Annotated in this window: 56 protein-coding genes (1 of these 56 cut by a window edge); 31 read left to right on the top strand and 25 right to left on the bottom strand. The window is 64.8% G+C overall.

The window, feature by feature from the left end:
• The first annotated feature begins 91 nt into the window (after positions 1-91).
• Both AABA86_RS24470 and pncA read left to right on the top strand, forming a co-directional pair.
• Entirely contained in the window at positions 92-1,033 is a 942-nt protein-coding gene (locus tag AABA86_RS24470; protein ID WP_212243320.1) for a hypothetical protein, read from the top strand.
• A gap of 305 nt (positions 1,034-1,338) precedes the next feature.
• Positions 1,339-2,058 (top strand): bifunctional nicotinamidase/pyrazinamidase, encoded by a 720-nt coding sequence (pncA, locus tag AABA86_RS24465; protein WP_212243318.1) that lies wholly within the window; start codon positions 1,339-1,341, stop codon positions 2,056-2,058.
• A gap of 122 nt (positions 2,059-2,180) precedes the next feature.
• Here pncA and grpE read toward each other — a convergent pair whose 3' ends face one another.
• Both grpE and hrcA read right to left on the bottom strand, forming a co-directional pair.
• On the bottom strand, positions 2,181-2,798 hold the full coding sequence (grpE, locus tag AABA86_RS24460) for a nucleotide exchange factor GrpE (protein ID WP_212243316.1): 618 nt from the start codon (positions 2,796-2,798) through the stop codon (positions 2,181-2,183).
• A gap of 97 nt (positions 2,799-2,895) precedes the next feature.
• The gene (gene hrcA / locus AABA86_RS24455) at positions 2,896-3,984 is read right to left on the bottom strand and encodes a heat-inducible transcriptional repressor HrcA (RefSeq protein WP_028139407.1); all 1,089 of its coding nucleotides are present in this window, start codon (positions 3,982-3,984) and stop codon (positions 2,896-2,898) included.
• Between the two features lie 181 nt (positions 3,985-4,165).
• On the opposite strand from hrcA, the gene rph reads away from it, so the two are divergent.
• Genes rph through hemW form a run of 3 tightly spaced genes read left to right on the top strand, consistent with a single transcriptional unit; the run spans position 4,166 to position 6,727 of the window.
• Positions 4,166-4,879, top strand: coding sequence for a ribonuclease PH (gene rph / locus AABA86_RS24450; protein ID WP_097660458.1), 714 nt, complete (start codon positions 4,166-4,168; stop codon positions 4,877-4,879).
• Between the two features lie 11 nt (positions 4,880-4,890).
• A complete protein-coding gene (rdgB, locus tag AABA86_RS24445) occupies positions 4,891-5,526 on the top strand; it encodes an RdgB/HAM1 family non-canonical purine NTP pyrophosphatase (protein ID WP_212243314.1) in 636 nt (211 codons plus the stop codon).
• Between the two features lie 16 nt (positions 5,527-5,542).
• Positions 5,543-6,727, top strand: coding sequence for a radical SAM family heme chaperone HemW (hemW, locus tag AABA86_RS24440; RefSeq protein ID WP_212244111.1), 1,185 nt, complete (start codon positions 5,543-5,545; stop codon positions 6,725-6,727).
• A gap of 101 nt (positions 6,728-6,828) precedes the next feature.
• Here the strand turns inward: hemW and AABA86_RS24435 are convergent, their stop codons facing one another.
• A complete protein-coding gene (locus tag AABA86_RS24435; RefSeq protein WP_445083486.1) occupies positions 6,829-8,079 on the bottom strand; it encodes a penicillin-binding protein activator in 1,251 nt (416 codons plus the stop codon).
• Between the two features lie 339 nt (positions 8,080-8,418).
• On the opposite strand from AABA86_RS24435, the gene rsmI reads away from it, so the two are divergent.
• The 7 genes from rsmI to AABA86_RS24400 all read left to right on the top strand — a co-directional run bounded on the left by rsmI (position 8,419) and on the right by AABA86_RS24400 (position 15,640).
• Positions 8,419-9,369, top strand: a complete 951-nt coding sequence (gene rsmI, locus AABA86_RS24430; protein ID WP_338308719.1) for a 16S rRNA (cytidine(1402)-2'-O)-methyltransferase — start codon at positions 8,419-8,421, stop codon at positions 9,367-9,369.
• Positions 9,356-9,757 carry a YraN family protein gene (locus AABA86_RS24425; protein WP_338308718.1) on the top strand — a complete coding sequence of 134 codons (402 nt, stop codon included), beginning with the start codon at positions 9,356-9,358 and terminating at the stop codon, positions 9,755-9,757. The genes rsmI and AABA86_RS24425 overlap by 14 nt, the downstream gene beginning before the upstream one ends.
• A gap of 10 nt (positions 9,758-9,767) precedes the next feature.
• Entirely contained in the window at positions 9,768-10,712 is a 945-nt protein-coding gene (gene gshB, locus AABA86_RS24420) for a glutathione synthase (protein WP_212243308.1), read from the top strand.
• A 502-nt stretch (positions 10,713-11,214) separates the two neighbouring features.
• Positions 11,215-12,036 (top strand): Flp pilus assembly protein CpaB, encoded by an 822-nt coding sequence (gene cpaB, locus AABA86_RS24415; protein WP_338308717.1) that lies wholly within the window; start codon positions 11,215-11,217, stop codon positions 12,034-12,036.
• A 13-nt stretch (positions 12,037-12,049) separates the two neighbouring features.
• Positions 12,050-13,567: a type II and III secretion system protein family protein gene (locus AABA86_RS24410; RefSeq protein WP_338308716.1), complete on the top strand. Its 1,518-nt coding sequence runs from the start codon at positions 12,050-12,052 to the stop codon at positions 13,565-13,567.
• A 52-nt stretch (positions 13,568-13,619) separates the two neighbouring features.
• Positions 13,620-14,354 carry a CpaD family pilus assembly protein gene (locus AABA86_RS24405; RefSeq protein ID WP_212243305.1) on the top strand — a complete coding sequence of 245 codons (735 nt, stop codon included), beginning with the start codon at positions 13,620-13,622 and terminating at the stop codon, positions 14,352-14,354.
• On the top strand, positions 14,351-15,640 hold the full coding sequence (locus AABA86_RS24400; protein ID WP_212243304.1) for an AAA family ATPase: 1,290 nt from the start codon (positions 14,351-14,353) through the stop codon (positions 15,638-15,640). Before AABA86_RS24405 ends, AABA86_RS24400 begins: the two co-directional genes overlap by 4 nt.
• A gap of 21 nt (positions 15,641-15,661) precedes the next feature.
• Here AABA86_RS24400 and AABA86_RS24395 read toward each other — a convergent pair whose 3' ends face one another.
• Positions 15,662-16,447, bottom strand: coding sequence for a tetratricopeptide repeat protein (locus AABA86_RS24395; RefSeq protein ID WP_212243303.1), 786 nt, complete (start codon positions 16,445-16,447; stop codon positions 15,662-15,664).
• A gap of 180 nt (positions 16,448-16,627) precedes the next feature.
• Positions 16,628-16,873, bottom strand: coding sequence for a PilZ domain-containing protein (locus AABA86_RS24390; RefSeq protein ID WP_011083489.1), 246 nt, complete (start codon positions 16,871-16,873; stop codon positions 16,628-16,630).
• 228 nt (positions 16,874-17,101) lie between these two features.
• Between AABA86_RS24390 and AABA86_RS24385 the strand changes: the two genes are divergently transcribed.
• From AABA86_RS24385 to AABA86_RS24365, 5 genes are all read left to right on the top strand, one after another.
• Entirely contained in the window at positions 17,102-18,640 is a 1,539-nt protein-coding gene (locus tag AABA86_RS24385) for a YifB family Mg chelatase-like AAA ATPase (protein WP_338308715.1), read from the top strand.
• Positions 18,641-18,737: 97 nt separating this feature from the next.
• The gene (locus tag AABA86_RS24380) at positions 18,738-19,211 is read left to right on the top strand and encodes a hypothetical protein (RefSeq protein ID WP_338308714.1); all 474 of its coding nucleotides are present in this window, start codon (positions 18,738-18,740) and stop codon (positions 19,209-19,211) included.
• 149 nt (positions 19,212-19,360) lie between these two features.
• Complete coding sequence (locus AABA86_RS24375; RefSeq protein WP_338308713.1) at positions 19,361-21,610, top strand: ATP-binding protein; 2,250 nt, start codon at positions 19,361-19,363, stop codon at positions 21,608-21,610.
• A 104-nt stretch (positions 21,611-21,714) separates the two neighbouring features.
• The gene (locus AABA86_RS24370) at positions 21,715-22,344 is read left to right on the top strand and encodes a histidine phosphatase family protein (RefSeq protein ID WP_338308712.1); all 630 of its coding nucleotides are present in this window, start codon (positions 21,715-21,717) and stop codon (positions 22,342-22,344) included.
• A 183-nt stretch (positions 22,345-22,527) separates the two neighbouring features.
• Positions 22,528-23,586, top strand: a complete 1,059-nt coding sequence (locus AABA86_RS24365; protein WP_338308711.1) for an AI-2E family transporter — start codon at positions 22,528-22,530, stop codon at positions 23,584-23,586.
• Between the two features lie 4 nt (positions 23,587-23,590).
• Here AABA86_RS24365 and AABA86_RS24360 read toward each other — a convergent pair whose 3' ends face one another.
• The 8 genes from AABA86_RS24360 to hisB all read right to left on the bottom strand — a co-directional run bounded on the left by AABA86_RS24360 (position 23,591) and on the right by hisB (position 28,849).
• On the bottom strand, positions 23,591-23,830 hold the full coding sequence (locus tag AABA86_RS24360; RefSeq protein WP_338308710.1) for a hypothetical protein: 240 nt from the start codon (positions 23,828-23,830) through the stop codon (positions 23,591-23,593).
• Positions 23,831-23,929: 99 nt separating this feature from the next.
• Positions 23,930-24,886 carry a type I pantothenate kinase gene (gene coaA / locus AABA86_RS24355; protein ID WP_028139389.1) on the bottom strand — a complete coding sequence of 319 codons (957 nt, stop codon included), beginning with the start codon at positions 24,884-24,886 and terminating at the stop codon, positions 23,930-23,932.
• A 27-nt stretch (positions 24,887-24,913) separates the two neighbouring features.
• Positions 24,914-25,234: a phosphoribosyl-ATP diphosphatase gene (locus AABA86_RS24350; RefSeq protein WP_018323522.1), complete on the bottom strand. Its 321-nt coding sequence runs from the start codon at positions 25,232-25,234 to the stop codon at positions 24,914-24,916.
• 89 nt (positions 25,235-25,323) lie between these two features.
• Positions 25,324-26,097: an imidazole glycerol phosphate synthase subunit HisF gene (hisF, locus tag AABA86_RS24345; RefSeq protein WP_018323523.1), complete on the bottom strand. Its 774-nt coding sequence runs from the start codon at positions 26,095-26,097 to the stop codon at positions 25,324-25,326.
• A 3-nt stretch (positions 26,098-26,100) separates the two neighbouring features.
• On the bottom strand, positions 26,101-26,844 hold the full coding sequence (hisA, locus tag AABA86_RS24340; RefSeq protein ID WP_212243285.1) for a 1-(5-phosphoribosyl)-5-[(5-phosphoribosylamino)methylideneamino]imidazole-4-carboxamide isomerase: 744 nt from the start codon (positions 26,842-26,844) through the stop codon (positions 26,101-26,103).
• Positions 26,845-27,010: 166 nt separating this feature from the next.
• On the bottom strand, positions 27,011-27,661 hold the full coding sequence (gene hisH / locus AABA86_RS24335) for an imidazole glycerol phosphate synthase subunit HisH (protein ID WP_338308709.1): 651 nt from the start codon (positions 27,659-27,661) through the stop codon (positions 27,011-27,013).
• Positions 27,658-28,188, bottom strand: a complete 531-nt coding sequence (locus AABA86_RS24330) for a DUF2628 domain-containing protein (protein WP_028139386.1) — start codon at positions 28,186-28,188, stop codon at positions 27,658-27,660. Before AABA86_RS24330 ends, hisH begins: the two co-directional genes overlap by 4 nt.
• A gap of 67 nt (positions 28,189-28,255) precedes the next feature.
• Entirely contained in the window at positions 28,256-28,849 is a 594-nt protein-coding gene (gene hisB / locus AABA86_RS24325) for an imidazoleglycerol-phosphate dehydratase HisB (RefSeq protein ID WP_018323527.1), read from the bottom strand.
• A gap of 200 nt (positions 28,850-29,049) precedes the next feature.
• On the opposite strand from hisB, the gene hslV reads away from it, so the two are divergent.
• From hslV to AABA86_RS24300, 5 genes are all read left to right on the top strand, one after another.
• Positions 29,050-29,610 carry an ATP-dependent protease subunit HslV gene (hslV, locus tag AABA86_RS24320; RefSeq protein WP_212243277.1) on the top strand — a complete coding sequence of 187 codons (561 nt, stop codon included), beginning with the start codon at positions 29,050-29,052 and terminating at the stop codon, positions 29,608-29,610.
• A gap of 249 nt (positions 29,611-29,859) precedes the next feature.
• The gene (locus AABA86_RS24315) at positions 29,860-30,345 is read left to right on the top strand and encodes a GNAT family N-acetyltransferase (RefSeq protein ID WP_338308708.1); all 486 of its coding nucleotides are present in this window, start codon (positions 29,860-29,862) and stop codon (positions 30,343-30,345) included.
• Positions 30,342-30,959 (top strand): DUF2585 domain-containing protein, encoded by a 618-nt coding sequence (locus tag AABA86_RS24310; protein ID WP_338308707.1) that lies wholly within the window; start codon positions 30,342-30,344, stop codon positions 30,957-30,959. Before AABA86_RS24315 ends, AABA86_RS24310 begins: the two co-directional genes overlap by 4 nt.
• A 50-nt stretch (positions 30,960-31,009) precedes the next feature.
• A complete protein-coding gene (gene hslU / locus AABA86_RS24305) occupies positions 31,010-32,314 on the top strand; it encodes an ATP-dependent protease ATPase subunit HslU (RefSeq protein WP_338308706.1) in 1,305 nt (434 codons plus the stop codon).
• A gap of 28 nt (positions 32,315-32,342) precedes the next feature.
• Positions 32,343-33,467 (top strand): hypothetical protein, encoded by a 1,125-nt coding sequence (locus AABA86_RS24300; protein WP_338308705.1) that lies wholly within the window; start codon positions 32,343-32,345, stop codon positions 33,465-33,467.
• On the opposite strand, the gene AABA86_RS24295 is transcribed toward AABA86_RS24300, so the two are convergent.
• Genes AABA86_RS24295 through AABA86_RS24285 form a run of 3 tightly spaced genes read right to left on the bottom strand, consistent with a single transcriptional unit; the run spans position 33,464 to position 36,286 of the window.
• A complete protein-coding gene (locus tag AABA86_RS24295; RefSeq protein WP_338308704.1) occupies positions 33,464-34,054 on the bottom strand; it encodes a Smr/MutS family protein in 591 nt (196 codons plus the stop codon). The two genes, AABA86_RS24300 and AABA86_RS24295, sit on opposite strands and share 4 nt — an antisense overlap.
• Positions 34,051-35,601 (bottom strand): murein transglycosylase A, encoded by a 1,551-nt coding sequence (gene mltA / locus AABA86_RS24290; RefSeq protein WP_338308703.1) that lies wholly within the window; start codon positions 35,599-35,601, stop codon positions 34,051-34,053. Before mltA ends, AABA86_RS24295 begins: the two co-directional genes overlap by 4 nt.
• Positions 35,579-36,286, bottom strand: a complete 708-nt coding sequence (locus tag AABA86_RS24285; RefSeq protein ID WP_338308702.1) for a Tim44/TimA family putative adaptor protein — start codon at positions 36,284-36,286, stop codon at positions 35,579-35,581. The genes mltA and AABA86_RS24285 overlap by 23 nt, the downstream gene beginning before the upstream one ends.
• 410 nt (positions 36,287-36,696) lie before the next feature.
• Between AABA86_RS24285 and secB the strand changes: the two genes are divergently transcribed.
• Entirely contained in the window at positions 36,697-37,179 is a 483-nt protein-coding gene (gene secB, locus AABA86_RS24280) for a protein-export chaperone SecB (RefSeq protein WP_018323536.1), read from the top strand.
• Here the strand turns inward: secB and dnaQ are convergent.
• The 4 genes from dnaQ to AABA86_RS24260 are packed head-to-tail and all read right to left on the bottom strand — an operon-like array spanning position 37,176 to position 40,010.
• The gene (gene dnaQ / locus AABA86_RS24275) at positions 37,176-37,889 is read right to left on the bottom strand and encodes a DNA polymerase III subunit epsilon (protein WP_212243267.1); all 714 of its coding nucleotides are present in this window, start codon (positions 37,887-37,889) and stop codon (positions 37,176-37,178) included. The genes secB and dnaQ overlap by 4 nt on opposite strands.
• Before the next feature lie 41 nt (positions 37,890-37,930).
• Positions 37,931-38,530 carry a dephospho-CoA kinase gene (coaE, locus tag AABA86_RS24270; protein ID WP_212243265.1) on the bottom strand — a complete coding sequence of 200 codons (600 nt, stop codon included), beginning with the start codon at positions 38,528-38,530 and terminating at the stop codon, positions 37,931-37,933.
• Positions 38,531-38,553: 23 nt separating this feature from the next.
• Complete coding sequence (locus AABA86_RS24265) at positions 38,554-39,162, bottom strand: Maf family nucleotide pyrophosphatase (RefSeq protein WP_212243264.1); 609 nt, start codon at positions 39,160-39,162, stop codon at positions 38,554-38,556.
• An 8-nt stretch (positions 39,163-39,170) separates the two neighbouring features.
• On the bottom strand, positions 39,171-40,010 hold the full coding sequence (locus AABA86_RS24260) for a pyruvate, water dikinase regulatory protein (protein WP_212243263.1): 840 nt from the start codon (positions 40,008-40,010) through the stop codon (positions 39,171-39,173).
• 460 nt (positions 40,011-40,470) lie between these two features.
• Between AABA86_RS24260 and hemJ the strand changes: the two genes are divergently transcribed.
• The 3 genes from hemJ (at position 40,471) to mnmE (ending at position 44,082) form a co-directional block, all read left to right on the top strand.
• Positions 40,471-40,905, top strand: coding sequence for a protoporphyrinogen oxidase HemJ (hemJ, locus tag AABA86_RS24255; RefSeq protein ID WP_212243262.1), 435 nt, complete (start codon positions 40,471-40,473; stop codon positions 40,903-40,905).
• A 248-nt stretch (positions 40,906-41,153) separates the two neighbouring features.
• A complete protein-coding gene (gene rho / locus AABA86_RS24250) occupies positions 41,154-42,419 on the top strand; it encodes a transcription termination factor Rho (protein WP_008133567.1) in 1,266 nt (421 codons plus the stop codon).
• Between the two features lie 316 nt (positions 42,420-42,735).
• Positions 42,736-44,082, top strand: coding sequence for a tRNA uridine-5-carboxymethylaminomethyl(34) synthesis GTPase MnmE (mnmE, locus tag AABA86_RS24245; RefSeq protein WP_212243260.1), 1,347 nt, complete (start codon positions 42,736-42,738; stop codon positions 44,080-44,082).
• 310 nt (positions 44,083-44,392) lie between these two features.
• Here the strand turns inward: mnmE and AABA86_RS24240 are convergent, their stop codons facing one another.
• On the bottom strand, positions 44,393-44,536 hold the full coding sequence (locus AABA86_RS24240) for a hypothetical protein (RefSeq protein ID WP_338308701.1): 144 nt from the start codon (positions 44,534-44,536) through the stop codon (positions 44,393-44,395).
• A 122-nt stretch (positions 44,537-44,658) separates the two neighbouring features.
• Here AABA86_RS24240 and mnmG point away from each other — a divergent pair, with 122 nt between their 5' ends.
• The 4 genes from mnmG to AABA86_RS24220 all read left to right on the top strand — a co-directional run bounded on the left by mnmG (position 44,659) and on the right by AABA86_RS24220 (position 49,296).
• The gene (mnmG, locus tag AABA86_RS24235; protein WP_338308700.1) at positions 44,659-46,539 is read left to right on the top strand and encodes a tRNA uridine-5-carboxymethylaminomethyl(34) synthesis enzyme MnmG; all 1,881 of its coding nucleotides are present in this window, start codon (positions 44,659-44,661) and stop codon (positions 46,537-46,539) included.
• A gap of 153 nt (positions 46,540-46,692) precedes the next feature.
• Entirely contained in the window at positions 46,693-47,322 is a 630-nt protein-coding gene (gene rsmG, locus AABA86_RS24230) for a 16S rRNA (guanine(527)-N(7))-methyltransferase RsmG (RefSeq protein WP_445083488.1), read from the top strand.
• Between the two features lie 28 nt (positions 47,323-47,350).
• Positions 47,351-48,229 (top strand): ParA family protein, encoded by an 879-nt coding sequence (locus AABA86_RS24225; protein ID WP_018323546.1) that lies wholly within the window; start codon positions 47,351-47,353, stop codon positions 48,227-48,229.
• A 179-nt stretch (positions 48,230-48,408) separates the two neighbouring features.
• Positions 48,409-49,296: a ParB/RepB/Spo0J family partition protein gene (locus AABA86_RS24220; RefSeq protein ID WP_212243257.1), complete on the top strand. Its 888-nt coding sequence runs from the start codon at positions 48,409-48,411 to the stop codon at positions 49,294-49,296.
• A 297-nt stretch (positions 49,297-49,593) separates the two neighbouring features.
• On the opposite strand, the gene holA is transcribed toward AABA86_RS24220, so the two are convergent.
• The 3 genes from holA to leuS form a co-directional block, all read right to left on the bottom strand.
• The gene (holA, locus tag AABA86_RS24215; protein WP_338308771.1) at positions 49,594-50,622 is read right to left on the bottom strand and encodes a DNA polymerase III subunit delta; all 1,029 of its coding nucleotides are present in this window, start codon (positions 50,620-50,622) and stop codon (positions 49,594-49,596) included.
• 106 nt (positions 50,623-50,728) lie between these two features.
• On the bottom strand, positions 50,729-51,280 hold the full coding sequence (gene lptE, locus AABA86_RS24210) for an LPS assembly lipoprotein LptE (protein ID WP_212243256.1): 552 nt from the start codon (positions 51,278-51,280) through the stop codon (positions 50,729-50,731).
• Positions 51,267-53,918: a leucine--tRNA ligase gene (gene leuS / locus AABA86_RS24205; RefSeq protein WP_338308699.1), complete on the bottom strand. Its 2,652-nt coding sequence runs from the start codon at positions 53,916-53,918 to the stop codon at positions 51,267-51,269. Before leuS ends, lptE begins: the two co-directional genes overlap by 14 nt.
• Positions 53,919-54,109: 191 nt before the next feature.
• On the opposite strand from leuS, the gene AABA86_RS24200 reads away from it, so the two are divergent.
• Positions 54,110-55,156, top strand: a complete 1,047-nt coding sequence (locus tag AABA86_RS24200; RefSeq protein ID WP_338308770.1) for a GGDEF domain-containing protein — start codon at positions 54,110-54,112, stop codon at positions 55,154-55,156.
• A gap of 45 nt (positions 55,157-55,201) precedes the next feature.
• Here the strand turns inward: AABA86_RS24200 and AABA86_RS24195 are convergent, their stop codons facing one another.
• Positions 55,202-55,814 carry the 3' portion of a diguanylate cyclase domain-containing protein gene (locus AABA86_RS24195; protein WP_212243252.1) on the bottom strand. The gene runs 1,085 nt beyond the window's last position, so the window shows 613 of its 1,698 coding nt (coding positions 1,086-1,698); its start codon lies beyond the right edge, outside the window — the gene reads right to left on this strand; it ends in the stop codon at positions 55,202-55,204.

Genomic DNA, 55,814 nt, shown 5'->3' with positions numbered 1-55,814 from the left:
CGGCCGGACAGCCGCCACAGCTGCCTCGCGCGACAAAGCGGCCCGGTGGCCGACCATCGAACGGCCTCAATGTGAACCAATCAGAGTGCCCATGAAGCTGATCCGACCCCTCGCCGCGCTCGCCCTCCTCATTGCCTCCGCGCTTCCGGCTATCGCCGCCGACGCCGTGTTTCCGCCCGGCCTGCGCCTCGGCATGGTGCCGCTGGTCGGACTCAGCACGGCAAAGACCTTTCCGGGCTTCGAGAGCGAGGACGGCAGCGTCAAGGTGTTGATCACCGAGCTGCCGCCGGCGGCCTATGGCGAGGTCGTGAGCGCCTTCAATTCCAATCCGGCCGGCGCTGGCGGCGTCAAGCAGGACAAGATCGAGACGCCCGCGGGGCTTGCCTATTTCACCACCGAAAGCGGCAAGGCCGGCGACACGCCGGTGAAGCGCTATTCGATGATCGTGCCGGGCGCCGGCTTCTCCGGCTATGTCGCGGTGCAGATCCCGGAGAATGCGACCAAGATCTACACGGATGAAGCGGTGCGGCAGATGTTTGCGAGCGCCACCACCCGCAAGCAGGTCTCGGCCGAGGAGCAGATCGCGCTGATGCCGTTCAAGATCACCGATCTCGCCGAATTCAAGGACATCCGCACGCTGGCGCCGGGCTCCAGCATCATCCTGGCCGATGGCGACGAGAGCACCGGTTATGAGTCGAAGCCGTTCATGATCCTCGGCGTGATCGGCGCCACGCCGCAAGCCGCCGACGACCGCGCCCGCTTCGCCCAGGAGGCCGCGCTGCAGATCCCCGGCGTGCGCGAATCGCGCGTCACCATGTCCGAGCCGATCCGCATCAACGGTCAGCAAGGCTTCGAGACCCGGATCGACGGCGTCAGCGGCAAGGACAAGGTCCCGGTCACGGTGGTGCAGTGGATCCGTTTCTCGAGCGGCGGCGCCTCGCTGCGCATCATCGCCAGCGCCCCGCGCGACCAGTGGCTAGCCGCCTTCACCCGCTTCCGTGCCGTGCGCGACGGGATTCAGCCGAAGGGTTAGGGCAGAGGCGCTCCAACACACTCGGTGTCGTCCCGGCCTAGCGCGCAATTGCGCGCGGGGGGCCGGGACCCATACCGCGTGATCTCGCGATTGGGGTCGGTCGCAGTACCCACGAAGAGTCTTCGCCAAACTTCTCCCTGGGGGTATGGGTCCCGGATCTGCGCTGCGCTTGTCCGGGACGACAGTGGTGTTGAGGCTGCACGCCCACCCCCTCACCAAACCCGGCCGCATTTTCGGGCTTCTGTTCGTACACGAACGGAACTAGGCTTCGTCTCCGTTGAGTTCATCCTAAGGGGAGGCGAACGATGCTGGATCGGCGACAAGTCCTGGCAATGCTTGGAACGACCGCGCTCGCGGCTCTCGCTCCAACCGCACTCTTTGCAGCGGCATCGATCAAACCCGACGATGCCTCCGCGCTGCTGGTGATCGACGTGCAGAACTGCTTCCTGCCCGGCGGCAGCCTCGCGGTGAAAGAGGGCGAGCAGGTGGTGCCCGTCATCAACAAGATCTCGAAAGCGTTTGCGAATGTGGTGATGACGCAGGACTGGCACACGCCGGGCCACGTTTCGTTTGCGTCAGTCCACTCCGGCAAGAAGCCGTTCGAAACCGTCGACCTTCCCTACGGCAAGCAGGTGCTGTGGCCGGACCATTGCGTGCAGGGCACCGACGGCGCTTCGCTGTCGAAGGATCTTGCGATCCCGCATGCCGAGCTCATCATCCGCAAGGGCTTTCACAAGGACGTCGACAGCTATTCGGCCTTCCTCGAAGCCGACGGCAAGACCTCGACCGGACTTGCCGGCTATCTCAAGGGACGCAAGATCAAGCGTGTCTTCGTCGCTGGCCTCGCGACGGATTTCTGCGTCGCCTGGACCGCGCTCGACGCGCGCAAGGCGGGCTTCGAGGTCTATGTGGTGGAAGACGCCTGCCGCGGCATCGACACGCAGGGCTCGCTGGCAAAAGCCTGGGCCGATATGGCCAAGGCCGGCGTGAAGCGGATCCAGTCTGCGGATATCGCGAGCGCGTAGAGCTAGACGACTGTCATTCCGGGGCGATGCGAAGCATCGGACTATGGTGCGCCATTGCGCACCTGAGAATCTCGAGATTCCGGGTTCGGCTCTTCGAGCCGCCCCGGAATGACGCAAAAAAATCAGTTCGGCGCGCCGCTCGACTCGTTATTGTTCGCCGCGGGCGCGGCCTTTGCGCCACCCTTGGCGACACCGACCAGAGCCGGGCGCAGCACGCGCTCGCCGATGGTGTAGCCGGCCTGCATGATCTGCACCACGGTGCCCGACGGCACCGACGCATCGGGCACTTCGTACATCGCCTGGTGGAAGTTCGGATCGAACTTCTGGCCCTGCGGATCGAGCTTCTTCACGCCGTGCTTTTCCAGCGCGTTGAGCAGCGAACGCTCGGTGAGCTCGACGCCCTCGATCAGCGCGGTCAGGCCGGGATCGGCCGCGGCACGGGCCTCGGCCGGGACGGCATCGAGCGCGCGCTGGAGATTGTCGGCGATGTCGAGCACATCGCGGGCAAAGCCGGTGATGCCGTAGAGGCGGGCGTCGGCGACCTCCTTGGTGGTGCGTTTGCGCAGATTCTCCATCTCGGCCAGCGTCCGCAGCATGCGGTCGCGCGCCTCGGCAGCTTCCTTCTGCAACGTTTCGACCGAGCCGGGCTCGGGATCGTCGGGCATGATGTAGGGCTTGGACACCACGGGCTCGCCAGTCGGCGCGGCCGCGTCTTCGGGTTGCCGGTCTCGATCGGTCATCGGCTCTCTTTTCGAATTCGTCGCAGGGATTTTTCTGGCCCGGATATCGTGCTTCGGGCGCCGAAAATCAAGCGCCCGTGATCGGATCAAACGCCGGTCAGCCTCCCAGCAGGCGACTGACGATGCGGGCGGCGTAGTCCACGGTCGGGATCACGCGGGCATAATTCAGCCGGGTCGGCCCGATCACGCCCAATACGCCGACGATATGGCCGGCGGCATCCCGATAGGGCGAGATGATGGTGGAGGACCCCGACAGCGAAAACAGCTTGTTCTCGCTGCCGATGAAGATGCGCACGCCCTCGGCGGTCTCGGCGCGGCCCAGCAGATCGATCACGCCGCGCTTGGTCTCGAGATCGTCGAACAACAGGCGCACCCGCTCCAGATCCTCCAGCGCATGCAGGTCTTCGAGCAGATTGGCATGGCCGCGGACGATGAGCTGGCGATCCTCGTTCTCGCCGCCGGACCAGCTGGCGATGCCGGCGGAAATCACCTTCTGTGCGAGCTGATCGAGCTCGGCGCGGGCCTCTCCAAGTGCCGTCTCGAGCTCGAGCCGCGCCTCGGCCAGGGTGCGGCCGCGGATGCGCGCATTGAGGAAATTGCCGGCCTCGGTGATCGCCGAGGAGGGAACTCCGGGGGGCAGCGACAGCACGCGGTTTTCGACCTGGCCATCCTCCCCGACCAGGATCACCAGCGCCTTTTCCGGTTCCAGACGGACGAATTCGATGTGTTTCAGCCGCGCATTGGATTTCGGCGTCAGCACCACCGCGGCGGCGCGGGTCAGGCCCGAGAGCCGCGTCAGCGCCTGGTCCAGCGCCGCCTCGACCGATTGCGCCTGGCCGACGGTGGCAAGCTGGCTCTGGATCGACTGCCGCTCGGCCTCGTTGAGGTCGCCGACCTGCATCAGGGCATCGACGAAGAACCGCAGGCCGAGTTCCGTCGGCAGCCGGCCAGCGGAGGTGTGCGGGGCGTAGATCAGGCCTAGCTGTTCCAGATCGGCCATGACGTTGCGGACCGAGGCCGGCGACAGCGGCATGGCGATGAGCCGCGAGATATTGCGCGAGCCCACGGGCTCACCGGTCGCGAGATAACTTTCGACAATTTGACGAAAGATGTCGCGAGAACGCTCGTTGAGCTGGGCGAGGCCCGCGCGCGGCGCGATCAGATGGATCGGATCGTGATGGGCCACAGACGGTAACTCCTCTCAGATGCTCATAATTTGTCCATCCCCGAGGGTTCTGACAAGCGTTGCGTTTGCAGGGCGGAAAACCGGGGGTGAAAAAGCCTTGTCCTTTCCCCTTGCCGCATACCCTCACCCCACCTACAAGCACCGCGAATAGCCCTAACCTGCGAGTTTTGGAGGATTTCCCATGCGGCCAAGCCGCCGTGCGCCCGACGAATTGCGCCCCGTGACGCTGGAGCGCGGCGTGGTCAAATATGCGGAAGGCTCCTGCCTGGTGAAATTCGGCGACACCCATGTGCTGGTCACCGCCACGCTGGAAGATCGCCTGCCGCCGTGGCTGAAGGGCCAGGGCCGCGGCTGGGTCACCGCCGAATACGGCATGCTGCCGCGCGCGACCTCCGAACGCACCCGCCGCGAGGCCGCCGCCGGCAAGCAGAGCGGCCGCACCGTCGAGATCCAGCGCCTGATCGGCCGCTCGCTTCGCACCATCGTCGATCTCGAAGCGCTCGGTGAGCGCCAGATCACGGTCGATTGCGACGTGCTCCAGGCCGACGGCGGCACCCGCACGGCCTCGATCACCGGTGCCTGGGTCGCCCTCGCCGATTGCATCAACTGGATGAAGGCGCGCAACATGATCAAGGCCAATGTGATGCGCGACAATGTCGCCGCGATCTCCTGCGGCATCTACAACGGCACACCGGTGCTCGATCTCGACTATGCCGAGGATTCGGAAGCCCAGACCGACGCCAATTTCGTCATGACCGGCGATGGCCGCATCATCGAGGTCCAGGGCACCGCGGAACGCGAGCCGTTCACGCAGGACGAGTTCCTGAAGCTGATCGCCCTAGCGCAAAAAGGCATCGCACGTCTCGTGGACTTGCAGAAACTGGCTGTCGCGTAGTCAATAGGCCCATGCACCGCCGAATCACCGGAAAGCTCGTCATCGCCACCCATAATCCCGGCAAGCTCGCCGAGATGCAGGAGCTTTTGGCGCCGTACGGCATCGAGGCGGTGTCGGCCGGTGAACTGGGCCTGGGCGAGCCGGACGAAACCGGCAACGATTTCCGCAGCAATGCCGCGATCAAGGCGATCGCGGCAGCGCGGGCGACCAAGCTTCCCGCCTTTGCCGACGATTCCGGCATCGTGGTCGACGCACTCGACGGCGCGCCGGGCATCTACAGCGCGCGATGGGCCGGCCCGACCAAGGACTTCAACGCGGCGATGGCGCAGATCGAGCGCCTGCTGCAGGAGCGCGGCGCCACCACGCCCGACAAGCGCAAAGCGCATTTCGTCTCCGCGCTCTGCGTCGCCTGGCCCGACGATCATCTCGAAGAGGTCGAGGCGCGCGTCGACGGCACGCTGGTCTGGCCGCCGCGCGGCACCGCCGGCTTCGGCTATGACCCGATGTTCTTGCCTGACGGCCACAGCCGCACCTTCGGCGAGATGGAAAGCATCGAGAAGCACGGCCTGCCGCCGCTCGGCCTCGGCCTGTCGCATCGCGCCTGCGCCTTCGTGAAACTGGCGGAGATCTGCCTTGAGCCGCGCTAGAGCGTTTTCGAGCGAAGTGGGTACCGGTTCGCGCCAGGAAAACGCGTCAAAACAAGAGTCCGAAGCCTTCGGCGTCTACGTGCACTGGCCGTTCTGCCTGTCGAAATGCCCCTATTGCGACTTCAACAGCCATGTCCGCCATGCCGCGATCGACGAGGCGAGATATGCGGCGGCCTTCGCGCGCGAGATCGAAACAACTGCGCAGCGCTCGCCCGGCCGTGAAGTCACCTCGATCTTTCTCGGCGGCGGCACACCGTCGCTGATGCAGCCCGCAACCGTCGGCGCGGTGCTCGATGCGATCGGCAAGCACTGGACCGTCGCCGGCGATGTCGAGGTGACGCTGGAGGCGAATCCGACCAGCGTCGAAGCCACGCGCTTTGCCGGCTATCGCACCGCCGGCGTCAACCGCGTTTCGCTCGGCGTGCAGGCGCTCGACGACGCCTCGCTCAAAGCTTTGGGACGCCTGCACAGCGCGCGCGAGGCGCTCGATGCGGTCGCGATCGCGCGCCGCTCGTTCGATCGCTATTCGTTCGATCTGATCTACGCCCGCCCCGACCAGACGCCGGCGATGTGGGCCGATGAATTGCGTCTCGCCATTGACGAGGCGGCCGAGCATCTGTCGCTCTATCAATTGACGATCGAGGAAGGCACGCCCTTCTTCGGCCTGCACCAGGCCGGCAAATTGAAGACGCCGGACGAAACGGTGGCGCGTGCGCTCTACGACGTGACGCAGGAGACCTGCGACAAGCTCGGCCTGCCCGCCTACGAGATTTCCAATCACGCGCGGCGCGGCGCCGAGTGCCGGCACAATCTGGTCTATTGGCGCGGCGAGGAATATGCCGGCATCGGCCCCGGCGCGCATGGCCGGCTCGACATCGACGGCATCAGGCACGCCACCGCCACCGAGAAGCGTCCCGAGGCCTGGCTGATGCGGGTCGAGACCAACGGCCATGGAATCGTCACCGACGATCTCCTCAACAGCGAAGAACGCGCCGACGAATTCCTGCTGATGGGATTGCGCCTCGCCGAAGGCATCGACCCCGAGCGCTACAAAGCCCTCTCCGGCCGCCCGCTCGATCCCAAGCGCATCGCGCTGCTGCGCGAGGAGGGTGCGATCACGGTCGACGCAACGGGCCGGCTGCGCGTGACCAGCAGCGGTTTTCCGGTGCTGGATGCGGTGGTCGCGGATTTAGCGGCGTAGCAAAGTCCCGTAGCCCGGATGGAGCGCAGCGCAATCCGGGTTCTATCCGCGCGGTAAGATCGCCCCGGATTTCGCTGCGCTCCATCCGGGCTACGAAGCCACTACGCCCCAAAACTCTTCGGCGAACCCGCGACCGCAACGCCGCCGCCCGTCGTCACCTTCATCACCGCGAGGCCCCGTTCATTCGTGCCGTCCGCACGGAAGCGAAACAGGCCGTCGATGCCGGCAAAGCCCGAGGGATTGGTGAGCACGTCGGGCGAGAAGCGCGTGGTGCCTTGCGTGCGCGCCAGCGCGGCGACGAGGGCGACCGCGTCATAGGCGAGCGTCGCGGTGCGAATCGGCTCGGCGCCGTATTTGGTGCGATAGCGGCCGGAGAAGGCGCGGAAGCCGGCCGGGTCCGGCGCGGCATAGAGGCCGCCTTGCAGGCTCGCATTCGCATAAACCCGCGGATTGTCCCACAGGCCAGTGCCGAGCAGCTGGATGTTGCGCAAATTCGCGCCCGCCGCGGTCATCGCGTCCGCCACCGACACGACGGCATCGCCATCATCGGCAATGAACAACGCGTCCGCACTGCCGAGCTGCTGCGCCACGGTGCGCGCCGGCGTGGCGCGATCGGCGCCGTATTTCTCGAAGGCGATGATGCGCCCGCCGCGCCGCGGCACCGCCGCCTTCACCGCGGCCTCGACGACATTGCCATAGGCATTGTCGGGCACCAGCACGGCGACGGAGCGCTTTCCGATGCTGGCGGAATATTCGACGATGCGGTTGACGTCGGACTCCGGCAGGAAGGAGAGCAAATAGACGCCGCGGCCGGCGATGCTGGAATCGGTCGAGAACGCCATCACGGAAATGCCGCGCGTGCGCGCGACTTGCGCCACCGCCGGCACCGATTGCGCGAACAGCGGTCCCAAAATGATCTCGGCGCCTTCGTCGACGGCCTGCTGCGCGGCGCCCTGCGCGCCTTGCGGGCTGCCATTGTCGTCCTTGATCAGAAGCTGGATGTTCGGGTTCTGGAACTCGGCCAGCGCCATTTCGGCGGCGTTGCGCATGGATTGCGCGGCGAGACCAGCATTGCCGGCGGCCGAGAGCGGCAGGATCACGGCGACCTTGACGCCGCCGGTGCCGGCGGTCGTCGCCTGTTGCGGCGGACCTGCCGGCTGAGCCGGCGGTGCTGAGCTCGAAAACGGGTTGGAGAACTGGCTCAGGCTCTGCTGCACGCCGGCGCAGGCCGACAGCAGGGGTGCGCCGAGCAACAGGCCGAGCGCGCCCCGGCGGGTCGCCCCTGATATCAGGGACCCCGGAACGGGAGACTCCTCCGAAGAGGACGATCTGGGATAACGCGGGCCCATCATGGCAGCTTCTCTTCTGACCCGCCGGCGCCGGCCGGTCACGACACTCTTTCCACGACACAAGCCGCGGATTCAGGCATATTGTCGGCAAATAGTTAACCGAAACAAAAGGATAATAGCCGCTTAACGCGGCCGCCTTCCTGTCCCGGCAGCTGCTTGCCCTCGCTCACGCAGCATCAAGGCGGCGTTTCAGTCGCGAATATGGCGTGAGAGCCCTCACTCCCTCTCGACGTGATCCCGGATCGATCACATTCCCGTCCGTTCCTCGCCCCTCACCTCGGCACGATCTTTTTCGGCGAGCCGGTTCCCAGCCCTGAGGATCGTGCCTAAGTTGACTTCATTATGCGCGCAAAGCCGGCCCCGATAAATACGCCTGAAGCTCAAGACGCCGCCTCGCGCGGTTTCTCCATCGACGCCCATCGACTTGCGGCGCCGAAGGCGGCACCGGGCCTCCATCTGGTCTCAACCCCCATCGGCAATCTCGGCGACATCACGCTGCGGGCGCTCCAGACCCTCGCCGGCGTCGACGTCATCGCCTGCGAGGACACCCGCATCACCCGGCGCCTGACGGAGCGCTACGCCATCGCCGCGCAGCTCAAGCAATATCACGAGCACAACGCGGAGGCCGCGCGTCCGAAAATCCTGGAGGCGCTGGGGCAGGGCGGCTCGATTGCGCTGGTCTCCGACGCCGGCACGCCGCTGATCTCCGATCCCGGCTTCAAGCTGGTGCGCGAGGTCTGCGCCGCCGGCCATGCGGTGTATGCCCTGCCCGGCCCATCCTCGGTGCTGGCGGCGCTGACGGTGGCGGCACTGCCGACCGACCGCTTCTTTTTCGAGGGCTTTTTGCCGGCGAAATCCGCCGCGCGAAAGGCGCGCTTGACCGAACTCGCGCGCATCGATGCGACGCTGGTGATGTTCGAATCCGGCAACCGCGTACAGGACACGCTGGCGGAGCTCGCCGAGATCATGGGCACGCGCGAAGCCGCGATCTGCCGCGAGCTGACCAAGCTGCACGAGGAGATCTCGCGCGCACCGTTGAGCCAGCTGGCGCGCGAGGCCGATACGCTGGAGACGCGCGGCGAGTTCGTGCTGGTGATCGCGCCGCCGGCGGCCGACGCCGAGATGCTGACGTCGGATGCGCTGGACGGTCTGTTGCGCGAGCAACTTGCCGCGCACAGCGTCAAGGATGCCGTCGCGCACGCGGTCGCGCTCTCCGGCCGGCCGCGCCGCGAGGTCTATGCCCGCGCGCTCGAGCTCGCCAAGGACTTAAGGGGCGACGATGTCGAAGACTGAGGTCCCGACGGAGCCGAAGGTCGCCTCGCCCGAGCGCGTCGCCGCGTTCCACACCGGCATCTCCGCGGAGAGCCGCGCCGCGGCCTATCTCATGGCCAAGGGCTATCGCATCCTGGCCAAACGCTACCGCACCCCGCATGGCGAGATCGACATCGTGGCGCGCCGCCGCAATCTGATCGCCTTCGTCGAGGTCAAGGCGCGGGCCACGCTGGATGACGCCGCCTTCGCCGTGACGCCGCGCCAGCAGCAGCGCATCATCGACGCCGCGCAAGGCTGGCTCGTCGCGCATCCCGAGCATGCCGAATTCGAATTGCGATTCGACGCCATGCTGATTGCACCGAAGCGACTTCCGCGCCATGTGTTGGCGGCATTCGACGCCTCGACCTGAAAGGCAGACCATGAAACTGAACGTCGCCGTCCAGATGGACCCCATCGCCCGCATCAACATCAAGGGCGATTCGACCTTTGCGCTGCTTTTGGAGGCGCAGAAGCGCGGCCACGGCCTGTCCTATTACACGCCCGACAAGCTCTCGATGGTCGGCGAGGAGATCGTGGCTCCGGTTCAGCTCCTGACCGTGCGCGACGAGCCCGGCGATCACTTCACGCTCGGCGAGCCCAGACGCGAGGCGCTGAACGGCTTTGACGTGGTGCTGCTGCGCCAGGACCCGCCGTTCGACCTCGCCTACATCACCTCGACGCATCTTCTGGAGCGCATCCATCCGAAGACGCTGGTGCTCAACGATCCCGCCTCCGTGCGCAACGCGCCGGAAAAGCTGTTCGTGATGAATTTTCCGCAGCTGATGCCGCCGACCCTGATCTCGCGCGACCTCGACGAGATCAACGCGTTCCGCGACAAGCACGGCGCCGTCGTGATGAAGCCGCTGCACGGCCATGGCGGCGCGGCGGTGTTCCGCGTGATGCCGCAGGACATGAATTTCGGCTCGCTGTTCGACATGTTCTCGGTGACGTTCCGGGAGCCCTGGGTGATCCAGCAATTCATCCCCGAGGTGAGGCACGGCGACAAGCGCATCATCCTGGTCAACGGCGAATTCGCCGGCGCGGTGAACCGCGTGCCGGCCGCCGACGACCTCCGCTCCAACATGGTGCGCGGCGGGGCTGCGCAGGAGACCGAGCTCACCCCGCGCGAGCGCGAGATCTGTGCCACCGTCGGCCCGGCGCTGCGGGAGCGCGGCCTCTTGTTCGTCGGCATCGACGTCATCAACGGCAACCTCACCGAGATCAACGTGACCTCCCCGACCGGCATCCGCGCCATCGCGCGGCTCGGCGGGCCCGACGTTGCGGCGAAGGTCTGGGACGTGATCGAGCAGAAGCGGGCGAAGTAGCGTTTTAGGTCCGCCGCCACCTCCAATCTATCACCGTCACCCTGAGGTGGCCGCTCTTCAGCGGCCCTCGAAGGGCGACGGCCCGACTGTTACCGCGCGTTGCTGCATCGCGACCGCGCATCCCTCGAGGCTCCCGGCACGATGCGTTGCATCGCGCCACTCGCACCTCCAGCGACGAGCGCAACGCGCTCGCGCGGGGTTGACAGATCACCCGTATCTGCGCGGCTCGCTGCGATCACGCCGTGACCACGATCGCACCCATCACTAACCACCCATTCACCATGACGCCGCGCATGTCATTCGAACGAACGTGCCGTACTGCGTGAATCTACGGGGCCGCTGGCCGACCGGATAACGCCGCGTTCACCATCTGCCGAGAACCAGCATCGTGGCCGGCCGTCGCATTCGGCCTCGCAACACCCCTTATACTTTTACTCCCTACTCATCGACACGGGGAACCCGCCAGGTGCGGTTCGAGTGCCCCGCGTAAGAGTAGAGGCGTATGAACACCGCACGCATTGTCGTTCTCGTCATCGCGCTGGGCGCCGGCGGCGTCGCTGCGTATCTGGCGAGCGGCTTCGACAACAAGCCCGCGCCCGCCCTTCCCGTCGCCGAGAAATTGCCGACCGTCGAGGTGCTGATCGCGAAGAACGACATCGGGCTCGGCCAGGCGGTGAAGCCCGAGGATCTGCAATGGCAGGCCTGGCCGGCGGCGACCGCGAGCAGTGCCTTCATTCGCCGCGACAGCAGGCCCGAGGCGCAGACCCAGATTGCCGGCTCGATCGCCCGAGTCCCCCTGATGCAGGGCGAGCCGATCCGCGAGCAGAAGCTGGTCAAGGCCGACGGCTCCGGCTTCATGGCCGCGATCCTGCCCGCCGGGATGCGCGCCGTTTCCACCGAGATTTCAGCCGAGACCGCCGCTGGCGGCTTCATCCTTCCGAATGACCGCGTCGACATCGTCCTGACCCGCCGTCTGAAGAACCCCGACGGCGCCAACAACAACGGTCCGACCGGCGGCAACGACCTCGTCCTGTCCGAGGTCATCCTGACCAATATCCGCGTGCTCGCGATCGACCAGGCGCCGAAGGAGAAGGACGGCCAGAACGCCGTCGTCGGCAAGACCGTCACGCTCGAGCTCCGGCCCGACCAGGTCGCAGTCCTCGCAGCCGCGCGCCAGGGCGGCACGCTCCAGCTCGCGCTGCGGAGCATCGTCGATGCCAACGCAGTCGACGGCACGCCTGAGGACCAGGGGATCAAGCGTGCGGGCGGCGTGAACGTGATCCGTTACGGGGTGCAGGCACGGCAATTGACGTCACAGAAGTGATGATGGGGATAGCATGAACTACGGGGATGATCGGACGGGCCTGCGCCTTCGGGGGAAGCGCACGCGCCCGTTCTGGACGGGGACGATGCTGATACTGGGGCTGCTCGCAGCCCCCGACCTCGTCAGCGCGACGGATGCGCCGGTCGGCGACCAGGCGCCGATGCAGGCACCGGATCTCGGCGTATCGTCGGTCGCGACCATCGCATCGGCGAAGACGCGTTTTCTCTCGCTTGGCGTGGGCAAATCCGTCGTCATCGACCTGCCTCGCGAGGTCAAGGACGTGCTGGTGGCCGATCCCAAGATCGCCAATGCCGTCATCCGCTCGGCCCAGCGTGCCTATATCATCGGCGGCCAGGTCGGCCAGACCAACGTCGTGTTCTTCACCGCCGACGGCCAGCAGGTTGCCTCCTATGACATCGCGGTGAAACGCGACCTCAACGGCATGCGCGCGGCCCTGCGCCAGTCGCTGCCGGGCGTTCAGATCGAAGGCGTCGGCGACAGCGTGATGCTGACCGGATCGGTGTCGAGCCCGGTCGAGGCCCAGCAGGCCGGCGACGTCGCCGCAAAACTGGTCGGCGGCTCGGACAAGGTCGTCAACAGCATCGTCGTGCGTGGCCGCGACCAGGTGATGCTCAAGGTCGTCGTCGGCGAAGTCCGCCGCGACATCGTCAAGCAGCTCGGCGTCGATCTCAGCGCCAGCCTGAACGCCGGCACCGCGGTGGTGAATTTCAACAATTCCAACCCTTTCTCGGTCTCGGGCGGGCCGATCGTCGGCAGCAACGGACTCGGCGTTGCCGGCGTCACCAAGGGCATCGCCACCGTCAGCGCCACCATGCGTGCGATGGAAAGCGCCGGCGTGATGCGCACGCTCGCCGAACCGAGCCTGACCGCGATTTCGGGCGAATCCGCCACCTTCATCGCCGGCGGCGAATTCCCGATTCCGGCAGGCTATTCCTGCGATCCCGTCACCCACGTCTGTACCACCCAGATCACCTACAAGAAGTTCGGCATCTCGCTGAACTTCACCCCGGTCGTGCTCAGCGAAGGCCGCATCAGCCTGCGCGTGATGACCGAGGTCTCGGAGCTGTCGAATACGAATTCGATCACGTTGACGCAGGCGGTGTCCTCGACCTCGAGCAACTCGATCACCATCCCCTCGATCCAGACCCGCCGCGCCGAGACGACGCTGGAGATTCCCTCCGGCGGATCGATGGCGATGGCCGGCCTGATCCAGCAGCAGACCAAGCAGGCGATCAACGGCCTTCCCGGCATCGACCAGGTGCCGATCATCGGCGCGCTGTTCCGCAGCCAGGACTTCGTCAACAACGAGACCGAGCTGATGGTGATCGTGACGCCCTATGTGGTGCGCGCGGTCGCCCAGAAGGAATTGGCGCGGCCCGACGACGGCTTCGCGCCGGCCTCGGACGCGCAGACCGCACTGCTCGGCCGCATGAATCGCCTCTATGGCATCGCGCGTCGCGTCGATCCGATCGCCGGCGCGCCCGGCGATTTCGGCTTCATCATCGACTGAGACGAACGGTTTGGGGACCGGGGCAGGACACGGGGCAAGAGGGGACCAGGCGATGACGACAACATCAGCCGATCGACGTCGCAATCTGGGCGTCGCGCTGGCACTGACGGGGCTCTCCGTCATGCTGGGCGCCTGTAACACCACCGGCGAGATCGTCACCCAGACGGTGCCGACCGACTATCGCCAGCGCCACCCGATCGCGGTGCAGGAAGGCAAGAAGTCGATCGTGATCTTCGTCGGCAAGGCGAGGGGCGGCCTGTCGGCCGCGCAGCATTCGGACGTCGCGGGTATCGCCCGGGACTGGGTGCGCGAAGGCACCGGCTCCGTCGTCGTCGACGTTCCCGTCGACGCTGCGAATTCGCGCGCGGCGGCGGCGACCTATCGGGAAATCCGGTCTGTGCTCGCATCAGGCGGCGTGCCATCGCGTGCCATCGTCCAGCATCCCTATCGCCCTGAAGATCCCGGGCTGCTGCCCACCATCCGCCTGAGCTATTCGAAGATCACCGCGGTCGCCGGCCCCTGCGGGCTGTGGCCGGAAGACCTCGGCCCCTCGATCCTCGATCCCGGCTACAACGAGAACCGGCCCTACTTCAATCTGGGCTGCGCCAGCCAGCGCAATCTCGCCGCGATGATCGACAATCCGGCCGACCTCGAGCAGCCGCGATCCGAGACGCCGGCCTATACCGCGCGGCGCGACATCGCCTTTGATCGCTATCGCAAGGGCACTGCGATCTCGACTCCCAATTCCGAAGCCGACAAGGCCAAGCTCAGCGACACAGGCAAATGACCGTTATCCACGACGAAGAAGCGGACGATCCGCAGCACCCCGAGGAACACATTGCGCCGGTTCCCCGCATCTCGGTGCAGGCCTTTTGCGAGACCGAGAAGACGCTCGCCGCGGTGACCGCGGCGGGGCAGGACCGCCGGCTCGCCAAGGCGCACCTCACCGCCAAGGACGGTGGCCTTGCCGCGGCGATCGAAGTCTATGAATCGATGCCGACACCGAACGTGATCGTGATCGAATCCGACGGTACGCGCGACATCCTCGAGGGACTCGACGACCTCGCCGGCGTCTGCGACCCCGGCACCCGCGTGGTCGTGATCGGCAATCCCAACGACACCGCGCCCTATCGCGAGCTGGTGCGCCGCGGCGTCAACGATTATGTGGTGGGACCGGTCGAAACCCTCGACGTGGTCCGCTCCATCTGCAGCCTGTTCTCGGCCTCCGAGGCCATCATCACCGGCCGCGTCATCGCGGTGGTCGGCGCCAAGGGCGGCGTCGGCGCCTCCACCGTTGCGCACAACGTGGCCTGGACCATCGCCCGTGACCTCGCGCTCGATTCCGTCGTGATCGACCTCGACCTCGCCTTCGGCACCGCGGGCCTCGACTACAACCAGGACCCGGTGCAGGGCATCGCCAACGCGGTGCTGTCGCAGGACCGGCCGGACACGGCGCTGATGGAGCGCCTGCTCTCCAAATGCACCGAGCGCCTCAGCCTCCTCGCGGCGCCTGCCACCCTCGACCGCGTCTATGATTTCGGCGCCGAAGCTTTCGACGCCGTGTTCGACACGCTGCGCATGACCACGCCCTGCATCGTGCTCGACGTTCCCCACCAATGGTCCGGCTGGACGCGGCGCGCGCTGGTGAACGCGGACGACATCGTCATCGTGGCCGAGCCCGATCTCGCCAATTTGCGCAACACCAAGAACATGCTGAGCGTGCTGAAGGCGGCGCGGCCGAACGACCGGCCGCCGCTGTATTGCATCAACCAGGTCGGCATGCACAAGCGCGCGGAGATCGAGGTCAAGGCGTTCGCCAAGACCATGGAAAGCCAGCCGATCGCGGTGATCCCGTTCGATTCGAAACTGTTCTCCACCGCCGCCAATAACGGCCAGATGATCGCGGAGGTCTCCAAGAACCACCGCACCACCGAGCTGTTCCAGAACATGGCGAACCGCCTCGCCGGGCGCGGCGAGGTGAAGAAGCCGAAGCGCTCGCTGCTCGGACCGCTGCTGAAGAAGCTGAAGGGCAGGTCAAGCCGCAACTCCGCGCCGCATCGCAAGGCGTCGTAAGCATCCACCAAGAGGGGCGGATTACTTGTCCGCCCGCTGCTGCTTCTTCGCCAGCAGCTGCCGCAGCGCCGCGACCTTGGCCGCTGCCTGGTCCGGCGGCAAATCTGCCTTCACGAGGATTTCGGCCTCGGCCTCGCGGCCCTGCAATCCCAGCACGAGCGCAAGATTGGCACGGACCCGCGCATCGTTCTGATTGCGCTGATGAGCGCGGCCGAGCACCTGTTCGGCCTTCGGCAGATTGTTTTGCAGCATATAGGACAGGCCGAGATTGGACAGCACGGTCGGCTCGTCCGGCACGATCTTCAACGCCGTGGCATAATATTGCTGCGCCTCTTCGTTGCGGCCGAGCTGATCGAGCGCAGCACCCTGTGCCGACAGGATGCGCCAGTCCGGATCCTCCGGCGTATGCGCGCGGCTGAGGACGTCGAAGGCCTGCTGGAAATTGCCGCTGTCGGCGAGCGCGCGGCCATAGCCGGCGAGCAGCGCCTTGTTGCTGGGATGGGCGAGCACGGCCTGCTCCATGACCGCGACCGCCTGCGCGCGCTGGCCGGTCTCGCGCAACGCCTTGCCGTAGGCGAGCGCAACGTTGGGATCATTGGGCTTGGCGCGATAGCGCTCGCGCAACGCGTCCATGTCGGGCCTGGCATCGGACTTGGCGTCGGCCTTGACAGCCGTTTCCGACCTGACGCCGAGCGCGCCGGTCACATCCTCGATGCCGGCGGTCTGGCAACCGCCGAGGACGAGCACCAGGAGTGCGGGAAGCAGCAATCTCGCCGGGGGAGAGGCGAGGGACGAACGCTTGGACATACTCTGATCACTCGGCAACTGATCAGAGATGCTTACCGATTAACGCTAAAGTCCCGTTAAGGACGCGGGCTGTGAGACCTTAAAGCATGATCCGGAAAAGTGCGCAGCGGTTTTCCGAAGAGATCATGCTTAAACAACAACCTAAAGCGCGATGACGATTCATCCTCATCGCATCGCGCTTTAGTCGGTGAACTCGGCGCCGAATTCGCAGCCGATGCGCCAGCGCAGGCGGCATTGGCGGGAATAATCAGGTGCGAAGATGATGGTGAATTGCGGCGGCACTTCCAGGAATTCCGCCACCACTTTCACGCCGCCATCCGAGATATCCGTGATCGTGCAGTCCCGCGGCAGCGAGCCCGCGCCAAAATGGATCTTGGCGAGCCGGCTGCACACCCGACGTTCGCTTCTCCGGCGATTTGCAAGCATTTGAATTGTTCACCCGTTAGACCACGGCCCATCCCGCAGCCTCAGGAATAGCGGACATTCGTTGGAATGTGCTGAGGACAGAAGCCGGCATTCGAGGCGTAGTGTCGGCGTGGCGTTTACGATTGGTTAGGGCTTGCTCGCCCTCCGGGATCGTTCCCGTATTGTTCTTGCGGAGAGGGTCCGTCTCTGCTACCCCTAATTGTGCGAGAGGGGCAGGCTGGTTTGAGCATGGTTCAGCGGGTTTCCACCGTCGCCTTCGAGGGGATCGAGGCCCGTGCGGTCGACGTGCAGGTGCAGGTCGCGCCGGGCCTGCCGGCCTTCGCGATCGTCGGCCTGCCGGACAAGGCGGTGTCTGAGGCGCGCGAGCGGGTGCGCTCGGCGCTGATTGCCTCCGGCCTGGCGCTGCCGGCGCGGCGGATCATCGTCAATCTGGCGCCGGCTGACCTGCCGAAGGAAGGCAGCCATTACGACCTGCCGATCGCCCTCGGGCTGATGGCGGCGATCGGCGCGATCCCGCCGGATGCGCTGACCGGCTTCACCGTGCTCGGCGAGCTCGGCCTCGACGGCTCGATCGCGCCCGTGGCCGGCGTTCTTCCCGCCGCGTTCGGCGCCAATATGCGCGAGGAAGGGCTGATCTGCCCGGCCTCGTGCGGCTCCGAAGCGGCATGGGCGAGCCCGGACATCCAGATCATCGCGGCAAGCTCGCTGATCCAGATCGCCAATCACTTCAAGGGCACACAGGTGCTGTCGCGGCCGTCACCGAAGGTGCATGAGCCCGCCGCCTCCACGCTCGACCTGCGCGACATCAAGGGTCAGGAGAGCGCCAAGCGCGCGCTGGAGATCGCGGCCGCCGGCGGGCATCATTTGCTTATGATCGGGGCGCCCGGCGCCGGCAAATCGATGCTCGCGGCGCGCCTGCCCTCGATCCTGCCGCCGTTATCACCGAGCGAACTGCTCGAGGTCTCGATGATCGCCTCCGTTGCCGGCGAGATCGAGGGCGGCGCGCTGACGGCCAAGCGGCCGTTCCGCTCGCCGCATCATTCCGCGAGCATGGCCGCGCTCACCGGCGGCGGCATGCGCGCAAAGCCCGGCGAGATCTCGCTGGCACATCAGGGCGTGCTGTTCCTCGACGAATTGCCGGAGTTCGATCCGCGCGTGCTGGATTCGCTGCGGCAGCCGCTGGAGAACGGCGAGGTCGCGGTGTCGCGCGCCAATCATCGCGTCACTTACCCTGCCCGCTTCATGCTGGTCGCGGCGATGAATCCGTGCCGCTGCGGCAACGCGTTCGAGCCCGGCTATGCCTGCAAGCGCGGCCGTGTCGACCGCTGCACCGGGGACTACCAGGCGCGCATCTCGGGCCCGTTGATGGACCGCATCGACCTGCGCATCGAAGTTCCTGCCGTGACCGCAGCCGACTTGATCCTGCCGCCCCCGGCGGAAGGCTCCGCCGAAGTCGCCGCCCGCGTGGCGGCGGCGCGCGACATCCAGCTCGCGCGCTTTGCCGATGCCGGCCTGCCCCATGTCCGCACCAATGCCGAGGCCCCGGCCTCCGTGCTGGAGGAGATCGCAAAGCCGGACGCGCAGGGCGCCAAATTGCTGCGCGACGCCGCCGAGACCATGCGGCTCTCGGCGCGCGGCTATCACCGCGTGCTGCGGGTGGCGCGCACGCTGGCCGACCTCGATCGCACTGAGAAGATCGGCCGGCTGCATCTGGCCGAAGCGCTCTCCTACCGCGCACTCGCGGAGGATGTGCGGCAGCTGGCTTGATCATTCCGCGCATCAACCCGGCGGTAACGAGTTTCCTTTACGCTCTGCAAACCATAAGGCCCAATGAGTTCCCCGGGGCCTCGGCGAGTAGAGTGTCATGTTGCGTTTCAAGATCCTGGCCTCGGTTGTTCCCCTGTTGGCGGCTGCGGTGTTCGCCCGCGCGGAGATCGGATCGGTCTCGCATCCCTGCATCGCCCTCGGCGAAACCTCGGTCGAGCTCACCTCCCTGTTCTGGACCGCCGGCGTCCATGTCGCCTTCACCGAAGATCCGGCCCGGGCCACGGTGCGGGTTCAGATCACCGACGATGCCGATACTGCGGACTTCGCCGTGGTCGACGACGGTCTCGGTTCCGAACCGGAGTCCTGTCAGGCCAATCCCTCGACGCGTCTTGTCTCGATTGCCGCTCAGCCCGTCGATGGCGGCCAGGTGATCTATCTCTCCACCGAAGGGCCAGCGGATTACCGCATCTATGTGCGCTCGAAGTCCTTCTCGCAGCGCGAGGCCGCGGCGCTGATCGTCGGCGCCCATGGCGGCCATCGCCCGCTGCCGCTCCAGGCTGCCTCGCTCTGAAGCGCGCTGAGACAATGCTCTGAGCCGTTAACACCTCGTTAGTCCTGTTTGGAGGCAGCGCCAAAGCCTCAAGTTGTTCGCAAGGTCGGCGCGACATCGTCGCAGACGGCGGGTGGCGGGATTTCGAAGAAGAGTCGGGGTCGGTGGCGATGGGTCGGACGTTCCGGATCAAGGTGCGCATGCGCCGCTTCAGGCGACAGCACCCCCGCATCGCTTTCGCGATCCGCTCTTTCATGATCTTCTCGGCGACCTTCGGCGGCGCCTATGGCTTCGTGTCCGGCAGCCGGTCCGAGAACTCCGGCTACGATCCCCACACCTTTGCGATCGGCGCGAGCTTCCTGTTCGCGCTCGCCTGCCTCGGTCTTGCGACGCTGAGCATGCGCCTGCGTTTCGTGGGCAAGCGGCTGCGTACGCTCGCCGCCCACAACGAGGCGCTGATCGATCGCAATTGGGAGCTGAAGGAGGCGGAAGAACGCGCCCGCAGCCTGTTCGAGCAGCAGGGCGACCTCATCGTGCTGCGCGCTACCGATGGCCGCATCACCTTTGCCAACGAAGCCTATTGCGCGCTCGCAGGACAGGCGCGCAGCGCGCTGGTCGGCACGCGCTTCGATTTCGACGTGCTGGAGCAGGGTGACAGCGCCCGCGAGAGCAGCGGCACACGCATCCACGACCAGAAGATCGCAACCCCGCTCGGCGCGCGCTGGATCGCCTGGCGCGAGGGCTATGTCCGCCTCGATGCCGGACAGCCCGCCGAATTGCAGAGCGTGGGGCGCGACGTTACCGACCGCACCGAGACCGAACGCGCTCTGTCCGACGCGCGCGACCAGGCCGACGCCGCCAACCGCGCCAAATCGCGCTTCCTCGCGATGGCCTCGCACGAAATCCGCACCCCCCTGAACGGCATCATCGGCATGGGCGGCCTCCTGCTCGACACCACGCTGACGCCGGAGCAGGCGACCTATGCCAAAGCGGTGAAAACCTCGGGCGAAGCCTTGATGGCGCTGATCGAGGAGCTGCTCGACTATTCCAAGATCGAGGCCGGCAAGCTTGATCTGGAGCAGCGTCCCTTCGCGCTCTCGACCCTGGTCGAGGAGATCACCGAGCTGCTCGCGCCCCGCGCGCAGGCCAAGGCGCTCGAGATCGCCGCCTATGTCGACGAGCGCCTGCCGCTGGAGGTGGTCGGTGATGCCGCGCGGCTGCGCCAGGTGCTGCTCAATCTCGCCGGCAACGCCATCAAATTCACCGCGAGCGGCGGCGTCGCGCTGATCGTCGAGCCCGGCATCTGGCCGAACGAGATCAGCTTCCTGGTCCGCGACACCGGCATCGGCATTGCGCCGGAAGCGCAGCAGCGCATCTTCCGCGAATTCGAGCAGGCCGACGAGCGCGTCGCCCGCACCTATGGCGGCACCGGGCTCGGCCTTTCCATCAGCGAGCGCATCGTCAAGCGCATGGGCGGCCGGATCACGCTCGCGAGCGAGCCGGGCAAAGGCTCGACCTTCGAGATCGCGGTGCCGCTTCCGCCCTCGCAAGCCAGCGCGGGACAGACGGCCTTTCCGAGCCCCGACCTCACCGGCAAGTCGATGCTCCTCGTCGCAGACGGCATCGAGGCCTCGCTGATCGCGCGGCGCCTCGAGCGCTGGGGTGGCCAGACCTGCATGATTACGGATGCCGCGGTCGCCGAAGCGCTGCTGCCCGAACGCTCATGGCACGCGGTGCTGATCGATCGTGCGATCGGCCCTGCCGCGGCTGACCAGCTGGGCGAAATGGCCCGCGCGCATGCGTTGCAGCGCCTCGTGCTGCTGACCTCTAGCTCGCGCCACGAAAAGCTGTCCCCGGCCTTCACGGGCTTCCTGGTGAAGCCACTGCGGGCGGCTTCGCTCGCCGCGCGCCTTGCGATGACGCCGGAGGTGGCCTCGCCCGATCTGGCGCCGGAACCGCCGGCTGGAGCTACCGGCGCGACACCGGCCAAGGGAGCGACCAAGGGAGCGATCAAGGGCCTGTCGATCCTCGTCGCCGAGGACAACGAGATCAACGCGCTGTTGATGCGCTCGCTGCTGACGAAGCTCGGCCATCGCGTCGTCATCACCGTCCACGGCGAGGCCGCGCTGGAGTCCTGGCTCGCCGCATCATCGGCCGGCACGCCCTATGATCTCGTGCTGATGGACATCCAGATGCCGCAGCTCGACGGCATCGAGGCGACAAAGCGAATCCGCGCGCATGAGGCGGCGACCGGCGGCCACCACACGCCGATCCTCGCGCTCACCGCCAATACGCTGGTGGAGGATCGCTATGCCTGCTTCGAGGCGGGCATGAACGGATTCCTGATCAAGCCGCTCGATCGCGACAAGCTGGACGAAGCGCTGGCAGGGCTTGCGGCGACACGGCGGCTGGCCGTCTGATCCGAAAATCTCACGGAAACCTCATCCCGTCCGACAATCGATAATTGAAATCGACCGCGTTGCGCGTCACCATCCTCCGGGGGCATTGCAGGAGGGTTTCGCGCATGAACGTGCTGTGCCGCCTCGTATTCATTGTCCTTCTCGCTGGATTTTCCCGACACGCCGCGGCCGATACGCCGGAGCTCATCGCCTCGCTCAAGCAAGGCGGCTACGTGCTGATCTTTCGGCACACCGCCACCGACGACAGCCAAAAGGATATCTACCCCTTCAAGTTCGACGACATGAGCGCCCAGCGCCAGCTCAGCGAAAAGGGTAGGGACATGGCGCGCCAGATCGGGGCAGCGGTCAAGGAGCTCGCGATCCCGATCGGCGATGTCTACACCAGCCGGCTCAACCGCGCGATCGAGGCCGGCAGGCTGATCTCCGGCCGCGAGGTCAAGCCGGTCGACGCGTTGACGGACAGCAGCAACGCCAGCGCATCGGGAATGGCAAACCCCACCGGCGCCAATGCAAAGGCGGGACAGGCCGTGCGCCAGCTCGTCGATGCGCCGCCGAAGGCGGGCAGCAATAATTTCCTGGTCACCCACAAGACGAACATCGCCGATGCCTTCGGCAAGGAGGCCGGCGACGTCGGGGAAGGCGAGGCTTTCGTTTACAAGGCCGGCAGCTCGGGCCCCGCCAGCTTTGCCGGACGCATCAAGCCCGCGGACTGGAGCGCCCAGGCCGGCAAGTGACGAGCCCGCATCCGAGCCTGGTCGCTGGTGTGGACGAAGAGCCGGATTTCCCCGGCCTCTCAACGGGCCGGCTCACGGGGAGGGTATCCGGCCAACGAACAGATTGACCGGGCGACTTGCCCCCACGGGATCGTCTTGTGATACCCACGTCTTGCGAGTTGCGACTGAAAGGCTGGCGAACACGTGAGAACATCGGAAGACCGCTCATTTCTCGTATTGCTTGCCGTAGTCACGCTAGCGTTTGGCTGGGTGCTGTGGCCGTTCTCCGGAGCATTGTTGTGGGCCACGCTGCTGGCCATCATCTTCGCACCGCTCTATCGACGCTCGCTGGAAATGCTTCCGGGAAAGCGCAACCTTGTCGCATTCGCCACCGTTGTCGTCGTGGTGGTGATCGTCTTGATCCCTGTCGCAATCGTCATCGCTTCGCTCATCGACCAGGGAGGGGAGCTGTATCAGCGCGTTCAGTCGGGGGAGATCAGTTTTGCTCATCCGCTTCAGCAACTGAGATCCGCGCTGCCCGACTGGGCTGCCCCCATGGCGGATCGCCTCGCCGGCATCGATTTCTCGGCCCTGAAGGAACGCCTGTCCGGTCTGGTCGTCCCGGCCGGCCAACAGCTGGCGGGGCATGCGATCAACATCGGTCAGTTGACCCTCGAGTTCGTCGCAAGCTTGCTCGTGATGTTGTACGTGCTGTTTTTTCTGCTGCGCGACGGTGACGAGCTGAACGCACGCATCCGCGACGCCCTGCCGCTGCGTGCGAGCCACAGCACTGAGATTCTGCATGCGTTCACCCTGGCGGTTCGCGGGACCATCAAGGGAATCATCCTCGTTGCCCTGATTCAGGGCGCGCTTGGCGGGGTGATCTTCTGGCTGCTCGGACTGACCGCGCCGCTACTGGCGGGCGCGCTGATGGCGCTGCTCTCGCTTCTGCCCGTGCTCGGCTCCGCACTGGTGTGGCTTCCGGCCGGGCTCTATCTGCTTGTGGCGGGCTCGGTCACGAAGGGAATCATCCTCCTCGCTTTCGGCACCTTCGTGATCGGCCTCGCGGACAACTTTCTCCGCCCCATCCTGGTGGGACAGTCGATCCGGATGCCAAGCTACATTGTGTTGCTCGCCACCCTGGGCGGCCTAGCGGCCTTCGGAGCAAACGGCTTCGTCATCGGCCCACTCGTCGCGGCCATGTTTCTGACGGCCTGGCAGGTCTTCGTCCGCTCGAAAGAGCAACAGGAGGTCCGGAAATGACCTGCTACGCGGCGTAAGCTATGAAGCGCGGTGCGGAGAGCTTGTCGGGCGGCCCCGGAGTGCCCTTGAAGATGGTGTCGGTCTTTGCCGCGCGCTTGCAATGCGGGCAGACGAACAGATGCGCGATGACCGGAACCGGCTCGTCCGCGAGCAGTTCCGAGCGGTACCACCTCATCTCGACATGGCAATCCGGGCAGGTCGGTGCTTCGAGCTGCTCCGCAGCGCTTCTGAGACGATCAACCATCGAACCCTCGCGTTTTCGAAGGTCATAGCCCAATACCTCTTGCCGGTCTGCAACAAAAGACACGCTGGACGAACGCGTAGGATCCGCCGACCGCCGCGACTACAGTCGCCTGAGCGCCACGTTCTCCACGGTGTGGTCGGCGCCCTTCTTCAGGATCAGCGTCGCGCGAGGGCGGGTCGGCAGGATATTGTCCTCGAGATTGGCGAGGTTGGTGCGCTCCCAGATCGCGATCGCGGTGGCAGTGGCTTCCTCGTCCGACAACAGCGCGTAGCGGTTGAAGTAGGACTTTGGATTGGTGAATGCGGTGTCGCGCAGCGCCAGGAAGCGCTTGATGTACCATTGCCGCAACGGGGCTTCGTCGGCGTCGATATAGACCGAGAAATCGAAGAAGTCGGAGACCACAGGCACCGCCTTGCCGTCGCGCGGCAGCTTGCCGGTCTGCAGCACGTTGACGCCCTCGACGATCAGGATGTCGGGCTGGTCGATCTCGGCCCACTGGTTCGGCACGATGTCGTAGGTCAGATGCGAATAGACCGGTGCACGCACATGGCGGCGGCCGGACTTGATATCGGAGAGGAAGCTGAGCAGCAGCGGCAGGTCGTAGCTTTCCGGAAAGCCCTTCTTCTGCATGATGCCCTGCCGGTCGAGCACGGCGTTCGGATAGAGGAATCCGTCGGTGGTGATGAGTTCGACCTTCGGGCGCGGCGACCAGCGCGCCAGCAGGGCCTGGAGCACGCGGGCCGTGGTGGATTTTCCGACCGCGACCGAGCCGGCGACGCCGATGATGTAGGGCACCTTGCGGTCGCGGATGTTGAGGAACTGGCGCTCCGCATAATACAGGCGCTGCATCGCATCGACATAGATCGAGAGCAGGCGCGACAGCGGAAGATAAATATCCTCGACTTCCTTGAGATCGAGGCGATCGTGCAGCGAGCGCAGCCGGTCGAACTCGCCCGGCTCCAGCGTCATCGGCGTATCGTCGCGCAGACGCGCCCACTCCTCGCGCGAATAGATGCGGTACGGATTATACTGCTGCTCGGGTGCGCGGATATCCATGACGCGACCTTTCCCTTGGGGCTTATACTAGCCCTTACGCGACGCTTTCTCTTCCAACCCTGACATATTCGTGCGCTTGTCCAGCGCCGCTTCCACCTCTTCCAGCTTTACGCCGCGGGCCTTCAGCAAGACAAGGAAGTGATAGAGCAGGTCGGCGCTCTCGGCGATCAGATGCGCGCGATCGTTTTCGACTGCTGCGATTACGGTTTCGACTGCTTCCTCACCGAACTTCTTGGCGCAATGCTCGGCACCCTTGTCGAGCAGCTTGCGGGTATAGGACGCCTCGCCGCCGGCCGCCGCGCGGGCGTCGATGGTCTCGGCCAGATCGTGGATCGTGAAACGCGGCATTGGAATTACTCGAAAAACACGCTTGGCAACACACTCGGCCCCGGAGGCCATCCCTCCGGCCTGTGTAGCATTTTTACGAACGGGAGTCGTCAGGCATCGAGGCGCATGGCCAGTCCGCGCCGGGCCATGTGCTCCTTGGCTTCGCGGATGGTGAATTCCCCGAAATGGAAGATCGAGGCAGCCAGCACGGCCGTGGCGTGGCCGTCGCGGATACCGTCGACGAGGTGGTCGAGATTGCCGACGCCGCCCGAGGCGATCACAGGCACGGCAACGCTGTCGGCGATCGCCCGGGTCAGCGGGATGTCAAATCCCTGCCTCGTGCCGTCGCGATCCATCGAGGTCAGCAGGATTTCGCCGGCGCCGAGCGAGACCACTTCCTGGGCGTATTCGATGGCGTCGATGCCGGTCGAGTTGCGACCGCCATGGGTGAAGATCTCCCAACGGTCGCCGCCGGGGCGCTTGACGCGCTTGGCATCGATCGCAACCACCACGCATTGCTCGCCGAATTTCTCGGCCGCTTCCTTGACGAACTCGCGCCGGGATACCGCGGCGCTGTTGATCGAGACCTTGTCGGCGCCGGCGCGCAGCAGCGTCTTGATGTCGTTGACCTCACGCACGCCGCCGCCGACGGTCACAGGCATGAAGCAGGCCTCCGCCGTGCGCCGGACCACGTCCAGCATGATGCCGCGATTCTCATGGGTCGCGGTGATGTCGAGGAAAGTGAGTTCGTCTGCGCCGGCGGCGTCATAGGCGATCGCGGCTTCGACGGGGTCGCCGGCATCCCTGAGATCAACGAAGTTGACGCCCTTGACGACCCGTCCGTCCTTGACGTCGAGGCAGGGGATCACGCGCACCTTGAACATGTGTCAGCTCCCAGGCGCGCGCGCGTTGCGGATCAAGGTGAGGGCGGCGGCGGGATCGAGCCGGCCGTCATAGAGCGCGCGGCCGGCAATCGCGCCGGCGAGCTTCTTCGCCCGCGGTGTCAGCATGGCTTTCACATCTTCGATCGAGGCGAGGCCGCCTGAGGCGATCACGGGAATCGAGATGGCGTCGGCCAGCGCAATGGTCGCATCGAGGTTCAGGCCCTTGAGCAAGCCGTCACGCGCGATGTCGGTGAAGATGATGGCGGCAACGCCGGCATCCTCGAATCGCCTTGCGATCTCCAGCACCGTCACTTGCGAGGTCTCGGCCCAGCCTTCGACCGCGACCTTGCCGTCGCGCGCGTCCAGCCCGACCGCGACGCGGCCGGGGAATTTTTTCGCCGCAGCCTTCACCAGCTCCGGATCGCGCACCGCGGCGGTGCCGATGATGACGCGGGTGATGCCCTTGTCGAGCCAGGCTTCGACGGTCGCGAGATCGCGAATGCCGCCACCGAGCTGCACCGGGATCTTGATCGTCTTCAGCATCGCCTCGACGGCCTCGGCATTCACCGGCTTGCCGGCGAAAGCGCCATCGAGATCGACGACATGGAGATACTCAAAGCCCTGCTCGACGAAGCTCTGCGCCTGCGCGGCAGGATTGAGATTGAACACGGTCGCGCGCGCCATGTCGCCTTGCTCGAGGCGCACGCATTGTCCGTTCTTGAGGTCGATCGCAGGAAAGAGGATCATGATTGAGCCAGGATTTTTCCGCGCACACGGTGCGCTCCCTCCCCCCTTGTGGGGGAGGGTTGGGGAGAGGGGTAAGCCACGAGCACCGCCGTCGCGGCTGCCCCCCTCCCGAATGCTTCGCATTCGACCTCCCCCACAAGGGGGGAGGTAACAAGAGAGACAACCATCACGGTTTCCATCGCAAAAAGTTCGAGATCAGAGCGAGGCCAAAGCGCTGGCTCTTCTCGGGGTGGAATTGGGTGCCGATCGCGGTGTCCTTCGCGACGATCGCGGTGACAGGCCCGCCATAATCGGCGCGCGCGAGCACGTCCGCCTCGTTGGCGGCGTTGAGGTGGTAGGAGTGCACGAAATAGGCATGCTGGCCTTTCGGACCGAGCGGCAGCCCGTTCAGCACCGGATGTTCCTGCAGCACGTCGAGCGTGTTCCAGCCCATGTGCGGGATCTTCAGGCTTTCGTCGCGCGGCGTGATCTTCTCGACGTCGCCGCTGATCCAGTTCAGCCCATCGGTCGTGACGTGCTCCTTGCCACGGCTCGCCATCAGCTGCATGCCGACGCAGATGCCGAAAAAGGGCCGCGCCTTGACGCGCACCGCCTCGGTGATCGCCTCGACCATGCCGTTGACGGCGTCCAGTCCGCGCCGGCAATCGGCAAAGGCGCCGACGCCCGGCAGCACCAGTCGGTCGGCTTCGTAAGCCTGATCGGGATCGCTGGTGACGAAAACCTTTTGCGGATTTTCGAGGCTGCGCGCTGCGCGTTCGAAAGCCTTGGCGGCGGAATGCAGATTGCCGGAACCGTAATCGATGATGGCGACGCTCATCTTGACCCTCCCGGTTCTGGAAACAACCCGATGATGCCGCCGGCCGGAATCGGCGGCGGGTTCGAGAATGGCTGACCCGGCACACTGCGGGTCGGCGGCGGGCCGCCGCGATCGACGGCCCATTGATCGTTGACGATGCCGTGCTGCTTCTGGCTCCAGCGCTCGAAGAAGCGGCGCTCGGCGGTGTCCTCGTCATCGCCAACCACCACGTCGAGCTGCCGCCATTTGCCGCGCGACAGCGTCCAGCGGCGCAGGCTCGAGGCCTCGAAGCCCATCAGCAGCGCGACGATGAGATCGGCGAAGAAGATCGAGCCCCGTCCGACGCCGAGGCTCGACAGTCCGGCGTTGAACGCTGCGACGAAAACCACCCAGCCGATCAGCGCCAGCCACAGCCGATTCCACAGCAGCCAGAACGGACCGAGGATCATCGCCCAGAAATGGAATCCGTCGCGCACGAACACGAACTTGTCGGTCGCGCGCAGATCGGCTCCGGCAGGGGAGGGAGCATGAACTGTGTAGACAGGCATGGTGATGCCCCGTTCCTAGGAATTCAGTGATGCCGCAAGCGGCGCGCAGCCGCCCGGCCGAAAGACGTTAGCCGCCGAGCGAGCCCTTGGTGGACGGGATTTCTCCCGCCGCTTTCGGATCGATCGCGACCGCGGTGCGCAGCGCCCGCGCCAGGCCCTTGAAGCAGGACTCGGCGATATGGTGGCTGTTATCGCCATATAGGGTCTCGACGTGGAGAGTCACGCCGGCATTCATGGCGAAGGCCTGGAACCACTCGCGCACCAGCTCGGTGTCGAACTCGCCGATCTTGTCGCGGGGGAAGTCGGCCTTGAACACCAGGAACGGGCGGCCCGAGATGTCGATGACCACGCGCGACAGTGTCTCGTCCATGGGCATGTGCACGCCAGCATAGCGGGTGATGCCCGCCATGTTGCCGAGCGCCTGCTTGACCGCCTGGCCGAGCGCGATGCCGGTGTCTTCGGTGGTATGGTGGTAATCAATGTGCAAATCGCCCACCGCCTTGACCGTGAGGTCGATGCGGGAATGGCGGGCGAGGAGATCGAGCATATGGTCGAAAAAGCCGATGCCGGTCGCGATATTGGCCACGCCGGTGCCATCGAGGTTCACGGAGACCTCGATGTCGGTTTCCTTGGTCTTGCGCTTGATCGTCGCGGTGCGCATTGAAACTAGCTCTCATCCTGGCTCGGGGCCGAAAACGCCGGTCTTTTAACAGCCAAATGATGCCTTCGCTACCGCGGGATCGCCTTGGCTGGGCGGCACTTCCACCTATGGTGAGCGAATTGGGGCCGGAGCGGCCCGTTGTGCCCAGGTTGTCCCCTTGCCTCCGACCGCCTAAATCAGGCCGGACAACGAGGTACCTCATGCAGGATTCCAAGAACAGCTCGCCGGGCTGGCACGGCACCACGATCTTGACCGTCCGCAAAGGCGGCAAGGTGGTGGTCGGCGGCGACGGCCAGGTCTCGATCGGCCAGACCGTGATCAAGTCCAACGCCAAGAAGGTCCGGAAACTCGGCAAGGGCGACGTGATCGGCGGCTTTGCCGGCGCGACCGCCGATGCCTTCACGCTGTTTGAGCGGTTGGAAGCCAAACTCGAGCAATATCCGGGGCAGCTGACCCGGGCCGCGGTCGAGCTGGCCAAGGACTGGCGCACCGACCGTTATTTGCGGCGGCTGGAGGCCATGATGATCGTGGCCGACAAGGACGTCTCGCTGGTGCTGACCGGCACCGGCGACGTGCTCGAACCCGAGGCCGGCGTCATGGCGATCGGCTCCGGCGGCAATTACGCGCTGGCGGCGGCACGGGCCCTGCTCGACACCGACAAGGACGCCGAGACCATCGTCCGCCGCTCCCTCGACATCGCCGCGGATATTTGCGTCTACACCAACCGCAATTTGACCATCGAGAGCTTGACGGCCGGATAGGACGGAGTGGGACGGACTCGACCCGCGTTCCGATGAAGGTGCGTTCCCTCCCCCTTGTGGGGGAGGGTTAGGGAGAGGGGTAGCCCAGGAAAAGGTGCCGGTGATGATGCACCGAGTGCAGTCGTGCGACTCGAAAGAATCCCCGTGTGATACCCCCTCCCTGCCCCTCCCCCACAAGGGGGGAGGGAACGGAGAGAGCGCTATTGCCGCTTGGACTCAATTCGACTTCAGCTAGTCACGCCTTAAACTATGGCTGTTACCTACACCTTCCGCTCCATGACCACCGCCGACCTGCCGCTGGTCCGGCGCTGGCTGCGTGAGGCGCATGTGCGGGAATGGTGGGGCGATCCGCATGAGCAGTTTGCGCTCGTCAGCGGCGATCTCGATGAACCCGCCATGGACCAATTCATCGTGTTGGCTGGCCGGCAGCCCCTGGGCTATCTTCAATGCTATCACCTGACAGCCTGGAATACGGGCTTCGGGCCGCAACCGGAGGGCACGCGTGGGATCGACCAGTTCATCGGCGAGAGCGGCATGATCGGACGCGGTCACGGCTCGGCCTTCATCCGTCAATTCGTCGATGAGCAGTTTCGCAGCGGCCGGCCCCGCATGGTCACCGATCCGGATCCGCTCAATGCGCGCGCGTTACGTGCCTATGAGAAAGCGGGCTTTGTCCGCGACCGCATGGTCGAGACGCCGGACGGGCCGGCGCTGTTGATGGTGCGCGAGCCGTGACGTTGACGAGCACGCACGAAAGCAAGGTCGCGGTCCCGCCGCTCGCCTGGGTCGGCATCGCGCTGGTGCTGCTGGCGCTGCAGGCCGCGATCCTGTTCGGCATGGGGCGGGTGCCGATCTGTACCTGCGGTTATGTCAAGCTGTGGCACGGCGTGGTGAACAGCTCGGAGAATTCGCAGCATATCGCCGACTGGTACACCTTCTCGCACATCCTGCACGGTTTCCTGTTCTACGGCCTGACCTGGCTGCTGTTCGTGCGGCTGCCGTTCCTGCCTCTGTCCTGGCCGGCACGGCTGATCATTGCCATGCTGATCGAAGGCGCCTGGGAGATCGTCGAGAACTCGCCCTTCATCATCGAGCGCTACCGCGCCGGCACGATCTCGCTGGATTATTTCGGCGACAGCATCGTCAATTCGGTCTCCGACAATCTGGCCATGATGCTCGGGTTCCTCGTCGCGCGCGTTCTGCCCGTATCAGCGACGATCCTGATCGGCCTCGCCTTCGAGGTCATGCTGGCGCTGCACATTCGCGACAATCTGACGCTCAATATCCTGATGCTGATCCATCCGATCGAGGCCGTGAAGCAATGGCAATCCGGCCCGCCCATCATCTGAACCTAAAAAGCGACTTGTCCTTGACCGCCTCCCGCCCTAGCTAGACAGACATGACAGACTTCTCTCCCCGTGAAATCGTTTCCGAACTCGACCGTTTCATCGTCGGCCAGGCCGACGCCAAGCGCGCCGTCTCGATCGCGCTGCGCAACCGCTGGCGCCGGCAGCAGCTCGAAGGCTCGCTGCGCGAAGAGGTGCTGCCGAAGAACATCCTGATGATCGGCCCCACCGGCGTCGGCAAGACGGAAATCGCGCGGCGGCTCGCCAAGCTCGCGAATGCGCCGTTCCTGAAGGTGGAAGCGACCAAATTCACCGAGGTCGGCTATGTCGGCCGCGACGTCGAGCAGATCGTGCGCGATCTCGTCGAGGTCGCGATCGCCCAGGTCCGCGAGAAGAAGCGCAAGGACGTGCACGCCCGTGCGCAGCTCGCCGCCGAGGAGCGGGTGCTCGATGCGCTGGTCGGTGCCAATGCCAGCGCGGCGACGCGTGAATCCTTCCGCAAGAAGCTGCGTGCCGGCGAGCTCAACGACAAGGAAATCGAGATCGAGACGCAAAGCGGCGGCAGCGGCATGCCGATGTTCGAGATCCCGGGCATGCCGGGCGCGCAGATGGGCGCGATCTCGATCGGCGACATCTTCGGCAAGTTAGGGGGCCGCAGCAAGACGCGGCGGCTGACGGTCGAAGGCTCGCACGAGATCCTCGTCAACGAGGAGTCCGACAAGCTGCTGGACACCGATCAGCTGACGCTGGAGGCGATCAACGCGGTCGAGAACAACGGCATCGTGTTCCTCGACGAGATCGACAAGATCTGCGCGCGCGAGGGCCGTGCCGCCGGCGACGTCTCGCGCGAGGGCGTGCAGCGCGATCTGTTGCCCTTGATCGAGGGCACCACGGTCTCGACCAAGCACGGCGCGGTCAAGACCGACCACATCCTGTTCATCGCCTCCGGCGCCTTCCACGTCGCCAAGCCGTCGGACCTGCTGCCGGAATTGCAGGGCCGGCTGCCGATCCGCGTCGAGCTGCAGGCGCTGACCCGCGACGACATGCGCCGCATCCTGACCGAGCCCGAGGCCTCGCTGATCAAGCAATATGTTGCCTTGATGCAGACCGAGGGCGTGACGCTCGACATCACCGACGGCGCCATCGACGCGCTCGCCGACGTCGCGGTCGCCGTCAACTCCACCGTCGAGAACATCGGCGCGCGGCGGCTGCAGACCGTGATGGAGCGGGTGCTCGACGAGATCTCCTTCACCGCCCCCGACCGCAGCGGCGAGACCGTCAAGGTCGATGCCGATTTCGTCCAGAAGCACGTCGGCGACCTCGCCAAGAACGCGGATCTGAGCCGGTTCATTTTGTAATTTGGGGCGGTCACGCTATTGATGCGGCGTGACCGTACGCATCCTGCAAAATCCCTGGCGACTCCTGCTCGCGATCAACGCGGCGGTCATCGTCGGCGTGTTCATTCACAAGATCCAGCTGCCGCCTTACGTCCCCTACATCCACCTCCTGGTCGACTACCATTTCGGGTTCATCAAGCGCGCGCTGATCGGAGCCATCGTCGCGCTGGTCACGGACAAGGTGCCGGTCTGGTCGGTGTTCGCGATCGGCGGGGTGACGTGGCTGGTGACGCTGGCCCTGTACGCAAGGCTGTTTCAGAAGAGCTTTGGCTTCACCGCGAAGACGCTGCCGCTGTTCGTCTTCATCGCGGGCTCGCCGTTCTTCCTGAAGAACTTCATGCACACGCTCGGCCATTTCGACATCTATGGCTGCGCGCTGGCGATCGTGCTCTTGCTGATGCCGGCGGGGTCGCTGCTGTTCGTGGCTTTGGCTGCGCTGTTCTCGATCGTCCTCGTGCTGATCCACCACATTCATCTGCTGATGTATGTGCCGACGATCGCCACCATCGTCGTGGTCAGGCACTATCTCGCTTACGAGCTCAATCGCAGCAACGTCGCCTTCGGCATCGTCGTCCTGCTCATCGTCGCGGTGCTGTTCTTTGCGGCGCAATTTTGGGGAACGATGCCGATCCCCGAAGCGGATTTCGTCGCTTACTTGAAGACCCAGATGGCCGATCCCTCGCGCACCGACCTGCTGCAATTCGCCTACATCTGGTACCAGCCGCTGGCGAAGGAGGTTTCGGACACCTGGGGACGCTTGCCGCACAACCTCCTCGGCGTGCCCGTGTTCGCGCTGCTGATCTGGCTGCACACGCCGCTGTGGCGCTTCTTCGCGAACCTGATCGGCGCGCTTGCAAGCGAGACGCACCGCCGCCTGGTGCTCGCGGCGCTGACCGGAATCAGCCTCGCTTATCTCGTGATGTTTGCGATGGTGTTCGATTATTCACGCTGGATCTCGAACTGGGCGGTCTGCATGTTCCTGATCCTGCATGCGGTCAAGATGCTGCCGGCCGCGCGGGAGGTCTCACCGATTCCGTCAGAGGATCGGAAGACCAATATCTTCGGCCTGATCCTCACGCTGATTCCGCGCGTCGGAATCATCCGGCCGTTCTAAAACCTCGCCCGCCTGATCCGCACATACAGCGCGCCCTCGCCGCCATGGCCGATATGCGCCGTCTCGAAGCCGACGACGAAAGCGCGGAATTCCGGCAGGCTCAGCCATTCCGGCACCAGGCGGCGCAGCACGCCGCTTTCGCCGCCGCTGCGGCCCTTGCCGGTGATGACGAGCACGAAGGTCAGGCCGTCGTGATGGGCGCGGTGCAGGAAGCCGGTCAGGGCACGATGCGCGCGCGTCTGGGTCATGCCGTGCAGATCGAGTCGCGCCTCGATCTCGCTGCGGCCGCGCGACAGTTTTGTGCGCTCGCGTTTGCCGAGCGGCGCCAAGGGCGGGACGGCCGGTTTAGCGGCACGCGGCGCCGGTGCAGCCGCAACCGGCCGTGGCGATGACGGAGGCCGCGTGACGGGTGCTGCGGGCAAAGGCTCGGTGCGCGGAGCGGCATGCGCCTTCGCGGCGCGGTGCTTCCTCAGCGGCTTGACCTGTTTGGCAACGACCTCCCACAGCGCGCGCTCCTCCTCGCTCAGCGCGCGGCGGCGCGGCGAGGGGCGAGGCTCCAGCACGGGCGGACGGGACGATCGCTTCATTGCTGCCGATGGGGACGTTTCTTCGCCGGCCGCTGCGGTTCGGAAGCGGGCTCGATCACGGGACGCGGCGCCGGCAGCGGGACTGGACCCGCGATGGCGACCGTGTCGCTCTTGGTTTCCACAGCGCCGGCGGCCGCAGCCGGCTTCGCCGTCCCCTTCCCGGGATCGGTTTGCGGAAACAGCTTTGCGATCTTCTCCGAGGGGCGCGGATCAGGCACCGGCAACCGCGCGCCGCGTGCCGTGGGATCGAGGCCCTTCGGCACCAGCATCACGAAATGCATGGGATGGCGCAGCCGGCCGGAGATACGGCCGGCATCCGCGCCTGCGCCGAAGAACAGATCGGCGCGCGCGGGCCCTATGATGGCAGAGCCGGTGTCCTGCGCGATCATCAGTCGATGGAACGGCGTCTTGGCGCGCTCGGACTCGATCGGCAGCTCGCCCTCGATGAAGAATGGCGTGCCGTAGACATGCAGCGCCTTGTCGACCGCGATCGAGCGTCCCGCCGTCAGCGGGATGCCCTGCGCGCCCACCGCCTCGTCCTTGTCGGAGAGGTTGACCTCGCGGAAGAAAATATAGGCACGGTTCTGGCGGCGCAGATCCTTGGCACCGTCAGGATTTTGCGCCATCCATTCCCTGATCTTCTGCATCGACATCTCTTCCTTCGGAATGATGCCGCGCTCGATCAGAACGCGCCCGACGGCGGTGTAGGGATAACCGTTATAGGCGTCGTAGTTCAGCCGGACCGTGCCGCCGTCGTCGAACTTGATCCGCGCCGAGCCCTGGATCTGCGCGAACAGCAGATCGGTCGGATCCTTCAGCCAGGCGATCTCGAGCCCGCGGCCGGCAATCTTGCCGTCCTCGATCTCGCCGCGGTCGTAATAGGGCACCAGCTTGCGGCGGCCGATCTTGCGATAGACCGGGCCCTTGTTGGGCAGGCTGACCGAATCCTGCTTGTAGCCGCGCACGAACAGATTCGAAGGACGACGGTAGACCGGAACATTGTAGACGTCGGTCTGCGTACGTGATCCCTCCAGCACCGGCTCGTAATAGCCGGTGACGAAACCGTCGGGCTCGCCGAGGCGGGAGATCCGCAGCGGCGCGAAATTCTCCTCGAAGAAGGTCTTTGCCTTGGCGTCGTCGGTGAGATCGAGCGATTTCGCCGCCCGGCAAGGTTCGCTCAGCGAGCCTCCAATTGCTTTTGATTCGGCCTTCGGTTCAGTCGCGCCGGTCTGTGCGTTGATCGGCTTGCAGCTGGCACGGAACGTCTTGTACGCCGCGAGATGATTGTCATCACCCCAGCCCTTCACGTCCGCCCAGGCCAGCGGCAGATATTGCGCGCCCGGAATTTCGAACGGCAGCGGAAGCTGCGGATAGGGCAAGGCCCGCGGCGGAGCGGCAGGCAATTGCGGGGGATGATGGTGATGGCTGCGATAGTGGCGCCGCGCCGCCTCGGCGCCGAGCGAAAACGACGACAGCACGACGACACCTGCGCAAAGCGCCGTCGCGCCGGTCTTCAGATAGACCTTAATTCGCGCTTCCGGTGCCAACCAGCTTCCAGTTCGGATCGCGAGAGGTGATGTCGCGGGCGAAAGTCCAGATGTCGGTGATGTCGGCGACCGTATCGGCGCTGCCGTCGACGATGTTACCGGCCTTGTCTCGGGTGGCCGAGATCATCTGCGAGACGAAGCGGATCGTGAGCTGCGCGGTACGGTCGCGCAGCTCGGCGCCGACGAGTTCAGCCTTGTCGATGGAGACGAAGCGGGTCTCGGTCTTCTGCTCGTTCTTCTCGCGTTCCCTGATCGCGGCTTCGAAGCTGTCATAGACGTCCGACGACAACAGGTCGCGTAGCGCGCGGCGGTCGCCATTGGCAAAGGCCAGCACGATCATCTCGTAGGCGCCGCGGGCGCCCGAGATGAAATGGCGCGGGTCGAACGTGGAATCCTTGTCGACGATGGCATCCAGGCCCTGCGCCAGCGCGGTGCCCGGCTCGGTCAGGCCCTTCCAGCGATCGGAGGGCGGGGTCGGCTCTGCGGTCGGCGCCAGCGGGGCCTGGTCGATCACCTTGCCCGGCATGGTCACGACGTTGTTGTCCTGGGCACCCCCGAGCGCATTGCGGGCGGCAGTCCGATCGAACGGCGGCCGCTCGTTGCCGGTCCGCTGCCCGAGCACGCTGCGCAGCCGCAGAAAGATGAAGACCGCCAGCGCCAGGAAGATGATGGTGTAGATGTCCACGTCGGATTCGCTTTCTGGTCTTTGCTCTGGGTCTTCGCTGTGGGTCGTTGCCGGGAAAATCAATCCGGCCAGTAGACCGTTCCATACGGGAACGGCAAGTCTACATCACCATTTTAGGTCCGCGTCAGGTCCGTGGGATGTAGGCACGAAATCTTGCCCGGCCAATGGCGCCTTTTGGCACAGCACCGAGTGTAGCGCGTTTTATGCTTAAGGGGAAACCCGATCCTGCCCGGAAATCGCGCATCTTCAATCATTTAAGGCGCAGTTTTGCGGAAAAGGCGGGATGAACGCGACAGTTGCAGCGCGGCCGGAATCCCGCCTCCGGGACCGTTCGTCCTTGTGGAATGAGGCGGCCCTATGTTAGCCAACCGCCGCGAAATTCAGCCCAAATCGGGTAAGGAGAGACTCTCATGACCAACGGTAACGGCACCCCTCCCGAGGCGGCCCAGGCCCCCCAGCTCAACGTGCTGGCGCAATATACCAAGGACCTTTCGTTCGAAAATCCGAACGCGCCCAGCTCGCTCCAGCAGCAGAGCCAGCCCCCCCAGATCAACATCCAGATCAATGTCAGCGCCAACAACCTCAGCGAACAGGAGTTCGAGGTGACGTTGTCGGTCGAAGGCAAGGCCGAGACCGCGGGCAAGATTATGTTCTCGTTCGAGCTTGCCTATGCCGGCGTGTTCCGCATCGCCAATGTGCCGAAGGAGAATCTGCATCCGCTGGTCATGATCGAGTGCCCGCGGCTGTTGTTCCCGTTCGCCCGCGAGATCATCGCAACCGCAGTGCGCGACGGCGGGTTCCCGCCCCTGATGCTGGACCCGGTCGATTTCGTCGGTCTCTATCGTCAGAACATGGAGCGACAAATGGCCGCCCAGCCGAGCGGCCAGGCCTAGCCAGACGGAGGAGCTGGAGCGGGCAAAAACTCGTTCCAGATCGCCTTGTCGCCGAGCGTTGCAATGAAGGCCCGGTGGGCCTCGCGCTCGGCATCGGAAACCCGCGGCGCAAGCGGCACCAGGCGCTGCCGCCGCGGCGCATCGCCAGCCGCATTGAGGCGAATTTCCTGAGCGTCCGACGCCAGGAGCAGCTGCGACTGCCGCGCCCCGACCAGATCGACATAGACCTCGGCCAGCAGCTCGGCGTCCAGCAGCGCGCCGTGCTTGGTGCGGCGTGAATTGTCGATCGCATAGCGCGAGCAGAGATCATCGAGCCTGTTGGACACGCCGGGATGCTTGCGGCGCGCCAGCAGCAGCGTATCGACCAGCCGTTCGCGCGGGATCGCCGCGCGCTTGATCTTGTCGAGCTCGGCATTGATGAAGCCGATGTCGAACGAGGCGTTATGGATCACCAGCGGCGCATCGCCGATGAACTCCAGAAACGCATCGACGACCTCGTGGAACAGCGGCTTGGTCGACAGGAATTCGGCTGACAGCCCATGCACCGCGAACGCTTCCGCCGGCATGTCCCTCTCGGGATTGATATAGACGTGATACGTCTGCCCCGTCGGCATGCGGTTGAGGATCTCGACACAGCCGATTTCGACCAGACGATCGCCGCGAAGCGGATCGAGGCCGGTGGTTTCGGTATCGAGAACGATTTCGCGCATGTCTTGAGATCAGTCGCTTGAGAGCCGTGTGAGACGGCGAATCAGGCTCGCCGCTGCGGCATCTTAACGACCTCGGCCAGGATGTGGGCGATTTGGGCGCGCACCGGGTCAAGTCCGTGTGACGTATCCACCACGAAATCGGCCCGCTTGCGCTTCTCGGCGTCGGGCGTCTGCTTGGCGATGATCGCGTCGAGCTTGGCTTCGTCCATGGTGCCGCGCGCCAGCACCCGCTCGCGCTGGAGTTCCGGCGTGGTCGAGACCACGACCACCGCGTCGACCCGCTTCTCTCCACCGGTCTCGAACAGCAGCGGGATATCCAGCACCACCACTGGCGCCTTGGCAGCTTCCGCCTCGGCGAAGAACTTTTGCCGGGACGCACCAAGCATCGGATGGACGATCTGCTCGAGCTGCTTGATGGCGGCGGGATCATGCACGACGCGCGCCGACAGCTTTGGCCGGTCCACCTTGCCGTTCACCGTGGTGCCGGGGAAGGCGGCCTCGATCGCGGGCGCGGCTTCGCCCTCATAGAGCTGATGCACGGCGGCATCGGCATCGTAGACGGGCACACCGGCCTCCGCGAACAGTTTCGCGGTGGTGGATTTTCCCATCCCGATCGAGCCGGTCAGTCCCAGGATCCGCATCAGCGCTCAGCCATGTCTGTCATTCACACCGCAACTAGCCGTTCGCGTCGCAGGAACGCAAGCAGCGGCAGCAGCGGCAGGCCGAGAATGGTGAAATGATCGCCCTCGATCCGCTCGAACAGATGGATGCCCAGGCTTTCAAGCTGATAGGCGCCGACGCTGGTGGTGACGGCGTCGCCGGCAGCGTCCAGGTAGGCTGAAAGCTCGTCCTCGGTCATCTCGCGCATGGTCATGCGGGCGACCGAGACGTCTTCGAAAACAATCTTGCCATCATGCGCCACGGCCACGGCGGAGTTCAGCTCATGACTGTTGCCGGCGAGATCGCGCAACTGGGCCAATGCCTGCGGACGACCCGCGGGCTTGTTGAAAAGACGATTGCCAAGAGCCAGCGTCTGATCAGCGCCAATCACGTAGCTCCCGGGATGACTGGCTGAGATCGCCTTGGCCTTTTCGCGCGCCAGCAGCAGAGCGATCTCGCGCGGATTTGAAAGCGCTGAAGCTAATTGAATACCGCGCTCGTCGATATCGGCGGTAATAGCCTTGAACTCCAGCCCGGCATTGGCCAGCAGCATTTTCCGGGCACTGCTCTGCGAGGCCAGGATCAACGGAGATTTGCCGAGCCACAGACCCATCGCGAAGACTATCCGGAAGGCCGGTTGCGCTGGCGATCGCTGTAGAGCTTCATGATCGCCGCCGCGGTTTCCTCGATCGAGCGACGCGTAACGTCCAGCAGTGGCCAATCGTGCTTGGCGCTGAGCTTGCGCGCAAACGCGACCTCCTCGGTGACCGACTGCCTGTCGGTATAGGTGTCGTTGCCGGAGTCGGTCCCCATCGAGAGCAGGCGATTCTGACGGATCTGGATCAGGCGTTCCGGCGTCGCGTGCAGGCTGACGACCAGCGGCCGTGTCAGCGTCTCCAGTTGCGAGGGCACCGGAATGCCGGGAACCAGCGGCACGTTGGCGGTGCGGATGCCGCGATTGGCGAGATAAATCGACGTCGGCGTTTTCGACGTTCGCGACACGCCAACGAGCACCACGTCGGCATCGTCGAGGCCTTCGACGTGCTGGCCGTCGTCGTGGATCATGGTGTAGTTCAGCGCGTCGATGCGCTTAAAATATTCCGCGTTGAGGACGTGCTGGGCGCCGACGCGGCCCGTGGTCGCAGCCCCGAGATAAGCTTCGAACAGCTGCATCACCGGGCCGATGATCGACAGGCTCGGAACATTGATCCCCTTGCACTTGTCTTCGAGCCTGGAGACCAGATCCTTCTCCAGCAGCGTGAACAGCACGATCCCCGGCGCTTCCTCGATCTCGTCGAGCACGCGGTCGAGCTGCTTCTGGCTGCGCACCAGCGGATAGACGTGCTCGACCGGCGTCACGTTGGCGTATTGGGCCGCAACCGCCCGTGCCACGGTGATTAGCGTCTCGCCGGTGGAGTCGGAGACCAGGTGCAGATGGAAATAATTGTTCGAGGTTGGCACAAAATCTCTTTGTATGGAGTCGGTGTGGATTGTGGATTTCTGTGGAGCTTAACCCCTCGGAAAGGGTTGCGCGACACCAGGGGCGGGACAAGTGCCAATTTTCTTCACACCGCTGCCCGTCAGGACAAGTCCGGCGGCCCTGCCGATTGGGAAACGGGATTGCGCGGACAACTCCCTTGATAAGCTGCCGACAGAAAGGCGCAAGCCTTTGAAGCTGGCCGACTTATCGCAAGTCGCCAGATCGATCAGGGATATGTTGATGGATGTGAACAAGCGCGCGTGAACGTGCGGACGGAATCTTGTGAGTCAAATCCACGGTCACATAGACTCAAACCTTAAGAATCTAAGATTCTAGATTTGAGGAAGGCGCTACGGACGGATATGTGTGCAGGCAAGACCTTAACGAGTTCTTACTATCCCCAGCGTTCCCTCGGCTGGGTCAGAAATCTGGACGTAGAAAATGTTTGAAGACGTCTATCTCTGGATCAAGGCGCTGCATGTCATCGCCGTCATCTCCTGGATGGCGGGCATGCTCTATCTGCCGCGGCTGTTCGTTTATCACAGCGAGGCCGAAATCGGCTCGAAGCAGTCCGAAACGTTCAAGATCATGGAACGCCGGCTGCTCAAGGCCATCATCAACCCGGCCATGATCGTCACCTGGCTCGCCGGGCTCTATCTCGCCTGGTCCGGCCACTGGTTCTCCTTCGGCTGGCTGCACGTAAAACTGGCACTGGTCCTGGTAATGTCGGCGGTACACGGCTTTTTTTCCCGCTGGCTGAAGGATTTCGCCGCTGACCGGCGCCCGCGGAGCCAGAAATTCTATCGGATTATCAACGAGGTGCCGACCGTTCTGATGATTTTCATCGTCATCATGGTGATCGTGAAGCCGTTCTAGGCAAGACGCGCGACGATTAGCTCAGCGCTTCTGCTTGCGGAGCGGGGAGCGATTTTCTATATTGTCGATATCCCACCCAACGCAGGCGGATGTGGTTGTGTCTGAGCTTTCCAGAGGCCGGACACCGCATCAGGTTTGAAGCCTCATCGGCACTTAACCTTGCCAGACCTGCGGACTTCATCTTCTCACGTCCGCATTTCAGAGCCTCCTCGCACCCCCTCCCAAGGTTACCCCACAGGACCACCCCAATGCGGGAAATTAAACTCGAAGACCTCAAGTCCAAAACGCCGGCCGAGCTCGTCTCGTTCGCGGAGGAGAATGGGGTCGAGAATGCCAGCACCATGCGCAAGCAGGAGCTGCTGTTCGCCATCCTCAAGCAGCTCGCGCTCGCCGAGACCGATATTGTCGGCCAGGGCGTCGTCGAGGTTCTCTCCGACGGCTTCGGCTTCCTCCGCTCGCCCGATGCGAATTATCTGCCGGGCCCGGATGACATCTACGTTTCGCCCTCGCAGATCCGCCGTTTCGGCCTGCGCACCGGCGACACCATCGAAGGCCACATCCGCAGCCCGAAAGAGGGCGAACGCTATTTCGCGCTGCTGAAGGTCAACACGCTCAATTTCGAGGACCCGGAAAAGGCCAAGCACAAGGTCAATTTCGACAACCTCACGCCGCTGTTTCCGAATCAGCGTTTCCGCATGGAAATCGACGATCCGACGCGGAAAGACCTTTCTGCACGCGTGATCGACATCGTCGCGCCGATCGGCAAGGGCCAGCGCGCATTGATCGTCGCGCCGCCGCGTACGGGTAAAACCGTGCTGATGCAGAACATCGCGCACTCGATCACGCACAATCACCCCGAATGCTATCTGATCGTGCTGTTGATCGACGAGCGTCCGGAAGAAGTCACGGACATGCAGCGCTCGGTGAAGGGCGAGGTCGTGTCCTCGACTTTCGACGAACCGGCGGTGCGCCACGTCCAGGTCGCCGAGATGGTGATCGAGAAGGCCAAGCGCCTGGTCGAGCACGGCCGCGACGTCGTGATCCTGCTCGATTCGATCACGCGCCTCGGCCGCGCCTACAACACCGTGGTGCCGTCATCCGGCAAGGTGCTGACCGGCGGTGTCGACGCCAACGCGCTGCAGCGCCCGAAGCGTTTCTTTGGTGCCGCGCGCAACATCGAGGAGGGCGGCTCGCTGACCATCATCGCGACCGCGCTGGTCGATACCGGCAGCCGCATGGACGAAGTCATCTTCGAAGAGTTCAAGGGCACCGGCAACTCGGAGCTGATCCTGGATCGCAAGGTCTCGGACAAGCGCACCTTCCCGGCGATCGACATCTCGCGCTCCGGCACCCGTAAGGAGGAGCTCATCACCGATCCGCAGGTGCTCAAGAAGATGTACGTGCTTCGCCGCATCCTCAACCCGATGGGCACGATGGACGCGATCGACTTCCTGCTCGACAAGCTGCGGTCGACCAAGAGCAATTCGGAGTTCTTCGACTCCATGAATACCTGAGTGCAGTGCAATAAGAAATTTGAGGGCGCCTTCGGGCGCCCTTTTTCGTTGTGCGGCTCTGCTGCGGCGTAGATGCAGCATGAAGCTGGAGTCGAAGCGCAGATCCAGATTTCTCGGAAGATGTTGATATACCTACAGAATGCTTGACATTGGCTGACGGACATCCTGCCAAGCGGCGAGATTTTTGCAGCAAAGTTCCCGGTCTATATTGCGCTGCAACATGGTCTTTGCTGCGGCAAAGGCGCAGCAAAACGGACCCGCCGCGGTCCTGGGAGCGGCCCATTTGCGTTTTCGTCGCGAGCCGGACAAATAGGCCATGCATCCGCGAGACCAGACCATCTTTGCGCTCTCGTCCGGCCGGACGCCGAGTGCGATCGCCGTGGTGCGCGTCTCGGGTCCGCAAGCCGGTCTGGCGCTGACGACCTTGGCGGGGAAGCTGCCGGCGCCGAGGCAGGCCAGCCGCCGGCTGCTTCGTGACGGCGCCGGCCAGCCGATCGACGATGCGGTCGTGCTGTGGTTTCCGGGGCCGGCCAGCGCGACGGGCGAGGACGTCGCCGAATTCCACGTTCATGGCGGCCGCGCCGTGCTCTCGGTGCTGTTCGCCGAAATTTCTGTTATCCCGAATACGCGAGCCGCCGAGCCGGGCGAGTTCACGCGGCGCGCGTTCGAGAACGGCAAGCTCGACCTGACCGAAGCCGAGGGTCTCGACGATCTCATCCACGCCGACACCGACCGCCAGCGGCGCCAGGCGCTGCGCCAGTTGCAGGGCCTGCTCGGTGACCGCGCGCGCGACTGGCGCGAGCGCATCATCGAGGCGTCGGCGCTGATCGAGGCCGGCATCGATTTTTCCGACGAGGGCGATGTGCCGGCGGAATTGAGGTCGCCGGCGGTGAAAGCGATCAAGGCCCTGCACGATGAAATCACAAAAGTCCTTGCGGCACGGGGACATTCTGAACGGCTGCGTGAGGGCCTGGTGGTTGCGATCGCGGGCGAGCCGAATGTCGGCAAGTCGACGCTGATGAATCAGCTCGCGCGCCGCGAGGTCGCGATCGTCTCGCCGCATGCCGGCACCACGCGCGACGTGATCGAGGTCCAGCTCGATCTCGACGGCTATCCCGTCACGGTGATCGACACCGCCGGCATCCGCGAGACCGATGATCCGGTCGAGCAGGAGGGCGTGCGCCGCGCGCGAGCGCGGGCCGAGGACGCCGACCTAGTGCTGTGGCTGGTGGAGGGGGAGCAAGCCGTCAATCCGGACGCGCTGCGTTCCCTTCGGAAATCCGAAGACGACGATCGGTCGGAGGGGTCCGTCTGGATCGTCCGTAACAAGATCGATATCGGGGGTATCAAGCCGGGCGGCGAGTTCGGGATCTCGGCGAGTCGGGGTGATGGCATCCCCGAGCTGGTCGATGCGCTGGTGAAATTCGCTTCCGAGTTTTTCGGAACCACCGAGGGCGCGCTGGTGACCCGGGCTCGCCAACGGGAACTGTTGGTCCGGACGGCAGAGAGCTTGCGCCGGAGTCTGGACCTTGTAGAAGACGGCGAGGAGCTTGCAGCCGAAGAGCTGCGCGCCGCCGCTTACGCCTTGGGCCGGTTGCTGGGCCGGGTGGATGTCGAAGACGTCCTCGGCGCCATCTTCCAAAAGTTCTGTATCGGAAAGTAAGGCTAGTTCTTCATTGTAGAACTAGCGCTTGTTCCATTTCTTGTTTCACGTGAAACAGCCCCGCCGCCCGCTTAAGCTTGATATCGATCAGGGAACCCCGCTTCGGAGTCGGGGGGCGCGAAGCGTGATCTAGAACCTCTGGCTGCTTCGCCCGGCTCGAGCCTGCCTGCCCGCCCGGATGTTTCACGTGAAACACTGGTTGGGTGGAGAGCAAGGCCGGGCGAATAGGAGTTCCTCTCTTTAAGCGAGTCCGAGGCCCATTTCAGGGCCTCTATTCTCGCCTCTTCAAGAACCCCTGCGATGAAGCGATTCAGGCTGCCTCCGAGAAGGGATTCTGGATTGCTTTGCCCGCAATGCCTGTGGCGACCAGCGGATCCAACATCCACCAGGCGTCACCTTGCCCGGTGGAATGCTGATTCGTTTCACGTGAAACACGAAGCAATTCAATGGCCATTCTACTGTGCTTGGGTTGTTTTCGCAGAATCGCTTTCGGCCGGTGGTCCGTGTTTCACGTGAAACATCGCCTCTCCAGTTTCTACTTCCGGCTTTCCCGACACTGAGCTAGAAGTTCGCCCCATGCGAACAGAGCGAGAGAGCTTCGACGTCATCGTGATTGGCGGCGGCCACGCCGGCTGTGAAGCCGCGGCTGCGTCTGCCCGGATGGGTGCGGCGACGGCTCTGGTGACGCACCGTTTCGCCACCGTCGGCGCGATGTCCTGCAATCCGGCGATCGGCGGCCTCGGCAAGGGACATCTGGTTCGCGAAGTCGATGCGCTGGACGGTCTGATGGGTCGCGTCGGCGATGCGGGGGGCATCCAGTTTCGCATGCTTAATCGCCGCAAAGGCCCGGCTGTTCGCGGTCCTCGGGCCCAGGCGGACCGGAAGCTCTACGCTGCGGCGATGCAGGCTGCGATCCGTGAAACCCAGGGTCTTGCTGTCATCGAGGGCGAGGCCGACGAGCTGATAGTGGTCGAGGGACGGGTCACCGGACTGCGCCTGGCCGACGGCCGGGAGCTTCGGGCAGGGGCAGTCGTTGTCACCACAGGCACCTTTCTCCGCGGCCTGATCCATCTCGGTGAGAAGAACTGGCCCGCCGGCCGTGTCGGCGAGGCGCCTGCGATGGGTCTTTCCAGCTCCTTTGAGCGTGCCGGCTTCACCCTTGGACGGCTCAAGACCGGCACTCCGCCGCGTCTGGACGGCACCACGATCGACTGGTTCGCAGTCGAAATGCAGCCCGGAGACGAGCCGCCGGAGCCGTTTTCGGTGATGACCGAGCGGATCACCACCCCGCAGATCCAGTGCGGGATCACCCGGACCACATCCGCGACCCATGAGGTGATCCGGGCCAATGTCCATCGCTCCCCGATGTACTCCGGCCAGATCAAGAGCTCTGGTCCCCGCTATTGCCCCTCCATCGAGGACAAGATCGTCCGCTTCGGCGATCGTGACGGTCATCAGATCTTCCTGGAGCCGGAAGGCCTCGACGACAGCACCGTCTATCCCAACGGCATCTCGACCTCGCTGCCGGAGGAGGTCCAGCTCGCGATCCTCGCCAGCATCCCCGGCCTTGAGCGAGTGAAGATGGTCCGGCCGGGCTATGCCATCGAATACGACCACATCGATCCCCGCGAGCTCGATCCGACCCTGCAGACCAAGCGCCTCCGCGGCCTGTTCCTGGCCGGACAGATCAACGGCACCACCGGATACGAAGAGGCTGCCGGGCAGGGCATCGTGGCCGGCCTGAACGCGGCACTGGCTGCGAGCGGGGCCGCATTGACGGTGTTCGACCGTGCCGACGGCTATCTCGGTGTGATGATCGACGACCTCGTCACCCGCGGGATCAGCGAGCCCTATCGGATGTTCACTTCCAGGGCCGAGTATCGCCTGACCTTGCGGGCGGACAATGCCGATCAGCGTTTGACCGAGAAGGGGATCGCTTTGGGGTGCGTCGGCAGTGCCCGGACCCAGCATCATCGTGCCAAGATGGACGCCCTGAACGCGGCCAGGGCGCTGTCGAAGTCGCTGGCGATCACCCCGAACGAAGCGATCAAGCACGGGCTGTCCCTGAACCGGGACGGCCAGCGCCGGTCGGCGTTCTCCCTGATGGCCTATCCGGATATCGGCTGGAGCCAGGTCCGCGCGATCTGGCCGGAGCTGTCCGCCATCGATCCCGTCATCGCTACCCATCTCGAGATCGACGCCAAGTACGATGTCTACCTCGAGCGCCAGAGCGCCGACGTCGAGGCCTTCCGGCGCGACGAGGGGCTGGTGCTGTCTGAGGTCGATTACCAGCAGGTGCCCGGGCTCTCCAACGAGGTGCGTGCCAAGCTGGAGAAGGCACGGCCGTTCACCGTCGGGCAGGCTGGCCGGATCGACGGCATGACGCCGGCAGCGCTCGGCATTCTCGCGGCCTATCTCCGGCGTGAGGCACGCAAATCCACCAAGGCAATCGCATAGGCGTTTCACGTGAAACAGCGCGGACCGGGCGGGGACAGACCGCTAACGCGACGACCAGGGACAGGTGAGGGCGCGCATCGTCGATCTGACCCGGGACCGACCAAGCCGAAGATCGACAAAGCCAGTGCCAACGATCAGGCGCTCGATTCCGTCATCGCTGCCGACAAGCGTGAGGCGCTCGAGCTCGCGCCCGTTTCACATGAAACGGAAGCCCGGCTCGATCGCTACATCGCGCTGCTGCGGGAGTGGCAGGCCAAGACCAATCTGGTCGCGCCCTCGACCCTGCCAAACCTCTGGACCCGGCACATCGCCGACTCGCTCCAGCTCGTCGATCTCGCGCCCGCCGCGAAGCGCTGGGCCGATCTCGGCAGCGGCGGCGGCTTTCCCGGCGTCGTCCTGGCCTGCGCCATGGCCGGGACGCCGGGTGCGAGCGTTCATCTCGTCGAGCGAATCGCCAAGAAGGCTGCATTTTTGCGCGAAGCGATTCGCGTCACCACATCTCCGGGAGTCGTACATCTCGCTGAGATCGGGGATAATGTGGATAGAATCACCGGCCCCGTCGATTGCGTCACCGCGCGTGCGCTGGCTCCGCTACATCAACTCATCGGCTTTGCGGAGCCGCTGATGCGCCAGGGCGCAAAGGCGTTGTTTCTCAAGGGTCAAGATGTAGAGGCTGAATTGACCGAAGCCGCTAAATATTGGAATATCGAGCCTCGGCTCCACCATAGCCGCACGGGCGACGGCTGGATCGTGGAGCTCGATGCCGCCGAACGGCGCAGTTGAGGCTCAGGGGTTGAGTGGGGAAATTTCGATGACCGTGATTGACGAGCCGCAGCAAGAGCAGACCCAAGAACCGACCCAAGAACCGACCAGCGAGGTGCCGCACGGCCACCCGCGCATCCTGGCGCTGGCGAATCAGAAGGGCGGCGTTGGAAAAACAACCACAGCGATCAACCTCGGCACGGCACTCGCCGCGATCGGCGAGCGTGTGTTGATCGTCGATCTCGATCCGCAGGGCAACGCCTCGACCGGCCTCGGCATCGATCGCCGCAACCGCTCCTGCTCGACCTATGACGTGCTGATTGGTGAAGCCCCGCTGCGTGAAGCTGTGGTCTCGACCGCGGTGCCGCGGCTGCACATCGCGCCCTCGACCATGGATCTCTCCGGCCTCGAGCTCGAGCTCGGCACCACGCCCGGCCGCGCCTTCAAGCTGCGCGACGCGATCGGCGCGCTCAACAACAACGTCTCGCCGGATGCCGACTACACCTATGTTCTGATTGACTGCCCGCCCTCGCTCAACCTGCTCACGGTGAACGCGATGGCGGCCTCCGACGCGATCCTGGTGCCGCTGCAGTGCGAGTTCTTCGCGCTCGAAGGTCTGTCGCAATTGCTGCAGACCGTGGAGCAGGTGCGCTCGACGCTCAATCCGAACCTGTCGATCCACGGCATCGTGCTGACCATGTTCGACTCGCGCAACAATCTCTCCAACCAGGTCGTCGCCGACGTCCGGCAGTTCATGGGCGAGAAGGTCTACAAGACCATGATCCCGCGCAACGTGCGCATCTCCGAGGCGCCGTCCTATGGCAAGCCGGTGCTGGTCTACGATCTCAAATGCGTCGGCAGCGAAGCCTATTTGCGGCTTGCCACCGAAGTGATCCAGCGCGAGCGCGAGCTGCGCGTCACGCATTGACGAGGCCGTAGTCCGTAGGGTGGGTTAGCCGAAGGCGTAACCCACCACTGTCTATCTCCGCGGAAACAGAAGAGGTGGGTTACGCCGAGCAGATGCGAGGCGCATCTGCAGGGTTAACCCACCCTACGATTCGAAATTCAGTTCTGGAGTGCTGCACCGTGAATCCAAGGGAGCTGGCGATGGCCGACGAAGCGCGTTCGCGATTGGGCCGGGGTCTTGCAAGTCTGATCGGTGACGTCGGCGGCGAGGCTCAGCATGTCGATCGGCCGCGCGCGCAGCGCAAGGTGCCGATCGAGTTCATCAAGGCCAATCCGCGCAATCCTCGCCGCACCTTTTCGGACACCGAGCTGAAGGAGCTCAGCGAGTCGATCAGGCAGCACGGCGTGATCCAGCCGATCGTGGTGCGCCCGGTGAAGGGCGCACAGGACCGCTTTGAGATCATCGCCGGCGAACGGCGCTGGCGCGCCTCGCAGATGGCCGGCCTGCACGAAGTGCCGATCGTCCCGGTCGACATCAGCGACAGCGACGCGCTGGAGTTCGCGATCGTCGAGAACGTGCAGCGCGAGGACCTCAACCCGATGGAAGAGGCGCAGGGCTATCATGCGCTCGCCAACGAGTTCAAACGCAGCCAGGACGACATCGCAAAGGTCGTCGGCAAGAGCCGCAGCCACGTCGCCAACATGATGCGACTGACGAAGCTGCCGGCCGAGGTGCAGGCCTTCATCGCGACCGGTGAGCTGACCGCAGGCCACGCCCGCGCGCTGATCGGCGTGCCCGATCCGCTCGCGGCCGCCAAGCGCATCGTCGAGGAGGGCCTCAACGTCCGCCAGGCCGAAGCGCTCGCGCACGAGGAAGGCGTACCGGAGCGCAAGCCGCAAAAGGCGCGCAGCACCGGGGGGAAGGAAAAGGACCCCGACACGATCGACCTGGAGAAGCGCGTCAGCGATGCGCTCGGCCTCAAGGTCACCGTCAATCACCGCGATCCCGGCGGCTCCGTGCAGATCAGCTACAGCAACCTCGATCAGCTCGACGAGGTGATGAAGCGGCTGGCGAAGGGCGCGATTTAGGCGCAACCCTCGCTGTCGTCCCCGCGAACGCGGGGACCCATACCGCGTGATCTCTCGATTGATCAGGTCGCAGTATGGCCTGCCAGTCTTCGCTAAACCGCTTCCTGTGATTCTGGGTCCCTGCGTTCGCAGGGACGACAGTGGAATGCGTGGCGCGCATCGGCCGCCACATCGTCATTGCGAGCGCGAAGCAATCCAGATTCTCTCCGCGGAGGGGTCTGGATTGCTTCGTCGCTTGCGCTCCTCGCAATGACGTGGAGAGAGTTGTGCGCGCCGGACGTTGGAGCGAACGTCGGCCTATCCCCGCCGCTTCGCGTTCGCGGCGATCGCCATCAATGTGCGCTGGGCGATGGCGGCGGCTAGCGTGGATTGCTTGCGGGTGTCGAGCGCCGCGGTCGCGAGCTGCTCGATGATGGCGGCGAGCCGCGCCACGCTGAAATTTCGCAGCGCCGTTTCGACCGCGGGCTTCCGTGAAAAATGCAGGCGCGGATAGCCGCCGTCGAGCACGGCGGAGGCAGGCTGGCCGTCGGCGATTGCGAGCGCCGATTTGTGCAGCCACGCAGCCTGACGCTGCGCGGCGGAGATGATCACGCCGGGATAGGTGCCGGCGATCATGGCCTTTGCGAACTCGGTCTCGACGATGTCGGGCCGTCCGGCAAAGGCCCCGTCGACGATCGGGTCGAGCTTGAGCTCGGACGCATCAGCGACCACGGCCATCACGTCGTCCAGCGTGACCTCGCCTTTGCCGTGGGCGTAGAGCGTCAGCTTGCGCAGCTCGTTGCGCGAGGCCTGGCGGTCGCCGCCGAGGAACGACATCAGCGCCGCGCGGGCATCCTGCGCGATGCGCAAATTCGCGATGCGGAGCTCGTCTTCCATCAGCTTGGCGAGGTCGCGCTCGGTGTCGGGATAGCAGCCGATCGCCACGGCCGTCTTGGCGCGCTCGCAGGCCTTGCGCAGCGGCGATTCCGGGCGGAGCTCGCCGGCCTCGATCACGATGCGGCAATCCCTCACGTTCATCTCGGCCAGCGTGTCGATGCCGCTGGCAAAGCTGCGCGACCCGGCGCGAATGCGGATGGCACGGCGGCCGCCGAACAGCGGCACCGTCATGGCTTCGTCGACGAGGCGCGAGGGCTCGGCAGAGAGCTCGTCGCCGTCGAGCTTGACCAGCGAGAACGGATCGTTGGGATCATCGACGGCGGAGGCGATCAGCGTATTGGCGCGTTCGCGCACGAGGCCGGCATCGGGACCGTAGAGCAGGATGATCGGACGGCCCGCATCGGGGCGGGCGAGGAAGGCGTCGATCTCTTTTCCACGCAGCGCGACCATGGTCCAGATCGTCATTCCGGGGCGCGCATCGCGCGCACCCGCAATCCAGAGGTTTGGGATCGAGATTCCGGGCTCACGCTACGCGTGCCCCGGAATAACAAGAGCATTAAGTGCCCGCGGTGAAGAACGAGGCGAGCCGGGTGGTGATGTTCTCGGCGATCTCGTTGGCGGCACGATCCTCCGCGTCGCGTACGGCGCGGGTGCGGGAGAAGCGCTGATAGGACCCGGGCATGTCATAGGACACGCGCGAGAACGTGGCGCCGGTCATCACCGACTTGCCGGTCGCGACCTCGATCAGATTGTACTGGGCATCGATGCCGAGATTTTCGCTGGTCGGCAATCCCGTCGTGGCGCTGACGATCAGCGAAGAACGGCTGGTGGTGAAGCGGATGTCCAGCCGGTGGGTCGGCGGCATGCCCGTCGCGGAGCCGTAAAGCTTGAAAGCCAGCGCGTTGCGGATTTCGACGCCGACGCGAGCCTCGCGGGAGGCATTGGGCTTGCTGATCGGGGGCAGCTCGATGCCCATCAGCTTCTCGCGCAGGCCGGGGGTACCGTCACTCCGCTCGGCGTACATCGGCTGGAAGCAGCCGGCCGTCAGCGCGGCCAAGGCGGCGACCGCCAGCAAGCGGGCTGCGATGCGGATCCTAGCCGACAACATTTACGATCCTCTTGGGGACGATGATCACCTTGCGGACGGGCTTGCCGTCCAGGGCCAGCTTTACCGCATCGAGGGCCAAAACGGCAGCCTCGATTTCCGGATTCTGGGCCGCTGTTGCAACTGTGACGTCACCCCGCTTCTTGCCGTTGACCTGCACCACGAGGGTCACGCTGTCTTCAACCAGCAAATCGCGTTCGATTTGCGGCCAATTGGCCTCGGAAACCAGCCCGCTTTGGCCAAGACCATTCTTAAGGAGAGCCTGCCAGCACTCTTCGGCAAGGTGCGGCATCATCGGGGAGAACAGCTGGACCAGGATCTGACTGGCTTCCCGGATTGCCCAAGCCAAATCTGGAGCCAAATCTGGAGCGGGTTGGCCGGGTCGCTGCAAGATCTCCGAGAAGGTATTGGCGAATTCGCGGATATGGGCCAGGCAGACGTTGAAGTGCAGCCGCTCGATCCCGGTGGTGACCTTGTCGAGCGCGCCATGGGCGGCCTTGCGCAAGGCGGTCGCGTCCGGGCCGAAGCTGGCCGGCCGGGCCGCCGGGGCGGCTTTGCCGAGCTCGACGGAATCGTTCACCAGCCGCCATAGCCGCTGCACGAAACGCGAGGCGCCCTGGACGCGCTCGTCGCTCCAGATCACGTCGCGGTCGGGCGGGGAATCCGACAACATGAACCAGCGGGCAACGTCGGCGCCGTAGGTCTCGATGATGTCGTCGGGGTCGACCGTGTTCTTTTTCGACTTCGACATCTTCTCGATCGGGCCGATCTGGATGTCTTCGCCCGACGTCAGCAGCGTCGCGCGCCGGCCGTTGCCGCCAACCTCGACCTTCACCTCGGCCGGCTGCACATAGGTGCCGTCGGCCTTCTGGTAGGTCTCGTGCACCACCATGCCCTGGGTGAACATGCCGGCGAACGGCTCGTCCAGCGCAATGTGCCCGGTCGCCTTCATCGCGCGGGTGAAGAAGCGGCTGTAGAGCAGATGCAGGATCGCGTGCTCGACGCCGCCGATATATTGGTCGACCGGCAGCATCCGGTTGGCGACAGCGGGCGTCGTCGGTGCGTTCTCGTTCCAGGGATCGGTGAAGCGCGCAAAGTACCAGGACGAATCCACGAAGGTGTCCATCGTGTCGGTTTCGCGTTGGGCCTTGCCACCGCATTTCGGGCAGGTGACATGCTTCCAGGTCGGGTGATGGTCGAGCGCGTTGCCCGGCTTGTCGAAGGTCGCATCGTCAGGCAGCGTCACCGGCAAATCGGCATCCGGTACCGGCACCACATCGCATTTCGGGCAGTGGATGACGGGAATCGGGCAACCCCAATAGCGCTGGCGCGAAATGCCCCAGTCGCGCAGGCGGAAATTCACTTGGCGCTCGCCGACCGGGACGTTGCCGCGCAGCTCGCCCTCGAGACGCTTGGCCACCTCTTCCTTGGCCTGCTCGATGGTCATGCCGTCGAGGAAGCGCGAATTGATCATGCGGCCGTCGCCGTCATAGGCGGTGTCGGTGATGACGAACGACTTCGGGTCCTGGCCCTCGGGGCACACCACCGGCGTGTTGCCGAGGTTGTACTTGTTGACGAAGTCGAGGTCGCGCTGGTCATGCGCCGGACAGCCGAAGATCGCGCCGGTGCCGTATTCCATCAGCACGAAATTCGCGACATAGACCGGCAGCTTCCAGGACGGATCGAACGGGTGCACCGCGCGGATGCCGGTATCGAAACCCTGCTTCTCCGCGGTGTCGATGATCGACTGCGCGGTGCCGATCTTCTTGATGTCGGCAATGAACTCCGCAAGTTTTGGGTTCTTCGCGGCGGCGGCCTGAGCCAGCGGATGATCCGCTGAGATCGCCATGAATTTCGCACCGAACAGCGTGTCCGGGCGCGTCGTGAAGATCTTCAGCTCGCTCTCGCCGGCGGGCGTCGTCGCCTGATCCAGCGCGAAGCGGACCAGTAGCCCTTCCGAGCGGCCGATCCAGTTGCGCTGCATCAGCCGCACCTTGTCAGGCCAGCGATCGAGCCCGTCGAGCGCGGACAGCAGCTCCTGCGAGTACTTCGTGATCTTGAAGACCCATTGGCTCATTTCCCGTTGTTCGACAACGGCGCCGGAGCGCCAGCCGCGGCCGTCGATCACCTGCTCGTTGGCGAGCACGGTCATGTCGACGGGGTCCCAGTTGAGCTTGCGCTTCTCACGTTCGGCGAGGCCCGCGGCGAGCATGTCCAGGAACATCTTCTGCTGATGCTTGTAGTAGCTGGGGTCGCAGGTCGCGAATTCGCGTGACCAGTCCAGCGACAGCCCGATCGAGCGGAGCTGCTTCTTCATCGCGGCGATGTTGTCGTAGGTCCAGGCTTTCGGCGCGACCTTGCGCTCGATCGCGGCGTTCTCGGCCGGCAGGCCGAAGGCGTCCCACCCCATCGGGTGCAGCACGTTGAACCCCTTGGCGCGCATGAAGCGGGCCAGCACGTCGCCGAGCGTGTAATTCCGGACATGGCCGATATGGATGCGCCCGGACGGGTAGGGGAACATCTCGAGCACATAGTATTTCGGCCGCGAATCGTCGTTCTTGGAGACGAAGATCGCCTGTTCGTCCCAGAGGCGTTGCCAGCGCGGTTCGGAGTCGCGGGCGTTATAGCGTTCGGAGGTCATGGAATCGTTGGGGTTTTCGTGGGTTCGGCCGTCTCAAGACGGCGGACTAGGCCATAGAAGTCCTTAGGGGGTCAATGGGTTGCCGCAGTTTGGAACTTTGTCCGCGCCTCCGCATAACTACGAAGGTCGGCGTTGGGGTGTGATTAAGGGGTCAATGCCAATTTGCGGCCCGACGAGACCGCATGAGTGCGATGGATTCCAGCTTCGACGAGCCCGATTACGACTATGCCGCGTCCATCGCCGGACGGGCGATGCGGAGCATGGCCGAACAGCGGATTGCGCCGACCCCGGCCAATTTTGCCGTCTGGTTCCTGTATTTCGCGGGCGGCCATGACGATCTGCGCAATGCGATCGATCTCCTGATCGACCACAATCGTCCCTTCGACGCCCGAACCAATCAGGACCTGTTCAAGACCTATGTTGCGCCCCAGGTCAGTGCCGCCGTGGTCGACACGTCCGAGCGGCTGCAGGCGCTCATGGGGGCCGCGAAGGAGTTTCTGGCGACCGCGATCGCCGACAATCATTCGCAAATGCAGGTCATCAGCGAGGTGGCGGACCAGGGCAAGGCCGGCGTCGATCCGAAGGCGCTGGTTGCCCAGCTCATGAACGAGCTGGCGCGGGCCGCCACACGGGCGACACGGCTGGAAGCAGGCTTTGCGGAAAAGACCCGCGAGCTCGACGTGATCCGCGATTCGCTATCGAGGTCCGAGGAGCGCGCCCGGACCGACACGCTGACGGGTCTCGCAAACCGGCGGGCGCTCGACGAATTCCTGCGCAAGGCGCTGGCGACCGCGGCATGGGGCGAGCCGCTCAGCGTGCTGATGCTCGACATCGACCACTTCAAGACTTTCAACGACAATTTCGGCCACGGCGTCGGCGACCAGGTGCTGCGCCTGATGGCGAAGGTGCTGCGCGAAAAGGTTCGCGAGCAGGATCTGCCGGCCCGCTATGGCGGCGAGGAGCTGATCGCGGTGCTGCCGGATGCCGATCTCGCCACCTGTGCCGAGATCGCCGAGCGCATCAGGCACGCGCTCGCCGAGTGTACGATCACCCGCCGCTCGACCGGCGAGGTCCTGCCCAGCATCAGCGTGTCGATCGGCGTGGCGCAGTACCGGGCCGGCGAAGCGATCACCGATCTCATCGAGCGCTGCGACCGCGCGCTCTATCTTGCCAAGGGCAGCGGCCGCAATCGCGTGGTGACGGAGACCGAGCTCGATCGCGCGGGGGCCGTGGGGTAGCCTGTTGCGGGGCGTGGTGACGACGACGTTGGCCTTGGCTGACGATCAGCCAGCCATCATCATTTCGGCGGCGCCGGTCTCGATCGCCTGCACGCCGTGCTCGACCACATTGTTGCGGCCGCGGTGTTTTGCGGCGTAGAGCGCGGCGTCGGCGGCTTCGATCAGGTCGCCGGGACGCAAGGCCTCGTTGGGCTTCGCTGCGGCAACGCCGATCGAGACGGTGACGATCATGTGGGCTGAGGTGATGTGCGGCAGGCACAGCTTCAGCACGGCCGCGCGGGCCAGCTCGCCGATTTCCACGGCGCGGTTCACATCGGTGTTCGGCAGCAGCAGGCAGAATTCCTCGCCGCCATAGCGCGCCGCAAAGCCCATCGTGTCGGCGGCGATGCCGGACAGCGACTCGCCGAGCCTGGTCAGGCAGGAATCGCCTTCGAGATGACCATAGGTGTCGTTGAACAGCTTGAAATGGTCGACGTCGATCATCAGCAGCGCGAGGTCGCTGCCATATTGCTGCGCGCGCATCCACTCGAAGTCGAGCCGGCTCTGGAAGCCGCGCCGGTTGGCGAGCCCCGACAGCATGTCGATCGAGGCCATCACCGTCAGCCGGTCGTTGCTCGCGATCAGCTCGCGCTCGCGCTGGCTCAGCTGCGCCGCCATC

The organism is Bradyrhizobium sp. TM233 (assembly GCF_036247965.1).
Classification (GTDB): Bacteria; Pseudomonadota; Alphaproteobacteria; order Rhizobiales; family Xanthobacteraceae; genus Bradyrhizobium; species Bradyrhizobium ottawaense.
Note: the sequence above shows the minus strand (reverse complement) of the source record. Positions and strands in the feature narration are given on the sequence as shown.

Coding starts and splice junctions, on each gene's coding strand:
- AABA86_RS24240 (WP_338308701.1), bottom strand. CDS start 44,536: ATGGCCATTGAATTGCTTCGTGTTTCACGTGAAACGAATCAGCATTCC.
- AABA86_RS24315 (WP_338308708.1), top strand. CDS start 29,860: ATGGCTGTTACCTACACCTTCCGCTCCATGACCACCGCCGACCTGCCG.
- AABA86_RS24265 (WP_212243264.1), bottom strand. CDS start 39,162: ATGGGTCTGTGGCTCGGCAAATCTCCGTTGATCCTGGCCTCGCAGAGC.
- secB (WP_018323536.1), top strand. CDS start 36,697: ATGACCAACGGTAACGGCACCCCTCCCGAGGCGGCCCAGGCCCCCCAG.
- pncA (WP_212243318.1), top strand. CDS start 1,339: ATGCTGGATCGGCGACAAGTCCTGGCAATGCTTGGAACGACCGCGCTC.
- AABA86_RS24200 (WP_338308770.1), top strand. CDS start 54,110: ATGGATTCCAGCTTCGACGAGCCCGATTACGACTATGCCGCGTCCATC.
- hisB (WP_018323527.1), bottom strand. CDS start 28,849: ATGCGCACCGCGACGATCAAGCGCAAGACCAAGGAAACCGACATCGAG.
- rsmI (WP_338308719.1), top strand. CDS start 8,419: ATGCGCGCAAAGCCGGCCCCGATAAATACGCCTGAAGCTCAAGACGCC.
- mnmE (WP_212243260.1), top strand. CDS start 42,736: ATGCATCCGCGAGACCAGACCATCTTTGCGCTCTCGTCCGGCCGGACG.
- AABA86_RS24380 (WP_338308714.1), top strand. CDS start 18,738: ATGTTGCGTTTCAAGATCCTGGCCTCGGTTGTTCCCCTGTTGGCGGCT.
- AABA86_RS24395 (WP_212243303.1), bottom strand. CDS start 16,447: ATGTCCAAGCGTTCGTCCCTCGCCTCTCCCCCGGCGAGATTGCTGCTT.
- AABA86_RS24220 (WP_212243257.1), top strand. CDS start 48,409: ATGGCCGACGAAGCGCGTTCGCGATTGGGCCGGGGTCTTGCAAGTCTG.
- hemJ (WP_212243262.1), top strand. CDS start 40,471: ATGTTTGAAGACGTCTATCTCTGGATCAAGGCGCTGCATGTCATCGCC.
- hisF (WP_018323523.1), bottom strand. CDS start 26,097: ATGTTCAAGGTGCGCGTGATCCCCTGCCTCGACGTCAAGGACGGACGG.
- AABA86_RS24385 (WP_338308715.1), top strand. CDS start 17,102: ATGGTTCAGCGGGTTTCCACCGTCGCCTTCGAGGGGATCGAGGCCCGT.
- cpaB (WP_338308717.1), top strand. CDS start 11,215: ATGAACACCGCACGCATTGTCGTTCTCGTCATCGCGCTGGGCGCCGGC.
- AABA86_RS24405 (WP_212243305.1), top strand. CDS start 13,620: ATGACGACAACATCAGCCGATCGACGTCGCAATCTGGGCGTCGCGCTG.
- AABA86_RS24370 (WP_338308712.1), top strand. CDS start 21,715: ATGAACGTGCTGTGCCGCCTCGTATTCATTGTCCTTCTCGCTGGATTT.
- hslU (WP_338308706.1), top strand. CDS start 31,010: ATGACAGACTTCTCTCCCCGTGAAATCGTTTCCGAACTCGACCGTTTC.
- AABA86_RS24350 (WP_018323522.1), bottom strand. CDS start 25,234: ATGCCGCGTTTCACGATCCACGATCTGGCCGAGACCATCGACGCCCGC.
- hisA (WP_212243285.1), bottom strand. CDS start 26,844: ATGATCCTCTTTCCTGCGATCGACCTCAAGAACGGACAATGCGTGCGC.
- AABA86_RS24330 (WP_028139386.1), bottom strand. CDS start 28,188: ATGCCTGTCTACACAGTTCATGCTCCCTCCCCTGCCGGAGCCGATCTG.
- AABA86_RS24360 (WP_338308710.1), bottom strand. CDS start 23,830: ATGGTTGATCGTCTCAGAAGCGCTGCGGAGCAGCTCGAAGCACCGACC.
- dnaQ (WP_212243267.1), bottom strand. CDS start 37,889: ATGCGCGAAATCGTTCTCGATACCGAAACCACCGGCCTCGATCCGCTT.
- hisH (WP_338308709.1), bottom strand. CDS start 27,661: ATGAGCGTCGCCATCATCGATTACGGTTCCGGCAATCTGCATTCCGCC.
- AABA86_RS24435 (WP_445083486.1), bottom strand. CDS start 8,079: ATGATGGGCCCGCGTTATCCCAGATCGTCCTCTTCGGAGGAGTCTCCC.
- AABA86_RS24295 (WP_338308704.1), bottom strand. CDS start 34,054: ATGAAGCGATCGTCCCGTCCGCCCGTGCTGGAGCCTCGCCCCTCGCCG.
- AABA86_RS24470 (WP_212243320.1), top strand. CDS start 92: ATGAAGCTGATCCGACCCCTCGCCGCGCTCGCCCTCCTCATTGCCTCC.
- coaA (WP_028139389.1), bottom strand. CDS start 24,886: ATGGATATCCGCGCACCCGAGCAGCAGTATAATCCGTACCGCATCTAT.
- rph (WP_097660458.1), top strand. CDS start 4,166: ATGCGGCCAAGCCGCCGTGCGCCCGACGAATTGCGCCCCGTGACGCTG.
- AABA86_RS24390 (WP_011083489.1), bottom strand. CDS start 16,873: ATGCTTGCAAATCGCCGGAGAAGCGAACGTCGGGTGTGCAGCCGGCTC.
- hslV (WP_212243277.1), top strand. CDS start 29,050: ATGCAGGATTCCAAGAACAGCTCGCCGGGCTGGCACGGCACCACGATC.
- lptE (WP_212243256.1), bottom strand. CDS start 51,280: ATGTTGTCGGCTAGGATCCGCATCGCAGCCCGCTTGCTGGCGGTCGCC.
- coaE (WP_212243265.1), bottom strand. CDS start 38,530: ATGCGGATCCTGGGACTGACCGGCTCGATCGGGATGGGAAAATCCACC.
- grpE (WP_212243316.1), bottom strand. CDS start 2,798: ATGACCGATCGAGACCGGCAACCCGAAGACGCGGCCGCGCCGACTGGC.
- gshB (WP_212243308.1), top strand. CDS start 9,768: ATGAAACTGAACGTCGCCGTCCAGATGGACCCCATCGCCCGCATCAAC.
- holA (WP_338308771.1), bottom strand. CDS start 50,622: ATGGTCGCGCTGCGTGGAAAAGAGATCGACGCCTTCCTCGCCCGCCCC.
- AABA86_RS24425 (WP_338308718.1), top strand. CDS start 9,356: ATGTCGAAGACTGAGGTCCCGACGGAGCCGAAGGTCGCCTCGCCCGAG.
- AABA86_RS24375 (WP_338308713.1), top strand. CDS start 19,361: ATGGGTCGGACGTTCCGGATCAAGGTGCGCATGCGCCGCTTCAGGCGA.
- rdgB (WP_212243314.1), top strand. CDS start 4,891: ATGCACCGCCGAATCACCGGAAAGCTCGTCATCGCCACCCATAATCCC.
- AABA86_RS24225 (WP_018323546.1), top strand. CDS start 47,351: ATGACCGTGATTGACGAGCCGCAGCAAGAGCAGACCCAAGAACCGACC.
- AABA86_RS24400 (WP_212243304.1), top strand. CDS start 14,351: ATGACCGTTATCCACGACGAAGAAGCGGACGATCCGCAGCACCCCGAG.
- rho (WP_008133567.1), top strand. CDS start 41,154: ATGCGGGAAATTAAACTCGAAGACCTCAAGTCCAAAACGCCGGCCGAG.
- mnmG (WP_338308700.1), top strand. CDS start 44,659: ATGCGAACAGAGCGAGAGAGCTTCGACGTCATCGTGATTGGCGGCGGC.
- AABA86_RS24410 (WP_338308716.1), top strand. CDS start 12,050: ATGAACTACGGGGATGATCGGACGGGCCTGCGCCTTCGGGGGAAGCGC.
- leuS (WP_338308699.1), bottom strand. CDS start 53,918: ATGACCTCCGAACGCTATAACGCCCGCGACTCCGAACCGCGCTGGCAA.